The organism is Cellulomonas cellasea (genome assembly GCF_006538745.1).
In the GTDB taxonomy this organism is placed as follows: Bacteria; Actinomycetota; Actinomycetes; order Actinomycetales; family Cellulomonadaceae; genus Cellulomonas_A; species Cellulomonas_A cellasea.
In genome coordinates, this window is sequence record NZ_BJLR01000011.1 from 57,043 (window position 1) to 109,197 (window position 52,155).

Consider the following 52,155-nt stretch of genomic DNA (forward strand, 5'->3'; position numbering starts at 1 on the left):
CGCCGAGGAGGTCGAGGCCGTCGCCGCCGACCTGCGCAAGCGCACCCGCACGCACCTCGCCGGCCTGGGCCTGCGCACCGACGTGCCCGCGATCCCGAGCGCGTTCTCCTTCTACGACCAGGTGCTCGACGCGACGAACCTCGTCGGCGCCGTCCCGGCCCGGTTCGCCGACCTCGTCGACGCCGAGGGCCGCCTCGACCTCGCGGGCTACTCGACGGTCGCCCGCGGCCGCGGCGAGGACCTCCCGCTCGAGATGACGAAGTGGTTCGACACGAACTACCACTACCTCGTCCCGGAGATCGGCCCCGAGACCGAGTTCCGCTACGCGAGCGACCGCACGGTCCGCGAGTTCGTCGAGGGCCTCGCCGACGACGTCCTCACGCGTCCCGTCCTCGTCGGTCCGGTCACGTACCTCGCGCTCGCGAAGCCGACCGAGACGGCGCCCGAGGGCTTCACGCCGCTCGACCGCCTCGCCGACCTGCTGCCCGTGTACGCGACGGTGCTCCGCGAGCTCGCGAAGGCCGGCGCCACGTGGGTCCAGCTCGACGAGCCCGCGCTGGTCTCCGAGTCGCTCGACGTCCCGCTGGACCGCGTCCGCGAGGCGTTCGCCCAGGCGTACACCGTGCTCGCGACCGAGCTCGCGCGCCCTGAGCGCCCGGCGATCCTCGTCGCCGCGCCCTACGCCGACCTCGCGGAGAGCCTCGACGTCGTCGCCGCCTCGGACGTCGAGGGCGTCGCGCTCGACCTCGTCCGCGGCGCCGCCCCCACGGCCGCCGTGCCCGGGCTCGCGGGCAAGGTCGTCGTCGGCGGTGTCATCGACGGCCACAACATCTGGCGCGCGGACCTCTCGGCGAAGCTCGAGGTGCTCGAGCGCCTCGAGACGCTCGGTGCGGCGCAGGTCGCGGCCGGCACGTCGACGTCGCTGTTCCACGTCCCGCACACGCTCGACGACGAGCCCGCGCTCGACGCGACGCTGAAGTCCTGGCTCGCGTTCGCCGACCAGAAGGTCACCGAGATCGTGACCCTGGCCGAGGGCCTGAGCGAGGGCCGCGAGGCCATCCACACGCAGCTGCTCGAGGCGTCCGACGCGGTCCGCTCGCGCGCCACGGCGCCCGGCGTCGTCCGCCCCGAGGTCCGCGAGCGGGCCGCGTCGCTCACCGAGGACGCGTTCAACCGCGGCCCGTTCGCGGAGCGCAAGACGGCCCAGGCGGAGCGCCTCAACCTCCCGCCGCTGCCGACGACGACGATCGGGTCGTTCCCGCAGACGCCCGAGATCCGCAAGGCCCGCGCCGCGCACGACAAGGGCGAGCTCAGCACCGAGCAGTACGAGGAGGAGATGCGCGCGGAGATCCGCCGCGTCGTCGAGCTCCAGGAGTCCATCGGCCTCGACGTCCTCGTGCACGGCGAGCCCGAGCGCAACGACATGGTCCAGTACTTCGCGGAGAACCTCGACGGGTTCGCCGTGACGCAGAACGGCTGGGTCCAGTCCTACGGCTCGCGCTGCACGCGCCCGTCGATCCTGTGGGGCGACGTCTCCCGCCCGGCCCCGATCACCGTCGGCTGGACGCAGTACACGCAGTCGCTGTCGAGCAAGCCGGTCAAGGGCATGCTGACCGGCCCGGTGACGATCCTGGCCTGGTCCTTCGTGCGCGACGACCAGCCGCTCAGCGACACCGCCAACCAGGTGGCCCTCGCCCTGCGCGACGAGATCACGGACCTCGAGGAGGCCGGGATCGCGATCGTGCAGGTCGACGAGCCCGCGCTGCGCGAGCTGCTCCCGCTCAAGGAGAAGGACCACGCCGCGTACCTCGACTGGTCGGTGCGCTCGTTCCGGCTCTCGACGGCCGGCGTGCGCCCCGACACCCAGATCCACACGCACCTGTGCTACTCGGAGTTCGGGCAGATCGTCGGCGCGATCGACGGCCTCGACGCGGACGTGACCTCGATCGAGGCGGCCCGCTCGAAGATGGAGATCCTCGCGGACATCGCGAACGCCGGGTACCCGCGCGCCGTGGGCCCGGGCGTCTACGACATCCACTCCCCGCGCGTGCCGGGCGAGGACGAGGTCGAGGAGCTGCTCACTGCGGCGGTCAAGGCCATCGACCTCGACCAGCTGTGGGTCAACCCGGACTGCGGCCTCAAGACCCGCCGCTACGCCGAGGTGACGCCGTCGCTCGAGAGCATCCTCGCCGCGACGCGCGCGGTCCGGGCGACGCTCGCCTGATCTGACGCACGAACGGCCGGAGGCCGGGAGCCCCGAAGGGATCCCGGCCTCCGTCGTGTCCGGGGTGCGCGGCGGAGCCGACGCGGACAGGGCCGGGAGCACGTGGCTCCCGACCCTGTCCGGGCGTGCTGCCGGCACCGGTCCGGCGCGGTCAGCCGGTCAGTGGACGACCCCGACGCTGTCGACGATCACGGGCACGGATCCCGCCCGGGGGGCGACGGGGATCGAGCCGTCCACCGCCGCTCGGACCGTCGCCAGGTTCGGAGCCGTCTCGCCCTGCACGTAGTCGACCGCCGGGGTGGTCGGCGGGGCCACCTCACCGCTCCACGCGATGCGGGGGCCCGGCGCCACGGGATCGGTGGCCGCGATGTTCACGACGTGCGCGACACCCTTGCGGCAGCGGCGCTCCGGTCACGAGCGTCTCCCCGCTCGCCAGCCGCTCACCCGAGAGGCGCGTGTCCGTCACGCGCGTCGGGGGCGTCGGGGCGAACCGCCGCCCTCCGGTGCGCGTCCGCTCGTCGTACCAGCCGTGCCCGCCGCTCCGCCGGCCTCGATCGTCAGGGAGTCGCGGCCGGGCTCTCCGGGTGTCGCGAAGTTCGTCGACGGTGTCAGCACCTCGGAGACCGGGCCGCTCCAGAGCCCGGCGCTGAAGACCGTCAGCACGTCCCCGGGCTCCCCGCGGATCACCCATCGGACTGACGGCACAGGCGGCGCTGCGACAGCTGCCCGGACGGGTCGGGAGGGCCACCCTCGGACGTGACGAGCCCGACGGCACGGCCCCCGACGCGCCGCGGGCCGCGGACCTCTGGGGGTCCACGGCCCGCGGGCGCCGGGCCCGGATCAGCTCGTGCCGGCCTCGGCGCGCTCGCCGGACTGCGTGATCGCCGTGGCCTGGGACGCGCCATGCTGCACCTCGATGCGGCGCGGCTTGGCCTCCTCGGCGACGGGGATCGTCAGCGACAGCACGCCGTCCGCGTACGTCGCCTCGATCTTGTCGAGCGCGAGCCCGCGGCCCACGGTCAGCTGGCGGACGTACGTGCCGGACGGACGCTCCTGGACGAGCCACTGCACGCCCTCGGCGCCCTGGTGGGTGCGCTGCGCGCGGATCGTCAGCGTCTGGTCCTCGACGTTCACGTCGATGGTGCCCGGGTCGGCGCCCGGGAGGTCGGCGTGGAGCACGTAGTGGTCCCCCGACCGGAACAGGTCGAGCGGCATCGACGCTGCGGCGCGTGCGGAGCCGAACACCTGACCGACGAGCCGGTCCATCTCCTGGAACGGGTCGAATCGCGTAGCCACGACCATCACCTCCTCGCGGCGAGGCACCGGACCGTCCGACGCCTCGGTACGGGCCCCTCCGGAACCGCCCGGAGGGGACTGGCTACGTCTCTGTTCTAGCACTCTCACCCGGAGAGTGCCAAGCCTTCGGAGCCCCCGTCGTGGATGTCCTCGCCTGACCGACGAGGGCCTCGGAGCGGCCGGGCAGGCCGTCCCGGCGAGACGCCGCCCGACCTTCACGAGGCCCTCCCGCGACGACGGGGATAGCCTCGGTCCGGGGGCACGGTCGGGGGGCAGCCGCCGGACGGGGGTCGACGTGGACCAGATCGGTACGGACGAGGTCAGCGCGAGCGGGGTCGGCGCGAGCGAGGTCGGGGCGGGCGAGATCCGCCCGGGCGAGACCGGTGCGGAGCAGGTCGACCCGGGCGAGGGAATCGCCCAGCGGATCGACGCCGTCGCGCGCGCGCACGAGGACGGGACGACGCTCGAGGACGCCTGCGCGCGCCTCGTCCACCTGCTCCGCCAGCACGTGCACATGGAGGTCGGCTGGACGAGCGAGTTCGTCGGCACCGAGCAGGTGTTCCGGATCGTCGACGTCGAGCCCGGCCGGGACGGACCCGCGGTCGGCACCCGCACCTCGCTCAACGACGCCTACTGCTCGCGCGTCCTCAACGGCACGATGCCCGCGCTGATCCCGAACGCGCGCGACGTGCCCGCGGCCACCTGGCTCGACGTGACCCTGGCGCTGCACATCGGGTCCTACCTCGGTGTCCCGCTGCACGCCCCCGACGGGACGCCCAACGGCATGCTGTGCATGATCAGCTCCGGCGTCGCCCCGCAGCTCGACGAGCACGCCCTGACCACCGCGCGGCTCGTCGCCCAGGTCATCGACGACCTGCACCACCGCGCCCTCGGCGAGGGAGCCGCGCGCCGCGAACGGGCCGCGCTGCACGCGCACGTCGCCACGCTGTGCGCCGGGGACGGGCGCCACGCGGTGTACCAGCCCATCGTCGAGCTGCGCACCGGGGTGGCCGTGGCGGCGGAGGCGCTGACCCGCTTCGAGGCGTCGGACCGTGCGCCCGCCGGGTGGTTCGCCGCCGCGCACAGCGTCGGCCTGGGGCGTGAGCTCGAGGTCGCCGCCGCGCGCTGCGCCCTCGACGCGCTGCGGACGCCCGGGCAGGTGCCGCCGGGCTGCGCGATCGCGGTGAACCTCTCCCCCGACCTGGTCGTCGACGCCCTCGACGAGCTGCTCGACGACGTCGACGTGTCGCGCGTCCTGCTCGAGCTCACCGAGTACGCGCCCGTGGTGGACTACGACCGCCTCCGGGGCGCCCTGGACCCGCACCGTGCGGCCGGCCTGCGCATCGCCGTCGACGACACCGGCGCGGGCTACGCGAGCCTCAACCACGTGCTCCTGCTGCGGCCGGACGTCGTCAAGGTGGACATGCAGCTCGTGCGGGGCGTCGACACCGACCCCGTGCGCCAGGCGCTGGTCGGCGCGCTCGTCCGGTTCTGCGCGGTCGCCGGGGCGCTCGTCGTCGCGGAGGGGGTCGAGACCGAGGAGGAGCTCGTCTCGCTGCTCGACCTCGGCGTTGACCTCGGTCAGGGCTTCTTCCTCGAGAAGCCGTGCCGCGAGCCGCGGTGGGACGGCCTGCCGCACCACGCGCTGCCGCTGGCCACCAGCGGCGGCTGAGCCCCGACGCCGTCCGGAGGCTGAGCCCCGACGCGTCCGGTCGGCGCGGCCGCGGTCAGTCGGTCACGTACTGCGCGGCGAGCGCCTCGACGATGCGGACGTCGCCGTCGAGCCACGGGACCGCGGTCCACTGCCCGAGCGGGAGCCACTGCAGCTCGTCGTGCTCGACGAGGGGCTCCGGGATGCCGTCCACGATCTCCGCCATCCACAGCCGCATGACGTAGGTGTCGGTGAGGCGCCAGGCGCCGCCGTCGGGCCCCACGAGCTCGTGGCCCAGGCCGACGCGGACGCCGAGCTCCTCGCGCAGCTCGCGGTGCAGCGCCTCCTCGGGGGACTCCCCCGGGTCGACCTTGCCGCCGGGGAACTCCCAGCGCCCGGCGAGGCTCGCGGGGGCGGACCGTCGGGCCGCGAGCAGCTCGCGGGGGGAGTCGAGGTCGTCGACGATCGCCGCGGCGACCACGAGCACAGGACGCGTCATGCGCGTGATCCTGCCAGTGATGCATGTCGGGCGCGTGACGGGCCCGGGACGGCGGTCGCGGGGAGCGGGGGGTGCGAGCTGCGGGCGCGGACGGCGAGGGTGCCGCCGCGCGGTCCGGCGTCGTGCGGTCCGGCGTCGTGCGGTCCGGCGTCGTGCGGTCCGGCGTCGTGCGGTCCGGCGTCGTGCGGGCCGGTGTAGTGCGGGCCGGTGTGGTGCGGTCCGGCGTGGTGCGGTCCGGTGTGTGCGGGACGCGTCGCGCGTGCTGGTGCGATCGCGGTCCGGGGTCGTGCGGGTGAGTCACGGTCGACGCCGGTGTCGGCTGCGCTCTCGGGTCGGCGCACCGGGGGTACGGCCGGTGCGTGCGACGCGGGGGTGCGGCGGTCGTGCGGTGGGTCGTGCGACCGGGTGGGAGCGTCCGCTGGTGGTGCGCCCGGGCGGCTGTGCCCGGGCCGGCGTCCCGCTGGTGCGACCGCGCGGGGTGCGCGGGCTGGTGCCTGCGGGTCAGCGCAGGCCGGCGGCCTCGGCCCAGGCGACGGCCTCGGCACGCGTCGAGACGCCGATCTTGCGGTAGACGCTGCGCACCTGGGACTTGACGGTGTTGCGCGTGACGAACAGGCGCGTCGCGATCTCCTCGAGGGTGACGTCCTCGGCGAGCTCGGACAGCACGACCCGTTCGCGGCGGGTCAGCGGCTCCGCGAGGGTCGTCGTGACGGTGCGGTCTGCCTCAAGGATGCTCATGGTGTCCTCCGGGTCCGGACGGCGTCCGGTGACCCGGCGCCGTTGTCGTGCGGCTGTTACCGGATGAGATCGGCAGGCGCGGTGGGTATGACGCCAAAATCACCCGCGAATCACCCCGGCGTCGCCGTCGGACGTGCTCCCGGGCGACACTCGAAGGTGAACCCGCAGGTCACAGAGATACACGGAAAGGTGCGCGGAATCGGGATTCACCCGTTCGGACCAGCACGAGCCGCGTTCTCCGCCCCTCGGGGCAGCGCGCAGGCTGGTATCGGCGCCCGCACGCGCGACGCCGGCTGGTATCGGCGCTCGCACCAGCAGCGCGCGGACCGGCGCCGTCACTCCGGGGCGCGCCCCGACGCGCCGCGGTGGCGCCCCCGACGCGCGCCCCCCGGAGGTCAGCCCGCGACCTGCGCGGCGTACTCCTCGGCGGTCAGCACCGGACCGGTCTCCGTGACCTCGACCTTGAGCAGCCACCCGGCGCCGAACGGGTCGGAGTTGACGAGCTCGGGGGTCTCGACGACCGCCTCGTTGACCTCGACGACCGTCCCGGTGACGGGCGAGAACAGCTCGGAGACCGACTTCGTGGACTCGATCTCCCCGATCACGGCGCCCGCGGCGATCACCTCGCCGACCGCCGGGAGCTCGACGTAGACGATGTCGCCGAGCGCGTCGGCGGCGGTCGAGGTGATGCCGACGGTCGCGGGCGCGTCGGCGCCGGCGCGGGTGTCGACCCACTCGTGCTCGACCGTGTACTGCAGGTGCTCGGGGAAGCTGCTCATGAGGTGTCCTGTCGGGTCGGGCCGGCGGGGCCGGGTCGTCGTCGGGCGGTCGAGGTCGGTCAGCGAGGACGACGGTAGAAGGGAACGGGCACGACGACCACCGGCTCGCGGCGTCCGCGCACGTCGACCGCGAGCTCGCGGCCCTCGCCGCACATCTCGGGGGTCACGTACGCGAGCGCGATCGGGTAGCCGAGCGTCGGCGACGGCGCCCCGGACGTCACGTGGCCGACGACGGGCGAGTCGGGCGCGGTGCTCATCACGACGTCGTACCCGTGCCGCGCCGCCCGCTTGCCGAGCCCGCGCAGCCCGACGAGCACGCGCGCCGGCTGGGCACCCTTGCGCGACGCGAGCACCGCGCGCCCGACGAACGGCAGCGGCTCGCCATCGGGCCCGGTCTTGTCGAGCTTGACCACGCGCCCGAGCCCCGCCTCGTACGGCGTGGTGGTGGTGTCGAGCTCGTTGCCGTAGAGCGGCATCCCCGCCTCGAGCCGCAGGCTGTCGCGCGCGGACAGGCCCGCGGGGACGAGCCCGAGGGGCTCCCCGGCGGCGAGCAGGTCGCGCCAGAGCTCGGCGGCGGCCTCGGCCGGGACGAACAGCTCGAAGCCGTCCTCGCCCGTGTAGCCGGTGCGGGCGACGAGCGCGGGGACCCCCGAGACGGTCGCATTGACCGCGGCGTAGTACTTGAGCTCGCGGATCGGGTCGACGTCGGCGGGCTCGGCCGCGGACGTGACGATCTCCTCGGCGCGCGGGCCCTGGACGGCGATGAGCGCGGTCGTCAGCGACGCGTCGTGCAGCGTCGCGTCGAACCCGGCGAGGCGCTCGATCAGCGCGTCGCGCACCACGGCGACGTTCGAGGCGTTCGCGACGACGAGGAACCGGTCCTCGGCGAGGCGGTAGACGACGAGGTCGTCGAGCACGCCGCCGTCCTCGCGGACGATCATCGTGTAGCGCGCCCGGCCCAGCGCGAGCGCCGTGAGGTCCCCGACGAGCGCGTGGTCGAGCGCCGCGGCGGCCCCCGCGCCGGAGATCTCGAGCTCGCCCATGTGCGAGAGGTCGAACAGCCCCGCGGCGGTCCGGACCGCCTGGTGCTCGGCGATGTCGCTCGTGTAGCGCAGCGGCATCTGCCACCCCGCGAACGAGGTGAGGGCGGCGCCGAGGGCGACGTGCTCGTCGTGCAGCGGGGACAGGACGTCGCTCACGGGCGGGCTCCGATCGGGTCGAGGGTGGTGCCGGGCGTGCGGGGGGCGACGGTCACGAGGTGTACGCCTCGATCGGCGGGCACGTGCAGACGAGGTTGCGGTCGCCGTGCGCGCCGTCGATCCGGCGCACCGGCGGCCAATACTTGTCGCTGCGCACGCTCGCGAGCGGGAACGCCGCGAGCTCGCGCCCGTACGGCTTGTCCCAGACGTCGGCCGTGACGGACCCGGCCGTGTGCGGCGCGTTCCGCAGCGGCGACTCCGCGAGCGGCCAGCGCCCGGCGCCGACCGCGTCGATCTCGCCGCGGATCGACACCATGGCGTCGACGAACCGGTCGAGCTCGGCGAGGTCCTCGGACTCGGTCGGCTCGACCATGAGCGTCCCGGCCACCGGGAAGGACAGCGTCGGGGCGTGGAAGCCGTAGTCCATGAGCCGCTTCGCGACGTCCTCGGCCGTGACGCCGGTGTCCTTGGTGATCTGGCGCAGGTCGAGGATGCACTCGTGCGCGACGAGCCCGTTCGGCCCCGTGTAGAGCACCGGGAAGTGCGGGGCGAGGCGCGAGGCGAGGTAGTTCGCGCTGAGCACCGCGGTCTCGGTCGCCCGCCGCAGGCCCTCGCCACCCATCAGCGCGACGTACGCCCAGGAGATCGACAGGATGCCGGCCGAGCCGAACGGCGCCGCGGAGACCGGGGCGGCCGCGCCGGGCCCGGGCAGCCCGGGCGACGCAGGGGAACCCGAGGTCGCGGACGTGGTGCCCGACGAGGGTGCCGCCGAGCCGTCGGAGGCGCCCGAGCCGCCGACCGCACCCGAGGCGTGCGCGTCCGACCCGTGCACGGCACCCGGATCCCCCGGCAGGAACGGCACGAGGTGCGCGCCGACACCGATCGGCCCGACGCCGGGGCCACCGCCGCCGTGCGGGATGCAGAACGTCTTGTGCAGGTTGAGGTGCGAGACGTCGCCGCCGAACTCGCCGGGCCGCGCGAGCCCGACGAGCGCGTTGAGGTTCGCGCCGTCGATGTACACCTGGCCGCCGGCCTCGTGCACGAGGTCGCAGACCGTGCGCACGTCCTCCTCGTAGACGCCGTGCGTCGACGGGTAGGTGATCATGATCGCCGCGACCTGCGGCCCGTGCTGCGCGAGCTTGGCGCGCAGGTCGTCGAGCTCGACCGAGCCGTCCTCGGCGGTCGCGACGACCACGACGCGCATGCCCGCGAGCGCCGCGGACGCCGCGTTCGTGCCGTGCGCCGACGCGGGGATGAGGCAGATGTCGCGCACGGCGTCACCCTCGGCGCGGTGCGCCGCGTGGTACTCGCGGATCGCGAGCAGCCCGGCGAACTCGCCCTGCGACCCGGCGTTGGGCTGGACCGAGACCGCGGCGTAGCCGGTGATCTCCGCGAGCCACGTCGACAGGCTCTCGATGAGCTCGGCGTACCCGGCGGCCTGCTCGCGCGGGGCGTAGGGGTGGATCGACGCGAACTCGGGCCAGGTCATGGCCTCCATCTCGACCGTCGCGTTGAGCTTCATGGTGCAGGAGCCCAGCGGGATCATCGTCCGGTCGAGCGCGAGGTCCTTGTCGGAGAGCCGGCGCAGGTAGCGCATCATCGCGGTCTCGGAACGATTCACGTGAAACACCGGGTGCGTGAGGTAGCCGCTGGTCCGGACGGCCCACGCCGGGAGCGCGCCGGCGCCGAGCGGGACGTCGGTGCTGGTCGCGGCCCCGGCGGCGTGCTCGTCAGGGCGGGGCTCGGCGTCGGCGGACGCCCCGAGCGCCTCGGCGACGGCGGCGAGCACCGCGCGCACGTGCTCGGGCGTCGTCGTCTCGTCGCACGCCGCCTGGACGTGGTCCTCGTCGGGCGCCCAGAGGTTGATCCCGCGCTCCGCCGCGGCGGCCACGACGGCCCGCGCGCGACCCGGCACGACGGCCCGGACGGTGTCGAAGAACGTCTCGTGCGCGACCGCGACCCCGTGCGCCTGCAGCCCGTCGGCAAGCGCGACGGCACGCCCGTGCACCCGCTCGGCGATCGCCCGCAGCCCGTCGGGCCCGTGGTAGACGGCGTACATCGACGCCGTGATCGCGAGCAGCGCCTGCGCGGTGCAGATGTTGCTCGTGGCCTTCTCGCGGCGGATGTGCTGCTCGCGGGTCTGCAGCGCGAGCCGGTACGCCGGTGCGCCGTCGGCGTCGATCGACACCCCGACGAGCCGGCCGGGGATCATCCGCTCGAGGCCCGAGCGCACCGCCATGAACGCCGCGTGCGGCCCGCCGTAGAACAGCGGCACGCCGAACCGCTGCGCCGAGCCGACGGCGATGTCCGCACCGAGCTCGCCGGGCGGCGTGAGGATCGTCAGCGCGAGCAGGTCGGCGGCGACCGTGACGAGCCCGCCCGCCGCGTGCGCGGCCTCGACCAGCGGGCGGAGGTCGCGCACGACCCCGGAGACGCCGGGCGCCTGGACCACGACACCGACGAGCCCGCCGGGGCCCACGTCGGGCAGACCCTCGCTCAGGTCCGCGACCACCACCGGCAGCCCGATCGCCTCGGCGCGACCCCGCGTGACGGCGACGGTCTGCGGCAGGCACTCGGAGTCCAGCACCACGACGCCGTCGGGCCGGCCCTTGACCGAGCGCCGCATGAGCGCGACCGCCTCCGCGACGGCCGTGGCCTCGTCGAGCAGCGACGCGTTCGACGTCGGCAGGCCCGTGAGGTCGCCGATCACGGTCTGGAAGTTGAGCAGCGCCTCGAGCCGGCCCTGCGAGATCTCCGGCTGGTACGGCGTGTACGCGGTGTACCAGGCCGGCGACTCGAGGACGTTGCGGCGGATCACCGGCGGCGTGATCGTGTCGGAGTACCCGAGCCCGATCATCTGCGTCATCACGGTGTTCTTCGCGGCGATCGCGCGCAGCGCCGCGAGCACCTCGGCCTCGCTGCGGGCCGCCGGGAGGTCGAGCGGGCGGTCCGTGCGGATCGAGGCCGGGACCGCGGCGTCGACGAGGTCGTCGAGCGAGTCGTAGCCGAGCTGCGTCAGCATCGTCGCGAGCTGCGACGTGCGCGGGCCCACGTGCCGGTCGGTGAAGTCGCGCGCGGCGTCGGTGCGGTGGGACAGCTCGTCGGCGCTGAGGTGCGTCACGGCGGTCTGGTCGAGCTCGGTCACGAGGGCCTCCGGGGGTCGTCCGGCGGGCACCGGGACGGACGGGTGGCCTCCCCGCTCTGTCATCCGCGCGCCCGGGGCACGCGACCTGAGAGTTTTGCCGGTCCGCCATGGGCCTCGCGGTGAGCGGGACCCCGGGGCGCGCCGGCTTGCACCGTCGGTGGGCCGCCCGTCGCCGGGTGGCCGCTTTCCAGAGTTGCCTCGCCGTGGCGGTACGGGGGCCTGAGAGTTTCCCGGGGAGGGGCTTGCTCCTTCGGCGCCTCGCCGGACGGCTCGGCCCCTCGCGGGATACGGGCCGACGACGGGAGGACTCTCCCGCCACGGTTCGAGCAGCGTGTTCAGTTGGGCGTGCTGCGCCAGCGTACCTGGCGCCGAGGGGCACGCGGCGGTCGTGCCCGACGAGGCGTCACCCGCTCCCCGGCGCGGACGCCCACGCCGCGCGGCAGCCGCCCACCTCGAACGATTCTGACGACAAAAATGTCAAGACGGCTTGACATGCGATGTCAAGGATCCTTAACGTTGTCGACATGACGACCCGCCTCACCGAGCCGGTCGCCCCACGGTCCGACGCGGCCGTGGTGAGCCCGGTCCGACTCCGACGCCGCGCGCTCAAGGTCACCCAGGCCGAGCTCGCGGAGGCCACCGAGGTGAGCCGCCAGACCATCATCGCGATCGAGCAGGGCGACTACGCCCCGTCCGTCTTCCTGGCGCTGCGCATCGCGCGGACCCTGGGCTCGACGGTCGAGGACCTGTTCGGCGCGGCCGAGCCGCACACCGGAGGGTCAGCATGACGACGAACGACCACAGCGTCCTCGGCCGGGCAGCGGACCGGCTGATGGACCTCGACTCCCCCGTCTACGGCGACGAGCGCGAGCGCGCGCTCGTCATGGAGGCCTACACGTTCGGCGCGACGGCGACCGTCTACGTCTGCATCGGCGGCGCTGTCGTCAGCGCGGTCCTCGGCAGCCTCGGGCTGCCCGTCGTGCTCCTCGTGGCGGCGACCCTGCCGTCCTTCGCGAGCATCTGGTACGCCCGGCGCCGCGGCGTCGACCTGCTCGCGATGTCCGAGCGCGCGACCCCGCGCGAGCGCCGCACCGCCGTGCTGACCCTCGTCGGCGGCATGCTCGTCGTGCTCGGGGCGATGCTGTTCACGGTGCGCGCGGGGCACGGGCTCGTCCCGCTGCCGGAGCCGAGCGGGACGGTCTCCGAGGTGCTCGACGACGCGCTCGTCGGCGCGATCCTCGGCGGCATGGGCGGCGGCCTCGTCGGGCTCGTCATGCAGCTCGTGCGCCGGCGCACCCGCCCCGCGGCCGGCGGCACCCGCGACGACGACGTCGACGACCTGGACGACTGAGCGACGTCAGGCGCGCGCGGCGTCGAGCACCGGGACCAGCTGCTCCTCCTCGTACGCGAGGTGCCGACCGAGCTCGTCGACGAGGCGGTCGACCTCCCGCAGCGTGGTGTCCCGGTCCGCGACGTCGGCGCCCACGACGGCCTGCAGCTCGTCGAGCAGGTCCTTGATCACGGCGTGCTCGGCGCGGAGCCGGTCGAGCACCGGCGCGAGGGACGGGTCCTGCCCGAGCATCGGGAACATCCCGGTGTCCTCGGCCTCGTGGTGCCGGTGCAGGCCGGCGCACACCGTGAGGCACGAGACCCGCAGCTGCGCACCGAGCCTGGTCCCGCCGCGCGCGACCTCGTCCCGGACCAGCGCGAGCTCGCGACGGAACGCCCCGTGCAGGAGGACGAGCGCCTGACCCCACGGCACCCCCGGCGGCGGGCCTGTCGAGACGCGGTGCAGCGCGACCACGGGGATGACCCGGCTCGTGCGCGCCTGGTACCCGGCCCACCCCGGGTCCGCCTCGACCGCGCGCGCGTACACGCGGTCGCGCTCCTCGCCGGTCAGGACCTCCGCGCGCGCCTCGTACGTGAACGCGCCGTCCTCGACCGTCACGCTCGGGTCGGCGACGACGTTGTGGAACCACGCCGGGTGCGTCGGCGCCCCGAGGGAGGACGCGATGACGAGCACGCGCTCACCGTCGGGCAGGTAGCCGAGCGGGGTCGTGTGCGGGCGCCCGGTCCGCGCGCCGCGGGTCGTGAGCAGCAGCAGGCGACTGCCCTCGTACTCGGCGACGCGGCCGTGGTGGGCGCGGAACTCGTCGACGATCCGGTCGTTGTACGCGTTCGGCATGGCGCTCCCCTGCGGTCTCGCGAGCGACGCTAGACCCGCCCGGGTGCCGCGGGCAACGGCCCCCGGCGCCGGGGACCGCGTGCGGCGGCCGGCCGCCGTCGCTCCGGGCGTGCGGGCCCGACGCCGCAGGCGAGCGGGGGCTGACCTGACGCGAGGGCGCGGTGGCCGACGACGCGGGAGCGCAGGTCAGAGACCGAGGACGACCGTCGCCGTCGTCGTCGCGCCGCACGCCCTGGCCGCCTGCATGACCTCGACGACGTCCACGAACGACCCCTCGACGAGCACCGGCTGCCCCGCCGACGTGTCGCCCGACCACCGGACGGCGGCGTGCGTCGGCGGGGTGAACGGCACGTGGTCGGGCATGACGACGACGCCGGCGGCGCGCACCGCCGGGTCGTCGGCCGAGCGCACCTCGACCGAGCGGATCACGGACAGCCGCCGGGCCGTGCGGACCAGCAGGTGCTGACGCCGGGCGGTCGCGCGGAACGTCACCGCGATCGCCCCGACGTCGCCGTCGACCGCGCCCGTCGCGAGCGACTCGAAGCTCACGCCGCGCGTCGAGAAGACGCTGGTCAGCGCCGTGAGGGTGCCCGGCCGGTCGGCGCCGCGCACGAGCACGACCCACCGCTCGCCGCCGCCGCCCACGCCGCCGTCCTCCACGCCGCCCGCGCGCCCCTCCGCCGTCCCACGCTCCGTCACGCCCCGACCCCCGCACGACCGAGACCCCACGGCGCGAGGCTCGCGTCGATCCGGTCGCGGCACCGCACGAGCAGCTCGGCCTCGTCGGGCGCCGGCTCGTCGAGCAGCGCGCGCGTCCACCCCTCGGGGCCGAGGACGACGGGCACGCCGAGCACGCCGTCGAGCGCGGTGCCGCCGACGCCGACCTCGCCGTCGAGCAGCACCTGCCCGGCGACGACGATCTCGCGCCCGTCGAGCAGCGTGTCGACGAGGTCGACGGTCGCGCTCGCCGTGCCCGCCGCGGTCTTGGCGCCGCTCTGGTGCGTCATCCACGGCCGCGCGACCGCACGCAGGTCCGGCGGCCACGAGTCGATGAGGTCGAACGCCGCGCCGATGTCCTCGGCCGCGAGCGCGAGCAGCCGGGTCTGCGCGTCGGCGATCTCGGCGCCGAAGGTCGCGAGGGTCCGCCCGCGCCGCAGCGCGTCGATCGCCCGCCGGCGCTCCGCCCGGTCGAGCCCGCTGACCCGCACGGTCGACCAGAGCGGCACGAGGTCGGAGCCGTGCTGGCCCGCGACGAACCCGCCGATCCGGTGCCGGCGCAGCCCGAGCGACACCGCGATCTCGCGCCGGAACCGCAGCGTGTCGAGCCACGCGCCCATCCCGATCACGCGGTGCCGGCCGAGCGCGCGCGCCATCACGGCGACCCCGAGCTCGACGGGGTTGGACACGACGACGACGACCTCGTTGCCGGACCCGTGCACGGCGAGCGCCCGGGCGTACGCGTCGAACACCGCGTGGTTCTCCGCCGCGAGCCGCGTGCGGTCGGTCGACGCCCCGGCGCGCGGCGGCGCGGTGACCCCCGCGCAGACGACCACGACGTCCGCGACGACGTCCTCGGGCGCGAGCGCGACGTCGATCAGCGGGGCGTGCTCGTCGTATGCGTCGACGAGGTCCGCGCGCAGCCCGTGCGTCGCGCGCGCCGACGAGCCGCCCGCACGCCCCACGAGCTGCAGCCGCGACGACGTCGGCAGCACCCGCCGCTCGACGAGCTGCGTGCACACCTGTCGTCCGACGTCACCCGTCGCTCCCAGCACCGCCACGTCCATGCCCCGAACGGTACGACCCCTGTGTGTCGCGAGATCGCGCGCCGCAAGGCAGTGCACGGGGCGTCGGGCTCGCGCCGGGCTCGGGCGTGGGCGCCGGGCGTGGGCGTCGGGCTCGTGCGCGGGCGATGCGCGCCGGGCTCCCGCTCCTGCCCGGGCGTCAGGCTCCCGGCGAGGGCGCCGAGGTGAGCGTGTCGGTGAGCACCTGCTCGGCGTCGACGCCGTACACGAGGACGGGACCGAGCGAGTCCGCGAGGCCGAGCAGCTCGACGAGGACGTCGGAGTGCTCGTTCTCGAGGTCCGGTCCGCTCGAGACCCGGAAGCGCGCGTGCCCGGGGCGCTCGGTGCCGGTGACGTACGCGAGGTCGGCGTCGACGTCCTCGCCCTGCTCGAACGCGACCGTCAGGTGGTACGCGCCCTCGACGACGACCGTGAGGTGCTCCTGCTGCGTGAACGGGTTCGCCGTCGCGCCGAACGCGACGGGCCAGCCCGCGAGCGCCTGCCGCACGGACGCGAACACCCGTGCGGCGTCGCGCCCGGGGCCGGCCGGGAAGTACACGTGGAGCACCGGCATCCGGGGGCCTCTCGTCGACGGAGCCCCGACCGTAGCGGGCGGCGCGCCCCGGACGGCCCGGCACCGGAAGGGTCGCCGGTGCCACGATCGGGCGATGATCCTCGAGCACGCTCTCCTGCCCGTCGACCCCGCCCGCGCCGAGGAGTTCGAGGCGGCGTTCGCCGAGGCGCTGCCGATCATCACCGCGATGCCGGGCGTCGGGCGCGTCACGCTCTCCCGCGGCGTCGAGAGCCCGGGGACCTACCTGCTGCTCGTGGGGTGGGAGACCGTCGAGCACCACACCGAGGGGTTCCGCGGCTCGGCGGGCTACGCGCGCTGGCGCGAGCTGCTGCACCGGTTCTACGACCCGTTCCCTGTCGTCGAGCACTTCACGCCCGTCCTCACCGCCGAGCCTGGCGCCGCGTCCGGTCCGCGGGGAGAATCAGGGGTGTGAGCACCGACGCGCTCGTCCAGCCCTCCGTCCTCTCCGTCAGCCGCAGCCCGCGGCACGCGTTCAGCAAGCCCGTCGAGGACGAGATCCGCCTCGTCGCGGGGCTGGGGGTCGAGGGCGACGCGCACTACGGGGTGACCGTGCAGCACCGCTCGCGCCGGCACCGCCCCGACCCGCCGCCGAACCTGCGGCAGGTGCACCTCATCCACTGCGAGCTGTTCGACGAGGTCGCGACCGGCGGGTTCGTCGTCCGGCCCGGGGAGATGGGCGAGAACGTCACGACCCAGGGCGTCGACCTGCTGTCGCTGCCGCGCGGGACCCGCCTGCACCTGGGCCGGCACGCGGTCGTCGAGCTCACCGGGCTGCGTAACCCGTGCACGCAGATCGACGGGTTCTCCGACGGGCTCATGCGCGCCGTGCTGGGGCGCGACGCGGACGGCAACCTGATCCGCAAGGCCGGCGTCATGAGCATCGTGCTCGCGTCGGGGCTCGTGCGCGCCGGCGACCGGATCGACGTCGAGCTGCCCGTCGGGGTGCACGAGGTGCTCGCGCCGGTCTGACGGAACGCGCCCGCGCCACACCCGACCCCACGGGCGCCACCGGACGCGGCGGACCTCCCCGCCGTCGACGGCCGCTGCGGCAGCCGCCGACCTCCGCGCGTCAGCCGCCGGAGCCGAGCGTCGCGAGGAACCCGAGCAGCACCCCGACCGCCGCCCCGACCACGGCCTGGCTGACCGTGTGCTGACCCAGCCGTACCCGCGCCCACACCAGCGCCCCGAGCACCACGACGCCGGCCGCGCCGACCCCGGGGAACCACCCGAGCAGCAGCCCGACGAGCGTCCCCGCAAGCAGCCCGTGCGCCGAGACGTTGCGCCGCGCGCCGGCGAGCGCGACGAGCCCGGTCGCGAAGTAGGCGGCGAACGCGCGGACGACCTCGTCGGGCACGCCGAGCACCGCGCCGACCCCGAGCGCGACGAGCTCCGCGGCGAGCACCCACGGGACCGCGCGGCGCCGGGTCACGGAGCCCGGTCCGCCGACGAGCCGGACGAGTGCGAGGGCCAGGACGGCCGCACCGGCGAACAGCCCGACGGTCGTCGCGAGGGCCCCGAGCCGCCCGTCGGGCCCCCCGGCCCACGCCGCGACCACGGTCGCGAGGACGGTGCTGGGCAGCGGACCGAGGACCCGGCTCAGCGCCCGCGCGAGCTGCTCGTCGGGGCGGGTCCGGCCCGCGGCGCCGGGGGTCCGCTTGTCTCGGGATGTCCGGTCTGAGATGCTCCACGACAGTTCACGTGATCGACCGGACCAGTTCATCTCAGCAGGTCCTCCCAGGACGGAGCGGCATGTCGGAGCAGGACGAGCCAACCACGGTCGGCGCCGGTCTCGCCGCCAAGCTCGACCGGCTCTTCACGACGATGCGCCCGTCCCCGGACCGCGAGTACACGCACGACGAGGTCGCCCAGGCGATCAGCCGCACCGCCGGGGGCCCGTCGATCTCCGCGACCTACGTGTGGCAGCTGCGCACGGGCCGGCGCGACAACCCGACGAAGCGGCACCTCGAGGCGCTCGCCGCGTTCTTCGGCGTGCAGCCCGCCTACTTCTTCGACGACGAGCGGGCCGGCGAGATCGAGCGGCAGCTCGCGCTCGTCGCCGCGATGCGGGACGCGGGCGTGCGCTCGGTCGCCCTGCGCGCGTCCGGCCTGTCGCAGCAGAGCATCGACGCCCTGCTGCTCATGGTCGAGCGCGTCCGCGAGCTCGAAGGCGTGCACGGCAGGACCCAGGGGGACACGAGAGATGACCAGCGCCCGACGACGGGCTGAGGAGGCGCTCGACGAGCTGGGCCTGCGGGGGCCCGCGACCGTCGACGCGCTCGTCCACCACCTCGCGGAGCAGCGGCAGCGGCCCCTGCTCGTCGAGACGGCACCGGCCGCCTTCTTCGCGGACACCGCGTGCGGGGCCTGGTGGGAGAGCGAGCACCTCGACCTCGTCTTCGTCCCCGAGGACGCGGACCCGGTGCTGCGCGACCACACGATCCGCCACGAGCTCGCGCACATGATCCTGCGGCACCGCGGGTCCGCGTGCGCCGGCGACGTGCTCCGCGAGGTCCTCGCGCGCGTGCTGCCCGACCTCGACCCCGACACCGTGATGGGCTCGCTGCACCGGCGCAGCGACTACGGCGTCGCCGCCGAGCGCGAGGCCGAGGTCCTCGCGTCGCTCCTGACCTTGCGCGACGCGACCGACGCCGACCGTCTCGGGGACCGGGAGGCGGAGGCGCTGCGGCACGCGCTGAGCGGGAGGCTGCGTCGTGGATGAGCTGGTGACCGCGGGGGTCGTGGTCCTGTGGGCCGTGACCGTCGTCGAGGTCGTCCGCGCCCTCCGCGGCACGGGGACCCGGTCGCTGCTCGTGGCGGTCGCCGCGCTCGCCGCGGGCCGGACCCTGGACCTCGACGCGGTCGGCGAGGCGCTCGGGCGGACGACGGCGCTCGCCGCGGTCGAGCACGTGCTCGTCGTGGTCAGCGCCGTGGCCGTCGTCGCGTTCACGCACCGCATCACGGGCGAGCACCGCACCGTTCCGCGGCCGGTCTGGGTCGTGCTCGCGCTCGCGCTCGCGGCGCCGCTGGTCGACGCGGGCGGCGCCCTCCCGGCGACCGCCGAGGACCGGGCCGCGGCGTACGCGTCGTCGGTGCCGTGGCTCGTGCACTGGGTCGCGTTCCTCGTCACGCTCGCCGTCGCGCTGACCGCGGGCGCACGGATCGCGCTGCGCAACGGCCGCCTCGCGCGCGGGGTGCTCGGGGTGCGGCTCATCGGGCTCGGGGCGGGCCAGGTGCTCGGCGTGCTCTACACCGTGCTCAAGGCGCTGCACCTCGGGGCGCTGGTGGTCTCCCCCGGCTCGGAGGTCGGGCTGCTCGGGACCGCGGAGCAGGCGGCGCTGAGCTCGGCGATCCTGCTGGTCGCGGTCGGGCTCGTCGTGGGCTTCGCGGCCACGGTCGCCGCCGACCTCGCGACGCGCCGGCGCCTGTGGGTGCTGTGGCCCGTGTGGGCGGACCTGTGGCCGCACGCGCCGCACCTCGATCACACGCCGCCGGGCCGCCTGCGCACGACCTTCTCGCCCGACGCCCGGATCCGTGAGGTGCGGCTCGTCGTCGAGATCGGCGACGCGCTGCGCGTCCTGAGCCCGTACGTGCCCGCGCACGACCACACCGACCCCGTCGCGCAGGCGGCGGCGCTGCAGCTCGCGTCCCGCCGCGTCGGGCAGGACGTCCCGGCGTCGCCGCCGAGCGGCCCGCGCCCCGCGGAGACCGGGTTCGCGGCCCGCACCCGGGAGCTCTATGCGCTCGCCCTGGCGTGGCCGCGGGCGGCCGCGGTGCGGGCACAGATCGTCCCCGGGGCGGGCGCCGACGGCGACGTCGCCGTGCCCGCGCAGACCCGGGCCTCCGGTGACGGGCGCCCCGGAGCCGGGGAGAGCGCGCCGTGAGCCGCGGCGAGCACGGCGCGAGCCGGGCGGCCACCCCCAGCCCACGCTTGCGGACCTCGACGGCACCCAGCAGGCTCCCAGGGTCGACGACGACGCTGGTGCTGTCAGGGTCACCCCGGACGTACGCGCGCACGACCGACCGCTGACACCACCACGACAGCGGCCGCCACCACCCGAGCAACAGCCCAGGAGGGCAGCATGGACGGAGCGACCCGCACCGAGAGCACGACCGACGAACGCACCCCGGGGCTCACGTCCGAGCGCACCGACGAGCGCTCGCACGACCTGACCGAGGGCATCCTGGCGCCCGACGAGGTGGGGCGCCTCGACCCGGCCGACGAGACCCGCCCGCTCGTCCGGCACGGCTCCGACCTGCTCGACCTCGTCGCCGGGGGCGTGCCGTTCGCGGTCGCGCACGACGTGCGGGCGTCCGCCCCCCGGCCCCCGCAGCCGACCGAGGGCTGACACCGGGCGGCGCAGACGGCGGCTCTGGCCCGGCGGCGGGTGACCGCGGACCCGCGTCGCCCAGCAGTCGCCGCGCTGCGCAGCTGCTCGCGGCGCCGCGACCCCCTCGAGCCCGACCCGCGTCAGAGCCGGCGCTGCCAGTCGACGATGCGGTCGACCGCCTCGCGCACGACATCGACCGACGACGCGAACGACAGCCGCACCCAGTCCCGCCCGGCGACGCCGTCGAAGTCGGTGCCCGGCGTGAGCGCGACGCCCGCCTCGGCGAGCAGGCGCTCGCACCACGTGACCGAGTCGAGCCCCGACGCGCTGATGTCCGCGTACAGGTAGAACGCGCCGTCCGCGGGGGCGACCTGCGTCCAGCCGAGCTCGGGCAGCCGGTCGAGCAGCAGCGCCCGCGACTGCGCGTAGCGCGTCACGTTCTCGTGCGCCGCCGCGTACCCCTCGGCCGAGAACGCCGCGACGCCGGCGTGCTGCGCGAGCGCGGGCGGGCACAGGGCGACGTTGCTCGCGAGCGCGTCGACCGGCGTCACGAGGTCCTCGGGCAGCAGCAGCCAGCCGAGGCGCCAGCCCGTCATCGCCCAGTACTTCGAGAACGAGTTGACGACGACGGCGCCCCCGTCGAGGAACTGCGCGGCCGTCGCCGCCCCGGCGGACCCGACGGTCTCAGCGGGCGCGACTCCCCCGCTGACGGGCACGGGGGTCCGCGGGCTGCCCAGGTCCGGCCCGCCGCCGTCGGGCACCGCGCCGTACGTGATGCCGTGGTAGATCTCGTCGCTGATCAGCCGCACGTCGAACTCCGTGCACCACGCCGCGAGGGCGGCGAGCTCGTCGGCCGCGATCATCGTGCCCGTCGGGTTCGCGGGGCTCGCGACGACGACGCCGTCGAGGCCGCCCGCGTAGTACGCCTCCTGGAGCTGGGCGACCGTCGGCTGGTAGCGCGTCTCGGGACCGCACGCGAGCTCGACGACCTCGCACCCGAGCGACGCGAGGATGTTCTTGTACGCCGGGTACCCGGGGCGGGCCAGCGCGACGCGGTCACCGACGTCGAACGCCGCGAGGAACGCGAGCATGAACCCGCCCGACGACCCGGTCGTCACCGCGACCCGCGCCGGGTCCACGTCGACGCCGTACCAGCGCGCGTAGTGCCCCGCGATGGCCGCCCGCAGCGGCGGCGCACCGAGCGCCTCGGTGTACCCGAGGCTCCCCGACGTGAGGATCTCGATCGCCTTGTCGCGCACGACGTCCGACGCGCCGGTCGACGGCTCGCCCGCGCACAGGTTGAGCACCGACTCCCCGGCGGCTCGTCGGGCGTTGGCGGCCGCGAGGACCTCCATGACGGCGAACGGCGGGACGTGGGAGCGGCGCGAGACCTTCATCCGCCCATCTTGACGGTTACCGGCGCGAACGCCGCCCGGACGGGCCGACCATCACAGCTCGACGCGCTCGAGCAGCGTCGCCTCGTCCGCGGGGCCGGCGACGTGCGCGGCCACGCCACCGACGTCGAGCTCCTCGACGAGGATGCGGAGCATCGCCCGTCCCATGGGCCCGGGCAGCTCGCCCTTCGTGTCCACGACGAGCTCGGCCCCCACGTCGTAGACCATCACGTCGGAGACCCAGTTCGGCGTGTAGAGGTCGGTGTCCGCCAGCTCCGCCTCGCTCAGCTCGGTCCCCTGCTCGTCGACGCGGAAGAAGCGGGTCCCGGCACGACGCAGCGCCGCCACCGCGCCCGGCATGTCCGCCGACCGGACGCGGAACCCCGGGCTCTGGTCCCAGCCGTCCCACCCGCCCTCCGTCGGCGGCCCGAAGACGTCGGGGTCGATCGTCACCCGGGTCGCGCGCGCACCCGGCGCGCCGTCCGGCAGAGCCGCGCCCCGGGCAGCGGGCGACCCCCACGGCCGCGGTCCGGCGAGCGGCGCCGGCTCGACGCCGGAGCCGGACCGGCCGTCAGCGGTGCTCGGCGGCTCGTCAGCTCCGGGCTCCCACCCGCGGTCGGCGAGCTCCGTCAGGAGCCGCCGGTGGACCGGGCCGTACTGGGCGCTCGGCTCGAGCAGCCACGACCGGGTGCCGAGGTCGAGGAGCCCCACGCCGCCGTCGACGAACACGACCGCGAGGTCCTCCTCGGCAGCCGCACCGTGCGGGGGGACGAGGCCGTCGAGCCACAGGTTCCGAGCGCGCACCGCGTAGAGCGCGCTCGGGACCTCGATCTCCCACCACGGCGGCACCGAGGGGTCCGGGCCGAGACCGAGCACCTCGAGCAGGTCGACCACGACCTGCTCACGGAACCGGTGCGAGACCCACAGCACCCCGCAGACGCTGAGGAGATGCACCGGCGTCGACCGGACCGACGCAGCCCACGCGCACAGCGCGCGAGCGGCCTCGACCCGCCACCCCTCCCCCCACTGCTGCACCATCAGGTCGTCCCAGTACTCGGCCGAGGCGGTCGACGAGGCTCCGAACGCCACGAGGCGGATCTCGCCGTCGTGCCGGAAGGCGATCCGGACGTGCTCGCCGGCCTCGACGCCGAAGCCGAGCGCCGGTCCGCCGACCTCGGCCTCGACGGCCTCGACGGGTGGCACGAGCTGCTGGAACCAGAACCAGCCCTCGGGCGCGAGGCACTGCCAGCCGTCGGCCCGCGCCCACGAGAGGGACGGGTCGGGGACGACCGCGCCGAGGCCCACGTTCACCGCGAGGTCCGTCAGGGGCTGGGCCCACCGGGCGAGGAGGAACGACCTGGTCAGCGTCACGCGGCGATCATGCCGTAGCGGCCGGCGCCGGTGGGTCACCGGGAAGCGCCCGGCGTGCGGGTCGGACGGGGTGCGCACAGCGCGTGCGGACCGGTGGCGGCCGGTCTGCTCCGGAGCGCCCGCCGCGCCGGGTCAGCCCGCGAGGTCCGGGAGGACCGACCCCCGCCGCTCGATCCACGCCAGGGAGTCCGCGATGCCGTCGCGCACCGACCGCTGCGCCGTCCAGCCCAGGACCTCGCGGGCCTTGTCGCTGCGGGTGTATGCGCCGGCGGAGTCGCCGGGGCGGCGCGGGTGCTCGACGACGTCGACGTGCTCGCCGGTGACGTCCTCGAACGCGGCGACGAGCTCCTTGACGGTCGTGCCGGTGCCGGTGCCGAGGTTGACGACGGAGTGCCGGTCGCCGGCGAGCGCCTCGTCGAAGCGTTCGAGCGCGGCGACGTGCGCGAGCGCGAGGTCCCACACGTGCACGTAGTCGCGGATGCCGGAGCCGTCGCGCGTGTCGTAGTCGACCCCGGTGAGCGCGAACGGCTGCCCGGCGCGGTGCCGGTCGACGAGCTGGCCGAGCGCGTGGCTCGGCGCCGCGAGCTGCAGGCCGGTGCGCAGCTGCGGGTCGGCGCCGATCGGGTTGAAGTACCGCAGCGACAGGACGCGCAGGTCGGTCGCGGCGGCGACGTCCTCGAGCGCGCCCTCGACGACCATCTTGGTGCGGGCGTAGGGACTCGTGGGGGCGAGTGCCGAGGACTCGTCGACGCTGAAGTCCTCGCTGGGCCGGTACATCGAGGCCGAGCTGCTGAAGATCAGGCGGTGGACGCCGCGCTCGACGAGCGTCGCGACGAGGTCGAGCGCCTTGGTGACGTTGGCCCGGTAGTAGTCGAGGGGCCGCGCGACGGAGTCGGGCACCACGATGAGCGCGGCGCAGTGCACGACGGCGGCGATGCCGGGGTTCTCGTCGAGGACGCGGTGCACGAGCGCGCGGTCGGCGATGTCCCCCTCGTAGAACGTCCGCCCGGCGGTGAACTCCCGGCGGCCGGTGACGAGGTTGTCGAGGACGACCGGCCGGTGGCCCGCGTCGAGCGCGGCCGAGGCGATCGTGCTCCCGATGAACCCGGCGCCGCCGGTGATGAGGATGTCCATGTCTCCCTCTCGCTCGCTACGCGCCTCGTGCAGCGCGGACGTGTGTCAGACCGTGCCCAGGAACCGGGTGACGAGCGTGGTCCAGCGCTCGCGCGCCTCGGCGGCCGCCTCGGGCGACGGCAGGCCGGTGAGCGTCACGACGAGCGACGCCTTCCCGCCGGTCCTCGGCTCGCTCGCGACCGCGACCTCGTACCCGTCGGCGGCTCTGCTGCGCCAGTGCATCCGCCGCTCGGTCGCGCTGAGCCGCGGCTCTCCGGCGGCGGCGGCCCGCACCTCGGGGTCCGTCGCGGCGAACGCCGTCCACCGCTCCATGAGCCCGGCCATCGTGAGCGGTGTCGCCCGGCTGACGCTCGCCTGGAACGTGCCGTCGGGCTGCTGCCCGGGCAGGCGCCGGCCCACGTGCTGCTCGTAGGCGACGGTGACCGACTGCGCCCACCAGCCGGCGCTCTCCGTCCCCGTGCGTGCGAGCTCCTCGTGGACCAGGGTCGCGATCTGCCCGTGGTCGAGGTCCGCGGCGCCGATCGCGTCCATGAACCGCAGCCAGTCGTCCCACGACCGCTGCGTCACCCGCTCGATGGGCTCGATCCGCGGGTTCGTCGCCATCGTGGGCCGTCCTCTCGGGAGCTGTCGGGCGGGGTGCCGCTGCGCTTCCCCGGACAGCCTAGGAGGGCCGGGCGTCCCGTCGGGCCTCGCGGCTGCCGGGGTGGCGACGTGCCGCCTCGTCGGCGTCCTTGAGCCACTCCACCCGGTCCAGGGCCGCCCGGTCCCCCCGGGTGGGCTGACGCCGGTGCTCCGCCTTCTCGCGGCTGCGGCGTTCCGCGAGGACGGCCCGGTACCGCAGGTGGCTCGCCCGGGACTTCTCGAGCGCGTCGAGCGCCTGCAGCAGCTCGGCCTCGGTCCAGTCCCGGGCCCGCCGCGGCGGCCACGGGCTCGTGCGCCGGGCACCGAGGAGCGCGCAGAGGTGCTGCTCGGTGCCGTGGAAGCCGAAGGGTGCGTGCAGGTTCAGCAGCGACCGGAACGAGCTGGCCCGGTATCGCAGCGGCAGGCTCGGGTCGCGCACCCGGCGTGCGGTCGCTGCCCAGCTCACAGCCGGACGGTACCCGAGCCGGTGGCCCGCCGGCCGCGAGCACCGGTGCCTCACCGGGCCGGGACGCGCGTGCCGTGGCAGTCTCGGTGGACGGGTGAGGCTGCGCTCCCCTGCCACCGCGACGAGGGACACCACCCCATGACGAGCCTGCCCACCCACGACTTCCCCGCGCTCGGGGACGAGCGGTTCGTGTCCCTGACGACGTTCCGCCGCACCGGCGAGCCCGTCTCGACGCCCGTCTGGGTGGTCCGCGACGGCGACGAGCTTCTCGTCACGACGCCCGATGACAGCGGCAAGGTCAAGCGGCTGCGGCACACCCCGCGCGTCGAGCTCCGCCCGTGCGGCCGCGGCGGCTCCGTGCCCGACGGCGCCGTCCCGGTGCCCGGCGACGCCCGCCTCGTCACGGACGACGCCGAGGTCGAGCGCCTCTCGGACCTGTTCGCGGAGCGGTACGGGCTGGAGTACCGGGCGTTCATGCTGGTCGAGCGCCTGGCCGCACGCCGCCAGAAGCCGCGCGTGATCGTCCGGATCAGCCCGGCGGACTGAGCCGGAGCTCGTTCCCGTCGGGGTCGGCGACCTCGACCGCGCCGTCCTTGCACCGTGGCGGCTCGACGCGCAGCCGTGTCCCCGCTCAACCGCGGGTCGTCTCGCGCCGACATCCCCTGCATGGACCCCGACGCCGCGGACGCCCCCGTACTGCTCGCCGAGATGCTGCGCACGTCGGTGGCCCCCGCGCTGCGAGAGCTGGGTCTGCGCGGGTCGGGCCAGAGCTACCGCCTGACGAACGCCGGCGGCGACCACGCCCTCCTAGGGATCCAGAAGTCGGTCGCGAGCAGCCGGTCGGCCGCGCTGCTCACCGTCAACCTCGCGTACTTCCCGGGGGCCGACTGGGACGCGGCGCACGCCGCGGGACAGGTCGCGGCCCGGCCGACCGCGAGCGCCCGGTGGATCCCGTCGGGCTGGCAGACGCGCATCGGGCTCCTCGTCGACGAGCCGCACGACCACTGGCTGACCGTGCGCAGCCCGGCCGACGTGTCGGTCGTGAGCGCGCACCTCCTCGCGCTCGTGCGCGACCTCGCCCTCCCCCAGCTCACCGCACGCCTCACGGGTGCGACTCCGCCGCCCGTGCCCGTCGCTCCCGCCGGCGACCGGCCGCGCGTGTGCCCGTGGCCCGAGCTGTGCGGGCTGAGGTGGCCGCCGGACGCGTGACGGGTGCTCGGCGCATCCCGCCCACGATCCGGACCAGACCGGACCGGACCCGGCCGGGCCGCGCCCGAACGCGGTCACCAGCCGCGCGTGCCGTCCGCCCCCTTGAACGGCCCGACGACGCGGCCCGTGCGCCAGCCGCCGTAGAAGTCGCCCGCCTGCGCCTCGACCACCTCGCCGTCGACCGTGCAGCGGGTCATGCGCCCGGGGTAGAGCGCGACGAAGCCGGCGAGCGCCTCGTAGCCCGGGCTCGGGGCGGCGTAGCCCCACGCGGCCTGGCGTGCGCGCACCTCGCGGCCCGCGGCGTCGTGCCCGACGACGTCCCAGTACGTCGCGCGGCCCTTGAACTCGCACCACGAGGTCGCGCCGGGCACCGGGACCAGGGCTCCGGGCGCGACGTCGTCGGGGTGGAGGTAGTACGTCGGCGGGTGCGACGTCTCGAGCACGCGCAGGCTGCGGCGCGTGTCGACGACCACGCTCGCCCCGAGCAGGACGACGACGCGCTCGTCGCTCGGCTCGACGCGCGGCGGGCGCGGGTAGTCCCACACCGACTCCTGGCCGGGCTGCGGCTCGACGGCGGGCCGCCCGCCCGGCGGGGGCGTGCGCGGGCGCCAGGCGCCGGGTGCGCTCACGCGGGTTCGCCGGCGCCGTCGGTGCCCTCGCGGACGAGCCGCACCGGGCCCGCGTCGATCGGCGTGCGGAACAGCGCGTAGGGCTTGGCCCGCAGGTCCTCGCCGCGCTGGTACGTCGCCTGGCGGTGCAGCTGGTTGGCCGTGACGTAGAGGTGCCCGTCGGCGGCGACCGACATCGTGTCCGGCCACAGCAGCCGCGGGTCGTGCACGAGCGTCTCGTAGGACCCGTCGGGCAGGCGGCGCAGGACCGCGTCGTGCTCGTACGCGGTGACGTAGATCCGCCCCTGGTCGTCGGTCTCGAGGCCGTCGGCGCCGGTGCCCTTGTCGCCCTCGTCGACCACGGTGCCCGCGACGGCGGCGTCGTCGAGCGTGCGGTCGACCAGCGCGTCGACCGAGACGCTCCACAGCCGCCGCGACGCGAGCGGGCAGTACAGCAGGCGCTCGCCGTCGTGGCTGATCGCGATACCGTCGGCGCCCATCGCGACGGGCTGCGGGTCCTCGTCGGGCGACGGCTGCTGGACCATCGGCCGGCCCTCGACGACGGGCCGGAACTCGCTCCACGGCAGCGCCTTGGTCGACGGGTGCTCGTGGATGCGACGCCACGCCTCCCCGGTCGCGAGGTCGACGACGATGATCGCGTTGGGCCCGGAGTCCGAGGAGTCGGTGATGAACGCCGTGCCGGCCTCGCCGCGGCGCAGGTCGAAGCGCACGTCGTTGAGGTAGGTGCTCGGCAGCGCGACGGACGGGTCGAACGTGATGACCTGGACGACCTCGTCGGTCGCGAGGTCGACGCACACGAGCTTGGGGCCGCCCGGCGTCGTGGGCCGGAACAGCGGGCTGCCCGTGTCGAGCACCCACAGCCGGTCCGCGGGGTCGACGACGACGCTCTGCACCGACACGAACGCCCCGGCGTCGTCGTCGCCCGACGGGGAGTTCCACGCCTCGTCCGGGTACGGGACGGCGACCCCGTCGCGCAGCTCGGTGACCGTCGCCGGGACGTCGTCGCCCCAGAGCGGGTAGTTGACGAACACCCGGCCCTGTGCGGAGACGCTCACGCCGGTCGGCATGGGGCCGTCGAACGCGTGCACGAGCTCGAGGGTCGCGACGGGCAGGTCGGTCGCCTGCCCGCTGGCCCCCGCGCCCTCGTCGCCCTGCCAGCTGATCGCGGCCCCGCTCGCGCCGCTCACGCCGCCTGCCCCGGGCGCAGCAGCACCTTGGTCCAGCCGTCGACGCGCTTGTCGAACTGGTCGTAGCCGTGCACCGCCTCGTCGAGCCCGAGCTCGTGCGACACGATGAACGACGGCGTCGCGCGCCCGGCGACGATGAGGTCGCGCAGCTGGCGGTTGTAGCGCATGACCGGCGCCTGGCCGGTGCCCATCTGCTGGCCCTTGGTGAAGAACGTGCCGTAGTCGAACCCGATGCGGCCCTGCTGCGCGCCCTCGTCCTGCGCGCCCGGGTCCTCCGGCACGTACACGCCGACGACCCCGATGCCGCCCGTCGTGCGCACGGTCTTCACGAGGTTGTCGAGCACGAGCTCGGGGTGCTCCTCCCCGGAGTGGTCGTGCGCCTGGTAGCCGACGGCCTCGACGCCGCAGTCGGTCCCCCGGCCCTGCGTCGCGTCGAGCACCTGCTCGACGGGGTCGCCGCGGGAGAAGTCGACCGGCACCGCACCGATCTGCGCCGCGAGCGCGAGGCGGTCCGGCTCCTTGTCGACGACGAACACGCGCGCCGCACCCCGGATCATCGCGCTGTGCGCCGCCATGAGCCCGACGGGCCCCGCGCCATACACCGCGACGTCGTCCCCCGGCTGGAGGCCCGCGAGCACCGTCCCGTGCCAGCCCGTCGGGAAGATGTCGCTCAGCATCGTGAAGTCGTTCTCGTGCTCGGTGCCCGCGGGCAACTCGAGCAGGTTCACGGCCGCGAACGGCACGCGCAGGTACTCGGCCTGGCCGCCGTCGTAGGGGCCCATGTTCGCGTAGCCGTACGCGGCGCCGTCGACGCCGTCGGTCGGGTTGGTGCGTGTGCAGAACGACGTCCAGCCCTGCAGGCAGTTCCGGCACGTGCCGCACGCGATGTTGAACGGCACGCTGACCCGGTCACCGACCTTGATGCGCGTGACCGCCGGGCCGACCTCCTCGACGACCCCCATGTTCTCGTGCCCGAGGACCTTGCCCTCCTCGACGCTCGTCCGGCCCTCGTACATGTGCAGGTCGGAGCCGCAGATGTTCGTGGTCGTGATCCGGACGACCGCGTCGGTCGGCTCCTGGATCCTCGCGTCCGGGACCTCGGTGACCTCGACCTGACGGGGGCCTCGGTAGACGACTGCGCGCATGGTTCTCCCTGGGTGGTGGAAGGGGGTGCCGGACTCCGGCCGCGGCGAGGTCTGCACCGCGCACCGGGTCGTGCGTCCAGGTCCCATCGTGGGCACGCGGCTCGCGCGGCCGCATCTCGGCAGCGCACGACCGGGACGGACGCCGTGTCTCGACGCCACCCTCGAGTCGACCAGGTGCGGTGGGGGCACGGTGACGAGGTGCCGACTGACGTGACGTCGCCGGGTGCGTCGGTCGCTGTGCGACGACGCCTAGCGAACGCGGCCGGAGGCGACGGCATCCGAGCGCGGCCCGCCGCCCGAGGAGAGGATGTCGCGAGCCTGCTCCGAGGCGCGCAGGATGCTCTCGCCGACGAACTCCATGAAGCGCGCCATGTTCTCGAGCCGGATGCCTGCCTGTGAGTCGCGCCCGAGGAGGCGGACGCCCTGCCGTGCGGTCGCGGCGACCTCGGCGTGGGACCGGGCGGCGGCCACCATCGACTGGTACCAGACGTCCGCGTCGGCGACGTAGCGCTCGCGACGACCCTCGGCACGCTCGCGCAGGACGAGGCCCTGGCTCTCGAGGAGCGTGACCGCCTTGGAGATCGACGCGGGGCTGACTTCCAGGCGCTGGACGAGCTCCGCCGCCGTGAGGCTGCCCGCGTCGGACGTGTAGAGGCAGGTCAGCACCCCGGCGGCGATGCGCGGCAGGCCCGACTGCATGAACAGCGTCGTGAAGGTCTCCTCGTACTCACGCACCGCCTCGGCGTCGGCCCCCAGTCCTCGTGCGGCCGTCGCCGCGACGCGCGACGGTGCCTGACGCTGCCGGCGAGCGCGTCGCTCGGTGGCGCGGTGCGCGAGGTCGGCCCGGTACGCGGTGGGGCCGCCGTTGCGCATCACCTCGCGGGTGACCGTCGAGGTCGGGCGGTCGATCCGTCGGGCGATCTCCGCGTACGCGAGATCGTCGGCGAGGCCGAGCGCGATCTGCTGGCGTTCCTGCTGCGTGAGCCTGCCACCCGGCACCGTGCTCTCCTCCCGTTCGCGTGTACGGCACCAGCGTAGCGTCCACTGTTCAGTCGTTGCAACGCCGAACGATGACTGCATTGCGTTACTCCTAAGGCCGATGCAACGATATGACCTGCTTGACCTGCGTATACACGTTTGGAGTGCAACAGAGTTCTTGCGTCCATCGTGAACGCACCGTAGCGTTCATCAAGTCAGAAACACCAAGAACCACGACTACGGAGCTGGTCCTCATGCACACGTTCGCCACCCCCACCACCATCACCCTGACCCTGGACGTGCCCGCCGGGCGGGCCCAGGTCATCGCCGCGGACCGCGCCGACACCAAGGTCCAGGTCCGTCCGGCGGACGCCTCGAAGCGTCGTGACGTCGCGGCGGCGGAGCAGACCACCGTCGAGCTGCGCGACGGAGCACTGCGTGTCCTCACCCCGGTCGAGAACCAGCTGCTCGGCCCGTCGGGCTCCGTCGAGGTGACGGTCCAGCTGCCTGCGGGCTCGCACGTCGAGGTGAAGCACGCGGGCGAGCTCCGCGGCGTCGGCCGGCTCGGGGACGTCACCGTCACCGGCTCGTACGGTGCGGTCACGATCGACGAGGCAGCGAAGGCCCACGTCACCGCCGCCGCCGGCGACATCTCCCTCGGGCGCCTCACCGGCCCGGCCGAGATCAGCACCACGAAGGGCGACATCCGCATCAGGGAGGCCGTGCGCGGCACGCTCGTCCTGACGACCCAGGCCGGTGACGTGTCGGTCGGCGCTGCCCCCGGAGTCACCACCTCCCTCGACGCCGGCACGTCGTACGGGAGGGTGCGCAACGCGCTGGCCAGCACCGGAGGCAGCCCCGCACTCCAGATCCGGGCGACCACCTCCGCCGGGGACATCACCGCCCACAGCCTCTGAGGCCGGCACCTCCGCCCAGCCCCTCGGCCGCATCACCGACGACCTCCGCCTGGTCGCCTCCGAGCTCACCACCGACGGCATCCAGCACGGACCCACCGACGATCGACGAGCTGTTGAGGCACGACACCCGGTTCCCCGGTGGCACCAGACAGGCAAGGGCCCCGCTGCGCATCCCGTGCAGCGGGGCCCTTCCTCGGCTCACATCCCGGTCACCGCCGCTGCACCGCACAGGTGACTGCGGCGGCGGGTCGGGTCACCCGCCCGCCGCGCACGAACAGCGGCGACCGACGACACTGGAGACGGCCGGCCGGCGAGACCGGCACCGGGACGGGACGACGACCACGTCGCGCAGGGACGCACGCGGTGGGACGGGGGGCGAACCGTGCGCGCGTCGCCCGGACCCGACTACGAGGCGGTGTTCGACGAGACCCCCGCGCCGCTCCTGCTGATGACGCCGGACCTCGTCATCGTGCGCGCGAACAGGGCGCGCCTCGAGGCCACCTGCACCACCCTCGAGGCGACGGTGGGCAAGCACCTCTTCGACATCTTCCCCGGCAACCCCGACGACCCGGCGGCGGACGGGGTGCGCAACCTCCGCGCGTCCCTGGCGCAGGCGCGCGAGACCAGACTGCCCCAGACCATGGCCATCCAGAAGTACGACATCCCGTTGCCCGACGGCACGTACGAGGAACGGTTCTGGAGCCCGCGCAACGTCCCGATCCTGGACGACGACGGCGAGGTCGCCTTCCTGCTGCACCGCGCGGACGACATCACCGAGTACGTCCGGCACCGCGAGCCGACCGGGCGGGAGTCGGCGCGCGAGTCCCGGTGGCGCCACCGGGTCGAGGAGGTCGAGGCGGACCTCCTCCGGCGGACCCGCGAGCTCACGGAGCTCAACCTGCAGCTGCGGGAGGCGCGCGACGCGCTCGCGCTGCAGGCGCTGCACGACCCGTTGACCGGGCTCCTCGTGCGGTCGGTGCTGCTCGACCGGCTCGCGCACAGCCTCTCCCGCCTCGACCGGCACCCCGGCGGGGTCGCGGTCCTCTTCGTCGACCTCGACGGGCTCAAGGACGTCAACGACACGCACGGGCACGCCGCCGGGGACACGCTCATCACGAGCGCCGCGCGGCGCCTGCGGTCGGCCGTGCGCCCGAGCGACGCGGTCGCGAGGTTCGGGGGCGACGAGTTCGTCGTGGTCACCGACGAGCTCGGGTCGGGCGACGCGACCGCGCTCGCCGGGGCGGTCGCCGAGCGGTTGCTGGCCGCGCTCGGGGAGCCATGCACCGTCGCCCCGGGCGTCGTCGTGCAGCCGTCGGCGAGCATCGGCATCGCCGTCGCGGACAGCAGCGGGCCCACCGGTGTCGTCGACCCGGCCGCCACCGGGGGCGGGCGGCAGCACGCCGGCGCCGCTGGGCGCCCGAGCGCCGACCGCCTGGTGTCCTGGGCCGACAGCGCGATGTACGACGCCAAGCGCGCGGGCCGCCGGCGGTACCGCGTCTACACGCCGACGGGGTCCGAGGCACCCCGCGAGCGCCGCACCGCCGGCTGACCGGCCGCCGTCACGAGCCCGTCGCCCGCCGGTCGAGCTCCCCGCGCACGTGCTCGACGATCGCGTCCGCCGCCGCCTCCACCACGTCGAGGCACGTCTCGAAGTCCTCCGACCCGCCGTACCAGGGGTCGTCGACGTCGAGCAGGTGCTCGGACGCCTCGCCGTCCACGGGCGGCGCCGCCGGGTCGAACGAGCGGTACATCGCGATCCGTCCGGCCACGCGCGGGTCCCCGGCGAGGCGGCGCAGGGCGCGCGCGTGCACCGACGTCATCGCGAGCACGAGGTCGCGGGCCGGCAGGTCGACCGCCCGGACCTGCTGCGCCGTCCGGTGCGGCACCGGGTACCCGTGCTCCGCGAGCACCGCGCGCGCCCGCCGGTCGATGGGGTTGCCGTGCTCCTCGTTGCTGATCCCCGTGGAGTCGACCACGACCCGGTCGCCGAGACCCGCGTCCTCGAACCGCGAGCGCAGCACGACCTCCGCCATCGGGGAGCGGCAGATGTTGCCCGTGCAGACGGTCATGACGCGGTAGGGGGTGCTCATGCGCCCATCATTCGGCACCGGGCGCCGCGCCGCGCTCGCGGCCGCCGGCTGCGCCTCAGCTCGCGCTGCTCGCCCGGTACTCCTCGCTCGACACGAGCGCGGCGACGAGCGCCTCGAGGCGCATCCCGGCCTGCAGCGCGGCCACCCAGTGCGCTCGGCCGGAGGGGTCGGCGGGCCGGCGGAGGAGCTCGACGTAGAGGCCCTCCACGACCGCCGTCAGGTGCTCGGGCGAGTGCAGGAAGTACCGCGCGACGTCGGCGTGGCCGGTGCCCCGCGCGAGGACGCCCTCCCAGTAGTCGACCTCGGCCGCGTCGGGGACCCGCTCGAGGACGGCCTCGTAGACGTCGGTGACCCATGCGCGGTCGTCGGACCCGGCGCGGAACTCCGCCGACGACACGAGGATCGCGTCCAGGTCGAGCAGCTGGAGGCCCGCGCCCGTCGCGGCCAGCCACGTCTCGAGGCCTCCCGGGTCGACCTCGCGGTCCAGGTAGCGCTCGTACGACTCGCGGATCATGCGTCCCCGGTGCTCCGCGCTCGCGGTGATGGCGCCGGCGACCTCGGCGTGCGGGACGCCGCGGCGCAGCGCGTCGCCCCGCTACTGCAGCCCGGACGGGTCGGGGTCGCGCCCGAGCACGCCCCGGTAGTACACCCGCGTGAGGTACTCCGTGACCGAGGCGTCGTCGCCGCGCTCGAAGTCGACCGTCGTGGTGCTCCCGTCGGCGACCGTCACCCCGACGCGGGTGCCGGTGGCCTGCTGCGCGCCGTCGACGAGGATCCGCCAGGGCGCGAGCGCCGCGTCGGCCCCGAGGACGACCTCGTAGCTCCCGCCGCCGGGCAGCGCCAGCCGGTACGTGCCGGCCGCGTCGGTGACGTCGTACGCCAGCCCGGGGACCGCCACCGCCACCCCCTCGACGGGGACGCCGTCGGAGAGCACGTGGCCGACGACGGCGGCACCCAGCTCGAACTGCTGCCAGGTGTACGCGGCGGTCGGGTACGGCTCGCGGAGCGTCACGGCGCTGGCCGGGTCGGCGTACACCGTCAGCGACTCCACCCGGTAGGGGCCGTCGACGCCGCGACCGGAGATCAGGCGCCCGTCGTACAGGAGCGTCAGGACGCCCTGACCGGGCTCCAGGAGCACGGCGCTCCCCTTCCACTGGATCTCCTCGCCCGCGGCGTCGATGAGGCGCCCGTTCACGGAGTACAGGTCCTCCTCCTGGACGTCGACCGTCACGTCGACGGCGAGCTGCTCGAAGAGCCCGTCCCCGTCGCTGTCGACCCCGCGGTCGGCGACCGTCTCGATCACGAGCCCACCGCCGGACCGGAAGGCGGCGGCGGCGTAGGCGGCGGTCGTGTGGACGCCGAGGGCGAGCACCTCCGGCGCCTCCCCGGTGCGCCCGAGCTCGATCCCGGTCAGCGTGTACGGCCCGTCGACGCCCCGCGCGGCGAGCACGCCGCCGTCGAGGTCGAGGACCAGCGTGCCGCCGCCGGCCGGGAGCGCGGCGCTCGTGGTGGCGCTCACGAGCCCGGCGCCGGTCGCGTCGGCGAGCGTGCCGCGCAGCGTGACGTCCGCCGGCGCGTCGAGCGTGACGCCGACCTCGACCCGGAGCACGTCGGGGTGCCCGTCCGCGTTGGTGTCGACGGCCGAGTCCGCGTACGTGCCGGTGAGCGAGGCGGCCGGCGGGTCGAACTGCGCCGCGGTGTAGGGGGCGGTGCCGTGCACGCGCGTCATCTGCGGCACACCGGCGGAGTCCGAGACGGCCAGCGCGACGTCGTACGGGCCGTCGCGGCCGGCCAACGCGACGTCGGGACCGGCGAACCGCAGCGTGACGTCCTGCGGCGAGGTCGTCGCGCTCACCGTGGTGGTCACGGTGGCGATCGAGGTGCCGTCGGGCGCGACGAGCGCGCCGTGCACGGTCACGTCACCGGCCGTGAGCGCCGCGACGGAGGCCGTGACGTCGAGCGTGTCGAACCGGCCGTCGGCGTCGGCGTCCACACCCGCGTCCGTGACCTCCGCGCCGACGTGCACCGGCGGCGGGGCGAAGTCGTCGGCGTCGTACGCGGCGGTCGTGTGGGTCAGCGTGCGCGCCGACGTCAGGTCCTCGACGGTGAGGAACACCGTGTACGGGCCGTCCACGCCGAGCGCCCAGACCGGCGCGCCGTCGAGGTCGAGCACGACGTCCTGGACCGCCCCCGCGACGAGGGTCAGGTCCTGCCGCGCACCGCCGACCTGGGTGCCGCCGGCGAAGAGCTGCACGCCGACCGAGGCCAGGCCCGAGCCCGTGGCCGTGACCGGCACGTGGACCCGCAGGCCGCCCGCCTCGACCTCGTCGGTGATCGTCCCGACCTCGGCCAGGGGCCCCTGGAACGCCGTCGCGTCATAGGCCTGCGTCGTGAGGCTGACGCTCGCGACGAGCGTGCCGTCGGCGGCGGCGACGGTCCCGTTGACCGTGTACGGGCCGTCGACGCCGCTCGCGCGGAGGACCTCGCCGGGGAAGAAGACCGGCACGACGCTCTCGCCCGCGGGCAGCGTCGCGTGCACGACCACGTTCACGTCGCCGGCCGGGTCGAGCGTCCCCCGCGTCAGGTAGGTGCCGTCCGGCGCGCTGAGGGCGAGGTCCACCAGGTGCTCGCCCGCGGCGGGGACGACGACCGGGAGGTCGAGCCGCAGGTGCTCGAACTGGCCGTTGCCGTCCGTGTCCTCGCCGCGGTCCGTCGCGGCGGCGAGCGCCTGGACCGCCGCGTCGTCCTCCTGCGGCGCCGGGTCCTGGCCCTGCGGTGCCGGGGCCGGAGCCGGGGCCAGCGGGACCGGGGCCGGTGCGGGCGGGATCGTGCGGTAGGTGCTCTGCGGCCACCCGGCGGCATTCCTGGTGCCGAGGTGGGTCAGCTCGAAGTCGACCGGGCCGCCCCCGAGCGGCGTGCACCGGTAGACGGAGGGGCCGATCCTCCCCCCGAGCCTGCAGGCCATGCCGTCGCGCTCGAACGCCGCCATGCCCGCGTCCCCGGTGACCCCGAACGTCGGGTCGTAGCGCTTCCCGCCGTACGTCCCCCACGAGTGGCTGCCGAACCACCAGCGGTCCGCCGCCCCGCCCCCGGACGGCGCGCTGTTCGCGCTCGCGTTCCCGTCGAGCGCGGGGCGCGTGTGGGTGAGGAAGTCGTACTTCGGGCTGGTGTCCTCGTAGCTCGCGTCGACGCCCACGCTCCGGGCGAGCGTGATCCACACGTCACGGAAGGTCGTGCACTGGCCGAGCGTCCCCGTGCCCTCGATCAGCGCCTGGGCGCTGTCGAGTGCGATGGACCCGGAGTACGTCCAGCGCTTCGGGTTGCCGTAGACGCCGGAGTTCAGGGCGAGCGCGACGTCCTCCGGCGTCGCCCTGCCGGCAGCGCCGCGGTCGAAGGCGAAGTCCAGCCAGCCCGTCTTCGGGGTGCCGGTGGACGGCAGCCCGGGCCGCCAGCTGCTGACGGGCTCGCCCAGCAGCACGTACACCGTGTGCGTCCGCTCCTGCTTCGTCAGCGAGGTCTCGCCCTTGCGGACCTCCAGCTTGACCGTGAGGTCGTACACGCCCGTGCGCTGGGGCAGCGTGATCTCGACCTCGCCCTCCCACCCGCTGATCCCCGCCGGCGGGCCGCTGCCGGAGCCGCCGCCGCCGGAGAACTCCCAGCTCGGCAGGACCGTCGGCTCCCAGTCGGGGCGCGAGGGCCACGCGTCGATCGTGTACTCGTAGGTGAACGTGCCCGCGGTCGGGCCGCCGAACCACGGCTGGTCGTTCATCGCGTCCGCGATCACGTCGACCTTCGTGGGCGCCCCGAGCGTGCCGTCGGGCTGGAACGCGCGCTCGAACACCGTGTCCGGGATCTCGTCCTCGCTCAGGCCGCGGAGCACGTCGACGTCGTCCGTGGCGTCGGTCGCCAGGTGCGCGATCGCGAACGGCACCGTGACCTCGGCCCAGTCGACCTGGACGGCCCAGCACCCGGTGCCGGCGGTGTCGATGTCGACGCGGAAGGCGTTGCTGCCCGACCCGAGGACCCCCGGCGGGACCGAGAACGTGTTGAGGATCCAGTGGCTGTCGGCGCCCGTGAGAGTCCCGACGCGCGTGCCGTTCACCGAGACCGTGTCGACCTCCGGCCCGCACTCACCGCCGCCGGCCTGGTCGACGTCGAACACCCACATGCGCAGCTCGATCGGCTGGCCGCCGGCCGCTTGCGGGTCGATCCCCTCGAGGTCGATGTCGAACGTGATCGGCCCGGGACCGTAGAGGTACTGGTCGAGGCTGCCGCCCTCGTCGACGCGCAGGCGCGCCTCCCGGGCGGCCTCGTCGAACGTGAGCTGCGTCCCGGCGGCGAGGGCCCGGAGGCGTCCGCGCTGCTCCGGGGCGTCGCTCGGCAGGTCGCGGTCCGCGGGGGGCTCGGCGGCGTCGGGCGCCGCGACGGGCAGCGCGGCGACGGGCAGCGCGTCGACGGGCAGCGCGTCGACGGGCGCCGCAGGCACGGGCGCTGCGGCCACGGGGACGGCGTTCGCGGGGACGGCCGCCACGGGCGCCACGGCCGCGGGTACGGGCGACGCCCCGGCCACGGTCGGCGGCGGGGCGAGCGACGGCGTCTGCGCGGCGGCGACCGGGACGGCCCCCAGCGCACCGAGAGCCGCGACGGCGACTGCCGCCACCGCCCTGCGTACCTGACGTGTCCGAGCCACGATGCCCCCCGAGCCGGCGCGGCCACCGGCCCGGCAGGACACCGGGTGGGGCGCGCTCCTCAGACGCTAGGCGCGCCGCCGCAGCCCCCGGAAGGGCTGGGCGCCCGACGTGCCCCATCGCCCGGCGGGCGTGCCCCAAAGCGAGCCCGGCGTGCCCCGATACCCGGCCGGAGTGCCTGAAAGGGCTCGCCGGCGGCACCGGTCCCCGCAGCGGCGGGGACGGTCCGGAGGGGTCAGGAGATCGTGAACCGCACCGAGGTCGTCGACACGAGCGTCGCGCGCCACGCCGCCGGGTCCGCCACGAGGTCGCCGGCCGGCTGACCCTCGAGCGGGTCGGCGCCGAGCGGGTCCGGGAACGTGAAAGGCACGCCGAGGTAGTCGAGCACCGCGTGGACCTCGTAGTCGCCCGCGGGCAGGTCGCGGCCGGCCGTGACGTCGCCCGGCTCGCCGTCCGGCGCGCACACCGTGAGCGGGAGCGTGCCGGTGAGCTGCTGCGTGCTCAGGACCCGGCGCTGGTCGGTGCGCGGGACGCCCGTGCCGTCGTCGAGGTAGCCGGTCGCGACGACGACGCCGCCCGTGCTGACCGCGACGCGAGCGCCCTGCTCGGGCAGGAGCGAACGGAGGCGGTGCTGCGGGAGCGTCCAGCGGTAGTCGGTCGCGAGCGTGAGGGGCTGGCCCGCGAGGACGGTCGGCGGGGGCGTCGGGGTGGGCGTGGGCGCCGGGGCGTCGGTCGCAGCCGGTGCGTCCGTGGCGGCCGGGGCGTCCGTCGCCGTCGGTGCGATCGACGTCGCGGTCGGTCCGGCGGTCGGCACCGCCGTGGGAGCGGGCGCCGGGGCGGGGATCCCCGCGGTGAAAGCGAACGCGAGCGTGTCGCGTCCGACGGTCGGGTTGCTGGGCGCCTCGGCGACGAGCGAGCCGCAGGCGCCGAACGGGAGCCCGGAGACCCCGCCGGGCAGCACGACCGGGCCGGTCACGGGCGGCGTCGGGGTGGGGGTCGGCACCGGGGTCGTGGGCGTCGGGGTGGGCGTGGGCGTGGGCGTCACGGTGGGCGTGGGCGTCGGCGTCGGGCTGGCCGTCGGGGACGCGGTGGGCGACGGCGACGCGGTGGGCGCGGGCGTGGCCGTCGGGCTCGCGGACGGCTTGGCGGTGCTCTTCGGGGTCGAGCCGCGCTGCGCGGTGCCGCGGGTCGGGGTCCGGCCCGTCGTCGACTTGCCCTTCGTGGTCGACTTCCCCGGCCGGGCCGACGTCCCGGGGCGCGGCGACGTGCCCGCGCGCGGGGAGCGGTCCGCGCGGGGGTCCGGCGCCGCCTCGTCCGCGCCGGGGTCGAAGAGCTCTGCGTCGTCGTCCTCGACGGCGACGCGCGGCGCGCGGGTCCGGGACGGCTTCGGGGTGGGCGACGCGGACGGCTTCGGCTCCGCGGAGAGCGACCCGGTCCGCACGGCCTCCTCGGTGGCCTGCGGCTCGACGGCCGGCGCGGCACCCGAGAGAGCGAGCGTCGCGGCGACGGCCACCGTCAGGCCCGCGCCGACGCGCGCACCGCGGCCGATCCGACGCGCCGTGGTCCGAGCTCGTGCGTTCATGAGGCCCCCTGCTCCGTGCGGCGGGCGGTCGCAGCGCAGGTCACGACCACCCGGTGTGTCGCATTCATCCTGCGCGTGTCGCGGCCGACGCGCCAGCCCTCCGGCGCGTCGGCCCTGCGGCGCGTCGGCCTCAGTCGGTGCTGCGCACGATCGTCCGCACGCCCACCCACAGCCCGAGCGCCGCCGTCGCGAGCGCTGCGACCGCGCCCCACAGCACCGTCGTCGAGCCCAGGTCGCCCGCGAAGAGCGCACGCTCGGCGTCGACCACCCAGGAGATCGGGTTGACCTGCGCGGCGACCTGCATCCAGCGCGGGCCCGCCTCGAGCGGCAGCAGCATCCCCGAGAGGATCAGCGCGGGGAACAGCACCGTCTGCTGGACGACCCAGAACATCCACTCGTGGGACCGCACCGCGATCGCGAGCGCGTAGCTGAGCGACCCGAGCCCGACGCCGAGGACCGCGAGCAGCACGAGCCCGAGCACCGCACCGAGCGCGTCGGGCCGCAGGCCGAACGGCAGCATCACGGCGACCACGACGAGCGACTGGACGACGATCGGCACCATCTCCTTGAGCGAGCGCCCCACGAGCTGCGCCGAGCGCGGCAGCGGGGTCACGAGCAGCCGCTCGTGCGCGCCGGTCTGCATCTCGAACTGGAGGTTCGAGCCGGTCGTCGACGTCCCGAACAGCGTCGTCATCACGAGGATCGACGGGACGAACCACAGCCACACGTCGCCGCCGGGCAGCCCGGCGCCGACCGACCCGGCGAGCAGCGGCCCGAACAGCGCGAGGAACACGATCGGCTGCACGAGGCCGAAGACGACGGTGAACGGCTCGCGCGCGAGGGGCCGGAGCTCGCGCGTCATGACGAGCGCGACGTCGCCGGTCCAGCGGCGCCGCCCGCCCGCCCGGGGCGCGGCGGCGTGCGCCGACCGGGTGCCCGGGTCGGGAGCCGCCGAGGTCGTGGGGGTCGTGGTCGGGGTGCTCATGCTGCGTCCTTCCCGGCGACGCGCACGTCGCTGCTGGTGGTTCCGTCGGTCGTGAGCGGCTCGGCGGCCGCGGCGCTCTCGCGCAGGCTGCGCCCGGTGAGGGCGAGGAAGACGTCGTCGAGCGTCGGGGTGACCGACTCCGCGGCGGCGAGCAGCACGCCCGCGTCGACGGCGGCCCGGACGAGCCCGGGGACGCCCGCCGCGCCGTCGGCGACCCGCGCGGCGACCTCCGTCCCCCGCACCGTGACCTCCCGCGCGCCGGGGACCCGCTCCACGAGGGCGGCGACGGTCGCGGCGTCGCGCACGTCGGGCACGCGGACCGTGACCCGGTCGCCCGCGAGGTCCCGCTTGAGCGCGGCGGGGGTGTCGTCGGCGATGACCTGCCCGTGGTCGACGACGACGACCCGCTCGGCCATCTGGTCGGCCTCGTCGAGGTAGTGCGTGGTGAGCACGATCGTCATCGCGTGCTCGGCGCGCAGCCGGGCGACGTGCTCCCACAGGTTCGCGCGGTTGTGCGGGTCGAGGCCGGTCGACGGCTCGTCGAGGAACAGCAGGCCGGGCGCGTGCACGAGCCCGAGCGCGACGTCGAGCCGCCGCCGCTGACCGCCCGAGAGGTCCGCGACCTTGCGCCGCGCGAGCTCGGTGAGGTCGAGCGCGTCGAGCAGGTCGTCGGCCCGGCGCGCCGCGGAGCGCCGGTCGAGGCCGTAGATCGCGCCCTGCGTCGTGAGCTCGTCGCGCACGCGCTGCTGGTGGCCCGCGCCGTTGCCCTGGCCGACGTAGCCGATGCTGCGCCGGACCTTCTCGGGGGCTGCGACGACGTCGTGGCCGGCGACCTCGGCTGTGCCCGCGGTCGGCCGGATCAGGGTCGTGAGCAGGCGGATCGTGGTCGTCTTGCCCGCGCCGTTCGGGCCGAGCACGGCCACGAGCTCGCCGGGGGCGACGTCGAGGTCGATGCCCCGGACCGCGTGCACGGTCTCGGTGCGGCTCACGGGGAAGTCCTTGGTGAGCCCTCTCGTGCGGATCATGGGTGCTCCTTCGCAGCGGTGTCCGGTGTGCCCCGGTGGTGCCGGCGGCGCACGACCCACACTCGTCGCAGAAGCGGCCGGATCCTGTCCGCTACCCGGCGCATGATGGAGCGCATGACGACCGAGGCCGCGAACCCCTCCGCCCGGCTGCTGACGCTGCTGTCGCTGCTGCAGTCGCGCCGCGACTGGCCGGGCGAGGCGCTCGCGGACCGCCTCGGCGTGAGCCCGCGGACCGTCCGGCGCGACGTCGACCGCCTGCGCGGCCTCGGGTACCCGGTGCGCGCGACGAAGGGGCCCGACGGCGGCTATCGGCTCGGCGCCGGGGCCGAGATGCCACCGCTCCTGCTCGACGACGAGCAGGCCGTCGCCGTGTCCGTCGCGCTGCAGACCGCGCACACCGGGGTCGACGGGGTCGACGACGCGGCGCTGCGCGCGCTCACGACCGTCCGGCAGGTCATGCCGTCGCGCCTGCGGGCCCGGGTCGACGCGCTCCAGGTCACCGCGGTGAGCCGGCCGGGCGTCGCCCGCGCGACCGTCGACGCCGACGTCCTCGTCGCCGTGGGCGCGGCGGTGCGCGCGCGGGAGGTCCTGCGCCTCGACTACGCCGTGCCGCGCGACCCGGCGGAGGCGGGGGGCGGCGCGGGCGCCGGGGTCGGTGCCGGGAGCGCGCCGACGACGCCCGCGGGCTCGGCGCCCGCCGCCCCGGCGTTCGTCCCGCCGCGCCGCGTCGAGCCGCACCACCTCGTCACGTGGGGCGGGCGCTGGTACCTCGTCGCGTGGGACCTCGACCGCGGCGACTGGCGCACGTTCCGCGTCGACCGGCTGACCCCCCGCACCCCCACGGGGCCGCGGTTCACCCCGCGCGAGCTGCCCGAGGGCGACGTCACGGCGTTCGTCGCGCAGCGCTTCTCCGGGACGGGCTGGGCGTGCACGGGCGAGGCCGTGCTGCACGCGCCGGCCGAGACGATCGCGGCGTGGGCCGGCGGGCAGTCCGTCGTCGAGCCGCTCGGCCCCGACCGCTGCCGCGTCGTGAGCGGCTCGTGGTCGTGGGGCGGGCTCGCCGCCTACCTCGGGATGTTCGGGTGCGAGGTCGAGATCGTCGGGCCGCCCGAGCTGCGCGACGCCGCCCGCGAGCTCGCCGCACGGTTCGCCCGCGCCGCGGGAGACGACTGACCTCCCGCGGCGACGGGCGTCCGCGCCGCCCCCCGTGCGGTCCTGCGACCCGGCCGCACGCCGCTGCGGGCGCGCGTCGGGCTGGTGGTGGCCGGGCCCGTGCGCCCCCCGGCAGAACGGGCCCGGCACCGGAGAAGACCCCCGGGCGGCCGACGAGATACCTGGCGGCGGGTGAAACCCGGGCGCTAGACCTGACCCATGAGCGACGAGACCGCGGCCGGGACGCGCGAAGACGCACGCCCAGCGCCCGCCCCAGCCCCCGCGCCGGCCGACGCACCCCCAGCCCTCGCACAGAACGACGCACCCACACCCCCGGCTCCGAGACCCACCCGGGCCCGTGCCCGCACGTCGCCGCACCGCACTCCACGCCGCCCGGGTCGCGCCGGGCCGGTCCCCGAGCGCCTGCGCTGGGCCGTCGACGGGCTCGGCCTGCGCGGCGACGAGCAGGTGCTCGAGGTCGGCGGCGGCCCGGGGGTCTCCGCGGCGCTCGTCTGCGCGCGCCTGACGACGGGCCGGCTGCTCGCGGTCGACCGCTCCCCCACCGCGACGCGCGCGACCGCCGAGCGGAACGCCGCGCACGTCGGGTCGGGTCGCCTCGTCGTCCTCCAGCGCGCGCTCGCCGACCTCGGCCCGACCGACGTGCCCGACGGCGTCGTCGACGTGGCGCTCGCGGTCGACGTGAACGTGTTCTGGGTCGCCGACGCACCGCCCGAGGCCGCCGTGCTGCACCGCGTGCTCCGCCCCGGCGCGGTGCTCCACGTGCTGTTCGGCGCGGGCGGCCCGACGGCGCCGGACCGCGTCGTCCCGCGCGTGCGGGCCGCCCTCGCCGCCGCCGGCTTCGTCGACCTCGCGGACGTCGCCGCGGCGCCCGGCTTCGGGGTGCGCGCCCGCCGGCCGTGAGCGCGGCACGGACGTCGGGCGAGCCGAGCGGCCCGGGCGGCGCCACCACCCCGCGCCTCACATCCGCAGGTCGACCGCCGATGGGCAGGCGCCACGGCACCGCGCCCTGGCGGACGACGAGGGGGACCCGGTGGGCCTGCTCACGAGGCGGAAGCCGCAGGCCGCGGCGCACGAGGACGCGCGGCGGATGTCGGCCGAGGTCGACGCGCTGGGCGCGGTCGTCGAGCGCCTCGGCGCGGTCGGCTCGGCGTCCGCGGGCGTCGACGCGGTGCTCGAGAGCGTGCGGCACGGGTTCGGGTTCGACTACGCGTCGGCGTGGCGGGTCCGCGAGGGGTCCGACGAGCTCGAGCTCGTCGCGCAGGACGGCTCGCTCGGCGCCGAGCTGACCCGGATGACCGCGACGCACCGCATGACGCGCGGGTTCGGGCTGTGCGGTGTCTCGCTCGCGAGCGACGAGATCGTCGACCTCGTCGAGCTCGGGGACCACCCGGCCAACTGCGCGCGCGGCGAGGCCAGCCTGCGGGCCGGCGCGCGCGGCGCGATGGCGCTGCCGATCCGCCGCGACGGCCGCGTCGTCATGATGATGGACTTCCTCTCGGCGCGGCCGGGAACGACGAGCGCGACGCGTCCCGCGGTGCTCCGCGCGCTCGCGCAGGTCGTCTCCCAGACGCTCGCGATGATCGAGTCCGCCGAGACGCTCGAGGAGGCGGCCCGCGACCAGAAGGCCGTCACGACGGTCGTCGCCGAGGTCGGCTCGCAGATCGACGAGCAGTCCGCCGTGCAGACCGCGCTCGATGCGGTGCGGTCCGAGTTCGGGTGGGCGTACGGGTCGTTCTGGTCGCTCGACCCGGCGGCGCGGGTCCTGCGGTTCTCCGTCGAGTCCGGCACCGCCGGGGACGAGTTCCGGCGCGTGACCCTCGGCGCGAGCTTCGCGGAGGGCATCGGGCTCTCGGGGCGGGCGTGGCGTGCGCGCGACCTCGTGTTCGTCGCGGACCTCGGCGAGCTGACCGACTGCGTGCGCGCCCCCGCGGCGCAGCGGGCCGGCGTGCGCTCGGGCGTCTGCCTGCCGATCGTCGTCGACGGCACCGTCATCGGGACCATGGACTTCTTCGCGACCGCGACGATCGAGCTGTCCGAGAGCCGCCGGGGCGCGCTGCGCAACGTCGCGCGCCTCGTGTCCCAGCGCCTCGACATCCTGCGCCGCGCCGCACGCGAGTCGGCCGCGGCGACCGAGCTCCTGGGGAGCGTCGAGCAGCTGTCCGCGAGCGCCGCCGAGGCGGGGACCGTCGCGCTCGACGCCGTCGCGCAGGCGTCCGCCATCGCGGGCGAGGTGCAGGCGCTCAGCGACTCCTCGGCCGCCATCGGCGACGTCATCCGCGTCATCACGACGATCGCGGACCAGACGAACCTGCTCGCGCTCAACGCGACCATCGAGGCGGCGCGCGCGGGCCAGGCGGGGCGCGGGTTCGCGGTCGTGGCGACCGAGGTCAAGGAGCTCGCGGGCGAGACGACCGTGGCGACCGGCCGGGTCGGGGAGCGGGTCGACGACATCCAGACGAACACCGCGACCGTCGCACGAGGCATCGAGGCGATCACCGCGACGATCGGGCGGATGGACGAGGTGCAGACCCGGATGAGCCAGGTGCTCGAGGAGCAGCGCGCGATGGCGCGGGCGTTCGAGACGCGCTGACGGCCCGCACGGGGTCCGTCCCGCGTCCGCCCGGGACGTACCCCCGGGACCGGCACACCGCACCCCCCCGGACAGGCGCGCCGGGACCGGCGCCGGCGCAGGCGACCGTGGGGTCGTGCCGCCCGAGCGTGAGGGGGCCGTGCGCTCAGAGCGTGACGACGAGCTTGCCCCGCGTGTGCCCGCCCTGGGCGTGGGCGTGGGCCTCGGCGGCCCGGTCGAGCGGGAAGGTCGCCTCGACGCGCGGGGTGTAGGCGCCGCGCGAGCCGGCCTCGGCGGCGGCCTCGAGGGTCGCGGCGGTCGCGGCGTCGGACCCCGTGAGGGTGACCCCCAGCCGGGCGCCGCCGAAGTCGGCGACGGTCGCGACCCTCGACGGGTCGCCGACGATCGCCACGATCTCCGCGAGCGAGCCGGAGCCCGCGGTGTCGAGCGCGGCGTCGACGCCCTCGGGCGCGAGCGCCGCCACGCGCTCGGTGAGCCCGTCGCCGTAGAGCGTCGGGGTCGCGCCGAGGGAGCGCAGGAAGTCGTGGTTGCGCGCGCTCGCGGTGCCGATGACCCGCGCGCCCCGGGCGACGGCGAGCTCGACGGCCGCGCTCCCGACGCCGCCGGCCGCACCCTCGACGAGCAGCGTCCTGCCGTCGAGGTCCCCGAGCGCGTCGAGCCCGGCACCGGCGGTCGCGGCGGCGAGGCCCGCGGCGGCGGCCTGCTCGTCCGACCACGCGTCCGGCGCCGCCGCCCACGTGTTCAGCACCGCGTGCTCGGCGAAGGTCGCGTCGCCGAGACCGAACACCCGGTCGCCGACCAGGACCCCGGTGACGCCCTCGCCGACCTCGTCGACGACGCCGGCCGCGTCCTTCCCGGGGATCGCCGGGAGCTCGAGCCGGATGCGCTCCTGGAACCAGCCCGCCCGGAGCTTCCAGTCGAACGCGTTGACGCTGGCCGCCCGCACGCGCACCCGGACCTTGCCCGGTCCGGCGTGCGGCTCGGGGGCGTCCTCGACCGTGAGGACGTCGGGCTCGCCGTAGGTGTGGTGTCGGACTGCGCGCATCGGTGGTGCCTCCCGGTCCGGCCCGGTGACCCGGGCGCCTGCGCCGCTGGCCTCCACGGCACGGGCGGGGACGCCGACCGACGGGCGCGCATTCCCGGGCGGAGTCGGTGTGACAGCGCCCGTGCCGGCCGCTCGTGCAGCAGCGCCCACGTCCTCGGCAGTCCCGAGCCGCGCCATCGTGCAACCGGGCGGTACGTGCCCGCCCGTGCGGGCGGGTCGCCGCCGGCGGTCAGCTCTCACAGCCGACCCCGTCGCCGTCCCGGTCGAGGTGCTTGCCGTAGCCGGGGTCGCCGACGCGGACGGGGGCGGCACCCGCGGCGCGGGCCGCGTCGCAGTTCTTGTACGCGACGGCCGGGGCGGGCGGGGGTTCGGGGGCCGGCGGGGGCTCCGGAGCGGGGGGCGGGGCGACGACGGGGGCAGGCACGACCGGGGCCGGCGCGACCGGCGGTGCGGCCGCCTGCTCTGCGGCGGGCGCGGCCTGAGCCGGTGCGTGCTCGACCGGCGCCGGCTCCACGGGCGCGGGCGGCGGAGGGACGGTCGACCCCTCGGGCAGCGGCTGGTCGGGGCACGCCGAGAGCACGCTGACCATCGCGGCGCGCTCCGCCTCGGTCACCCACAGCCCGTACGTGTACTTCACGCCGACCTGCCGGGCCACGTACGTGCACCGGAACGGCTTGTGGGGCGGCAGCCACGTCGCGGTGTCGCCGTCGCCCTTCTGGGCGTTGAGCGGTCCGTCGACCGCCAGCAGGTTCATCGGGTCGTTCGCGAAGCGCGTCCGCGTCGCCTCGTCCCACTGCTGCGCGCCCTTCTGCCACGCGTCGGACAGCGCCACGACGTGGTCGACCTGCACCGCGGTGCTCGTCGCGTTCCCACGGAGGAACTCGATCGTGCGTCCGCTGTACGGGTCCGCGAGCGTGCCGGTGAGGACGACGCAGTCGCGCGTGCCGGGCTTGAACGTCTGTGGCTCGAGGTCGCGCGCGAGCACGTCGTTGCGGGTGTCGCAGCCGTTGCGGTCGACGTCCACCCACCCGCTGCCGAACAGGTCGCGGTCGTAGCCGGTCCTGGGCGCCCGGCCCTTGACCTCGAGCAGCGCCGCGGTCGCGAGCGCGGTCTGCGGGGCGGCGCCCGCCGTGACCGCCTGCACGTCCACCGCCGGTGCGGGCTCGGGCGGTGGGAGCGCGGCGGCGAGCTCCTCGACGCTGGGTGCGGTCGCCGCCGGGGCGGGTGACGACGTCGGGCTCGCCGACGTCGCCTGACCGGCTGCTCCGGCGGACCCCGCGCCGCACGCGCTCGTCAGGCCCAGGACGCCCGCGAGCGCCAGGGCGACGAGCACGGGACGCGGCAGGCGGGAGCCTCCCGACCGGCCCCACGAGAACGGATCGGCAGCAGTCACGTCCTGGCTCTTCGGCACGCTGACCTGCGCACTTGAGCCGGATCACCGCCTCGCTCGGGATGCACGCCGCCGCCGTCCGCGCCATCGTGGGCGCGTGACGACGAAGCCGGAGAGCAGCCTCGACGACGGACGCCCGGGCGACGACCCCGACCAGACGCAGTGGCACTTCGGGATGCGGTTCTTCATGTTCTGGCTCATGCCGCTCTTCCTGTTCGGCGGCGCGTTCGTGTGGTGGCCGATGGTCCAGGACCTCGCGGCGGGGATCTACCCCGACAGCGCGAAGGGCTTCCTGCTCGTCCTCGCCTACCCCGCCGCGGTCGTGGGGTGGCCCTGCATGCTCGTCGCGTACCGGCGGGCGAAGCGCCGCGGCGAGACGCCGGTCCCGGGGGCGTACAAGCCCCGTCGTCCGACGCCGCGACGCTGATCCCCGACCGCCCGCGGGCCCTCACCCCACGGGCGCGACGAGCTCCGGCCCGTTGTTGCGCACGTTGCCCACGGCCGGCCCGACCTCGCGCGGCACGAGGTGCGGCTCGGGGACCGCCTCGAGCAGCGAGCGCACGTCGTCGACCGACGTCGTGCCGAGGTCGAGCCACTCGTCCCACAGGTCCGGGGGTATCAGCAGCGGAGTTCGGTCGTGGATGTGCCCGAGGGCGTCGGTCGCGGAGCGCGTGATGACGGTGACGGTCCACAGCCAGCGCGCGGGGTCGTCGGCGGGGCGGGACGGGTCGGGCCACAGCTCGTAGAGGCCCGCGGCGGCGAGCCCGTGCTGCGCGCCGTCGGCCGCCGTGAGGAAGTACGGGACCTTGCGCGCGGGGGTCTTCTGCCACTCGAAGTACCCGTCCATCGGGACGATCGCGCGGCGCCGGGCGGCGGCCTTGCGGAACGCCGGCTTCTCCGTGACCGTCTCGATGCGGGCGTTGATCATCCGGGCGCCGACGCCGGGGTCCTTCGCCCACGACGGCACGAGGCCCCAGCGCACGGTCCGGAGCTGGCGCTGCGGGCGCTCGTCCTCGACGCGCTCGAGCACGACGCGCACCGGGTCGGTCGGCGCGACGTTCCACGACGGCCCCGGCGGCTCGCCGAGGATCTGGTCGATCCGGTACTGGTCGGCGAGCTCGTCGTCCCGCCGCGTGATCGCGTACCTGCCGCACATGCCGTCAGTCTCGACGACGCCGCCCACACGGTGCCACGCGCACCGCGGCCGGACCGCCCGGGCCACGTGCGGCCCCGGCCGGAGCCGCGTCTGCGCACCCGCTCTCGCGCACCCTCGGAGCCGGTCGCGAGCCGGTCGCGAGCCCGTCGCGAGCCGGTCACGCGTCCGACTCCGGTCGCGGGATCGTGCGCGCCCTCGCAGGATCGAGGGCATGACCCCCACCCCGGACCTGACCGCCGTCGTGCTCGTCGGCACCCTGACCCCGTCCCCCGCGCCGTCGAGCAGCGAGCTCCTCGGCCGCCAGGTGCTCGACGCGCTCGGCGAGCACGGCGTCACCGGCACCGTGATCCGCCTCGTCGACCACGACATCAAGCCCGGCGTGGAGAAGGACATGGGCGAGGGCGACGCGTGGCCCGCGATCCGCGAGCAGGTGCTCGGCGCCGACATCCTCGTGCTCGCGACCCCGATCTGGATGGGCCAGCCGTCGAGCGTGACGAAGCGCGCGCTCGAGCGGCTCGACGCCGAGCTCGGCGAGAGCGACGACCAGGGACGCCTGCTCACCTACGGCCGGGTCGCGGCCGTGGCCGTGGTCGGCAACGAGGACGGCGCGCACCACACGAGCGCCGAGCTGTTCCAGGCGCTGAACGACGTCGGGTTCACCGTCCCCGCCGCGGCCGTCACCTACTGGGTGGGCGCCGCGATGCAGGGCACCGACTACCAGGACCTCGACGAGACGCCCGAGGAGACCGCGGGCACGACCGCGACGCTCGCCGCGAACACCGCCCACCTGGCGCGGCTGCTGCGGCAGTCGCCGTACCCGCCGAGCTGACGGCAGCCCGGCGCAGCGTGGCGCCGGTCCGTCAGCTCTGCCGCCCGAGGCACACGACACCCGTGCACTGCGGCTCGCGCGCGTTCCCCCACGCCCGGTTCCCGCCGAGGTCCACCGCACCCGGCGCGTGGATGCCCCACCCGGTGCTCGACGTGACGACGTTGTCGCCGAGCCGCACGTCGGCGCCGGGCCAGGCCGAGATCGCGTCGTGGTTGCCGACGAACGTGTTGCCCACGACCTCCGTGGGTCCCACCCAGGGGTCCTCGGGCCACGACGACGGGCGGGCGCCGACCGCGAGCCCGTTGCCGCGGAAGTCGTTGCCCTCGACGGTCCGTCGCGCCGAGCTCGCGGCGACCACCACCCCGTTGTCGGCGAACGTGTTGCCCGCGACCGTCGCCCAGGCCCACCCGGCGTCGACGACCTCCTCGTTCCCGCGGACGTCGCTGTCCACGAGACGCAGGGAGCCGATGTCGACGACCCACGCGAGCACCCGGTTGTCGACCAGCACGCAGTCCTCGAGGTCGAGCCTCCCGTCCCCGACCGCCACGATGTCGTTGCCCTCGAACCGCGAGCCACGCACCACGCCGCCCGAGGGCCACCCGAGGTCGAGCCCGATGTCGGCCCCGACGACGACGCTGTCCTCCATCGTCAGGTACATCCCGCCGCCGTTGATGTCCTCGTCCCTGATCGCCATCCCGACGTCCTCGAACGTGACCTCCTGGACGACGAGCCCTCGCCAGTTGCCGGAGTCGTGGACGCCGACGCCCCAGTCGCGGACCGTGCCGCCGCGCACGGTGCTCGGCCGCTCGTCCTCGTCGTCGCCCGGTGCGAGCCTGACGGCGGAGCCCGTGCCGTCCCCAACGAGCGTGTGACCGGCGAGGTCGAGGGTCATGCCACCGACGAGCGTCAGCCCGACGCCGTCGCACACCAGGTCCCGCGTCAGGCTGCTGTCCTCGGTGATCGTGTCGCCGCACTCCACCCCGTCCACCGCACCCGCGCCCGCCGCGAGCGCGGGTCCCCCCACCGTCCCCGCGGTCACCACGAGCACCACCGCGCCCCACCGGGCCGTCGTCCGTCGCACGTCCATCACCGTCTCCCGTCCGCTCAGCTGGCTCGTCCGAGGCACACCACGCCGGTGCACTGCGGCTCACGCGCGTTGTCCCACGCCCGGTTCCCGCCGAGGTCGCGCGCCCCGGGGGCCCGGATGCCCCACCCGCTGCTGCGGGTGACGACGTTCTCGCCGAGCCGGACGTCGGCCCCCCGCGAGGTCCAGATCGCGTCGTGGTTGCCCACGAAGGTGTTGCCCGCGACCTCCGTCGGCCCGTCCCAGGCGCCCGGGCTCTCGGGCCGGTGCCGCCCCCGGGCGCCGACGCCGAGACGGTTCCCCTCGAAGGTGTTGCCGTGCACCACGCGTGCCAGCGGGGTCCCGGCGACGACCGCGCCGTTGTCGACGAACGTGTTGCCGGTGAGCGTCGCCGTGGCCCACCCGCTCCCGACGACCTCGTGGGTCCCGCGGACGTCGTTGCCCACGAGCGTCAGCTGCGACCCGGAACCCGGGACGAGCTGCGGGTTGCCCACCAGGACGCAGTCGACGAACGCGTAGTCGCCCCACCCGCCCTCGGCCACCGCGTCGTTGCGCTCGAGGCGTGAGCCGCTGACCTGCAGAGCGGAGGACCACCCGAGGGCGAAGACCACGTCGGCGCCGGTCACCTCGCTGTCCCGCATCGAGACCGTCATCCCCCCGGGGTACGGCTCCTCGTTCTGGAAGACGGTCACGACCTCCTCGAAGGTCACGCGCTCGACGTCGTTGCCCCAGGTCGTGCCGCCCACGGCCTCGCGGACACCGTGGTCCCAGCCGCGGACCACCCCGTCGTGCACCCGGGCGGACCCGTCCCCCGTGCCGGGGCCCTGGGTGCGCAGGAAGGCCACCCCGGAACCACCGCCGTCGAGCGTGTGACCGGCGAGGTCCAGCGTGGCCGTGCCCTCCAGCGTCAGCCCGACGCCGGCGCACACCAGGTCCCGCGTCAGCCGGTGCTCCCCGGTCAGCACGTCACCGCACTCGACCCCGTCCCCGTAGCCCCCGTCCCCGTAGCCCCCCGTCGGGCCGGGATCGGGGCTCGCCGCGGCGGGT

The 52,155-nt window shown here is 75.5% G+C and carries 50 protein-coding genes, 1 pseudogene and 1 riboswitch (1 of these 52 only partly in view); of the genes and pseudogenes, 19 read left to right on the plus strand and 32 right to left on the minus strand.

All coding sequences use genetic code 11. The annotated features are described in order from the left end of the window. Positions 1 to 2,224 carry the 3' portion of a 5-methyltetrahydropteroyltriglutamate--homocysteine S-methyltransferase gene (gene metE / locus CCE01nite_RS05340; RefSeq protein ID WP_034625262.1) on the plus strand. It extends 128 nt beyond the left edge of the window, so only the last 2,224 of its 2,352 coding nucleotides appear in the window; its start codon lies beyond the left edge, outside the window; its stop codon occupies positions 2,222 to 2,224. Between the two features lie 159 nt (positions 2,225 to 2,383). Here metE and CCE01nite_RS05345 read toward each other — a convergent pair whose 3' ends face one another. Together CCE01nite_RS05345 and CCE01nite_RS05350 are read right to left on the minus strand one after the other, a co-directional pair. Further along, positions 2,384 to 2,599, minus strand: a complete 216-nt coding sequence (locus tag CCE01nite_RS05345; protein ID WP_034625264.1) for a hypothetical protein — start codon at positions 2,597 to 2,599, stop codon at positions 2,384 to 2,386. Positions 2,600 to 3,064: 465 nt separating this feature from the next. After that, complete coding sequence (locus CCE01nite_RS05350; RefSeq protein WP_052103507.1) at positions 3,065 to 3,520, minus strand: Hsp20/alpha crystallin family protein; 456 nt, start codon at positions 3,518 to 3,520, stop codon at positions 3,065 to 3,067. Between the two features lie 295 nt (positions 3,521 to 3,815). On the opposite strand from CCE01nite_RS05350, the gene CCE01nite_RS05355 reads away from it, so the two are divergent. Beyond that, positions 3,816 to 5,192 carry a sensor domain-containing phosphodiesterase gene (locus tag CCE01nite_RS05355; protein WP_052103493.1) on the plus strand — a complete coding sequence of 459 codons (1,377 nt, stop codon included), beginning with the start codon at positions 3,816 to 3,818 and terminating at the stop codon, positions 5,190 to 5,192. A 55-nt stretch (positions 5,193 to 5,247) separates the two neighbouring features. On the opposite strand, the gene CCE01nite_RS05360 is transcribed toward CCE01nite_RS05355, so the two are convergent. The 5 genes from CCE01nite_RS05360 to gcvP form a co-directional block, all read right to left on the minus strand. Next, the gene (locus tag CCE01nite_RS05360) at positions 5,248 to 5,670 is read right to left on the minus strand and encodes a (deoxy)nucleoside triphosphate pyrophosphohydrolase (protein ID WP_034625270.1); all 423 of its coding nucleotides are present in this window, start codon (positions 5,668 to 5,670) and stop codon (positions 5,248 to 5,250) included. A gap of 501 nt (positions 5,671 to 6,171) precedes the next feature. Further along, positions 6,172 to 6,408: a helix-turn-helix domain-containing protein gene (locus tag CCE01nite_RS05365; RefSeq protein ID WP_034625274.1), complete on the minus strand. Its 237-nt coding sequence runs from the start codon at positions 6,406 to 6,408 to the stop codon at positions 6,172 to 6,174. A gap of 395 nt (positions 6,409 to 6,803) precedes the next feature. Beyond that, positions 6,804 to 7,187: a glycine cleavage system protein GcvH gene (gcvH, locus tag CCE01nite_RS05370; protein WP_034625277.1), complete on the minus strand. Its 384-nt coding sequence runs from the start codon at positions 7,185 to 7,187 to the stop codon at positions 6,804 to 6,806. 59 nt (positions 7,188 to 7,246) lie between these two features. Then, complete coding sequence (gene gcvT / locus CCE01nite_RS05375; protein WP_034625281.1) at positions 7,247 to 8,386, minus strand: glycine cleavage system aminomethyltransferase GcvT; 1,140 nt, start codon at positions 8,384 to 8,386, stop codon at positions 7,247 to 7,249. Between the two features lie 52 nt (positions 8,387 to 8,438). Beyond that, positions 8,439 to 11,531, minus strand: a complete 3,093-nt coding sequence (gene gcvP, locus CCE01nite_RS05380; RefSeq protein WP_428829495.1) for an aminomethyl-transferring glycine dehydrogenase — start codon at positions 11,529 to 11,531, stop codon at positions 8,439 to 8,441. 197 nt (positions 11,532 to 11,728) lie between these two features. Continuing rightward, positions 11,729 to 11,856: riboswitch (glycine riboswitch) on the minus strand. 199 nt (positions 11,857 to 12,055) lie between these two features. Between gcvP and CCE01nite_RS05385 the strand changes: the two genes are divergently transcribed. Continuing rightward, positions 12,056 to 12,319, plus strand: coding sequence for a helix-turn-helix transcriptional regulator (locus tag CCE01nite_RS05385; RefSeq protein ID WP_052103495.1), 264 nt, complete (start codon positions 12,056 to 12,058; stop codon positions 12,317 to 12,319). Next, the gene (locus tag CCE01nite_RS05390; protein WP_141372056.1) at positions 12,316 to 12,882 is read left to right on the plus strand and encodes a hypothetical protein; all 567 of its coding nucleotides are present in this window, start codon (positions 12,316 to 12,318) and stop codon (positions 12,880 to 12,882) included. The genes CCE01nite_RS05385 and CCE01nite_RS05390 overlap by 4 nt, the downstream gene beginning before the upstream one ends. Before the next feature lie 6 nt (positions 12,883 to 12,888). Here CCE01nite_RS05390 and CCE01nite_RS05395 read toward each other — a convergent pair whose 3' ends face one another. From CCE01nite_RS05395 to CCE01nite_RS05410, 4 genes are all read right to left on the minus strand, one after another. Then, positions 12,889 to 13,716, minus strand: a complete 828-nt coding sequence (locus CCE01nite_RS05395) for a nitroreductase/quinone reductase family protein (protein WP_034625286.1) — start codon at positions 13,714 to 13,716, stop codon at positions 12,889 to 12,891. Positions 13,717 to 13,902: 186 nt separating this feature from the next. Beyond that, on the minus strand, positions 13,903 to 14,415 hold the full coding sequence (locus tag CCE01nite_RS05400) for an ACT domain-containing protein (protein ID WP_034625290.1): 513 nt from the start codon (positions 14,413 to 14,415) through the stop codon (positions 13,903 to 13,905). Next, positions 14,412 to 15,500, minus strand: coding sequence for a lactate/malate family dehydrogenase (locus CCE01nite_RS05405; RefSeq protein WP_034625295.1), 1,089 nt, complete (start codon positions 15,498 to 15,500; stop codon positions 14,412 to 14,414). The genes CCE01nite_RS05400 and CCE01nite_RS05405 overlap by 4 nt, the downstream gene beginning before the upstream one ends. Positions 15,501 to 15,657: 157 nt before the next feature. Then, positions 15,658 to 16,071, minus strand: coding sequence for a hypothetical protein (locus tag CCE01nite_RS05410; RefSeq protein WP_034625300.1), 414 nt, complete (start codon positions 16,069 to 16,071; stop codon positions 15,658 to 15,660). A gap of 94 nt (positions 16,072 to 16,165) precedes the next feature. Here CCE01nite_RS05410 and CCE01nite_RS05415 point away from each other — a divergent pair, with 94 nt between their 5' ends. Both CCE01nite_RS05415 and CCE01nite_RS05420 read left to right on the plus strand, forming a co-directional pair. Next, positions 16,166 to 16,504 (plus strand): antibiotic biosynthesis monooxygenase family protein, encoded by a 339-nt coding sequence (locus CCE01nite_RS05415; protein ID WP_034625305.1) that lies wholly within the window; start codon positions 16,166 to 16,168, stop codon positions 16,502 to 16,504. After that, positions 16,501 to 17,061 carry an MOSC domain-containing protein gene (locus tag CCE01nite_RS05420; RefSeq protein WP_034625308.1) on the plus strand — a complete coding sequence of 187 codons (561 nt, stop codon included), beginning with the start codon at positions 16,501 to 16,503 and terminating at the stop codon, positions 17,059 to 17,061. The genes CCE01nite_RS05415 and CCE01nite_RS05420 overlap by 4 nt, the downstream gene beginning before the upstream one ends. 100 nt (positions 17,062 to 17,161) lie before the next feature. On the opposite strand, the gene CCE01nite_RS05425 is transcribed toward CCE01nite_RS05420, so the two are convergent. Continuing rightward, complete coding sequence (locus CCE01nite_RS05425) at positions 17,162 to 17,812, minus strand: phosphatase PAP2 family protein (RefSeq protein ID WP_034625313.1); 651 nt, start codon at positions 17,810 to 17,812, stop codon at positions 17,162 to 17,164. A gap of 29 nt (positions 17,813 to 17,841) precedes the next feature. Here CCE01nite_RS05425 and CCE01nite_RS05430 point away from each other — a divergent pair, with 29 nt between their 5' ends. The 4 genes from CCE01nite_RS05430 to CCE01nite_RS05445 all read left to right on the plus strand — a co-directional run bounded on the left by CCE01nite_RS05430 (position 17,842) and on the right by CCE01nite_RS05445 (position 20,438). Further along, the gene (locus CCE01nite_RS05430; protein WP_052103499.1) at positions 17,842 to 18,318 is read left to right on the plus strand and encodes a helix-turn-helix domain-containing protein; all 477 of its coding nucleotides are present in this window, start codon (positions 17,842 to 17,844) and stop codon (positions 18,316 to 18,318) included. After that, positions 18,293 to 18,811, plus strand: coding sequence for a hypothetical protein (locus tag CCE01nite_RS05435; RefSeq protein ID WP_052103501.1), 519 nt, complete (start codon positions 18,293 to 18,295; stop codon positions 18,809 to 18,811). The genes CCE01nite_RS05430 and CCE01nite_RS05435 overlap by 26 nt, the downstream gene beginning before the upstream one ends. Beyond that, positions 18,804 to 19,973, plus strand: a complete 1,170-nt coding sequence (locus tag CCE01nite_RS05440) for a DUF6545 domain-containing protein (protein ID WP_141372057.1) — start codon at positions 18,804 to 18,806, stop codon at positions 19,971 to 19,973. The genes CCE01nite_RS05435 and CCE01nite_RS05440 overlap by 8 nt, the downstream gene beginning before the upstream one ends. Positions 19,974 to 20,171: 198 nt before the next feature. After that, the gene (locus CCE01nite_RS05445) at positions 20,172 to 20,438 is read left to right on the plus strand and encodes a hypothetical protein (protein WP_034625319.1); all 267 of its coding nucleotides are present in this window, start codon (positions 20,172 to 20,174) and stop codon (positions 20,436 to 20,438) included. 122 nt (positions 20,439 to 20,560) lie between these two features. Here CCE01nite_RS05445 and CCE01nite_RS05450 read toward each other — a convergent pair whose 3' ends face one another. The 5 genes from CCE01nite_RS05450 to CCE01nite_RS05470 form a co-directional block, all read right to left on the minus strand. Further along, entirely contained in the window at positions 20,561 to 21,817 is a 1,257-nt protein-coding gene (locus tag CCE01nite_RS05450; RefSeq protein WP_034625322.1) for a pyridoxal phosphate-dependent aminotransferase, read from the minus strand. A 51-nt stretch (positions 21,818 to 21,868) separates the two neighbouring features. Then, positions 21,869 to 23,185, minus strand: a complete 1,317-nt coding sequence (locus CCE01nite_RS05455) for a hypothetical protein (RefSeq protein ID WP_034625325.1) — start codon at positions 23,183 to 23,185, stop codon at positions 21,869 to 21,871. A 132-nt stretch (positions 23,186 to 23,317) separates the two neighbouring features. Then, positions 23,318 to 24,319, minus strand: coding sequence for a UDP-glucose 4-epimerase GalE (galE, locus tag CCE01nite_RS05460; protein WP_034625327.1), 1,002 nt, complete (start codon positions 24,317 to 24,319; stop codon positions 23,318 to 23,320). Between the two features lie 45 nt (positions 24,320 to 24,364). After that, a complete protein-coding gene (locus CCE01nite_RS05465) occupies positions 24,365 to 24,922 on the minus strand; it encodes a hypothetical protein (RefSeq protein ID WP_034625330.1) in 558 nt (185 codons plus the stop codon). A gap of 58 nt (positions 24,923 to 24,980) precedes the next feature. Next, complete coding sequence (locus CCE01nite_RS05470) at positions 24,981 to 25,406, minus strand: hypothetical protein (protein ID WP_034625334.1); 426 nt, start codon at positions 25,404 to 25,406, stop codon at positions 24,981 to 24,983. Between the two features lie 138 nt (positions 25,407 to 25,544). On the opposite strand from CCE01nite_RS05470, the gene CCE01nite_RS05475 reads away from it, so the two are divergent. Continuing rightward, entirely contained in the window at positions 25,545 to 25,952 is a 408-nt protein-coding gene (locus CCE01nite_RS05475) for a PPOX class F420-dependent oxidoreductase (protein ID WP_034625337.1), read from the plus strand. 120 nt (positions 25,953 to 26,072) lie between these two features. Continuing rightward, entirely contained in the window at positions 26,073 to 26,615 is a 543-nt protein-coding gene (locus tag CCE01nite_RS05480) for a DUF4304 domain-containing protein (RefSeq protein WP_034625342.1), read from the plus strand. 74 nt (positions 26,616 to 26,689) lie between these two features. Here the strand turns inward: CCE01nite_RS05480 and CCE01nite_RS05485 are convergent, their stop codons facing one another. The 4 genes from CCE01nite_RS05485 to CCE01nite_RS05500 form a co-directional block, all read right to left on the minus strand. Beyond that, on the minus strand, positions 26,690 to 27,244 hold the full coding sequence (locus tag CCE01nite_RS05485) for a DUF427 domain-containing protein (RefSeq protein WP_034625345.1): 555 nt from the start codon (positions 27,242 to 27,244) through the stop codon (positions 26,690 to 26,692). Further along, positions 27,241 to 28,431: an L-dopachrome tautomerase-related protein gene (locus CCE01nite_RS05490; RefSeq protein WP_246056338.1), complete on the minus strand. Its 1,191-nt coding sequence runs from the start codon at positions 28,429 to 28,431 to the stop codon at positions 27,241 to 27,243. Before CCE01nite_RS05490 ends, CCE01nite_RS05485 begins: the two co-directional genes overlap by 4 nt. Further along, positions 28,428 to 29,576, minus strand: coding sequence for a glutathione-independent formaldehyde dehydrogenase (locus CCE01nite_RS05495; protein ID WP_034625348.1), 1,149 nt, complete (start codon positions 29,574 to 29,576; stop codon positions 28,428 to 28,430). Before CCE01nite_RS05495 ends, CCE01nite_RS05490 begins: the two co-directional genes overlap by 4 nt. A gap of 249 nt (positions 29,577 to 29,825) precedes the next feature. Then, on the minus strand, positions 29,826 to 30,575 hold the full coding sequence (locus CCE01nite_RS05500; protein WP_034625351.1) for a helix-turn-helix domain-containing protein: 750 nt from the start codon (positions 30,573 to 30,575) through the stop codon (positions 29,826 to 29,828). Between the two features lie 233 nt (positions 30,576 to 30,808). Between CCE01nite_RS05500 and CCE01nite_RS05505 the strand changes: the two genes are divergently transcribed. Together CCE01nite_RS05505 and CCE01nite_RS05510 are read left to right on the plus strand one after the other, a co-directional pair. Beyond that, positions 30,809 to 31,471 carry a DUF4097 family beta strand repeat-containing protein gene (locus CCE01nite_RS05505; RefSeq protein ID WP_034625354.1) on the plus strand — a complete coding sequence of 221 codons (663 nt, stop codon included), beginning with the start codon at positions 30,809 to 30,811 and terminating at the stop codon, positions 31,469 to 31,471. Positions 31,472 to 31,853: 382 nt separating this feature from the next. Further along, entirely contained in the window at positions 31,854 to 33,020 is a 1,167-nt protein-coding gene (locus tag CCE01nite_RS05510) for a diguanylate cyclase domain-containing protein (RefSeq protein WP_052103503.1), read from the plus strand. A gap of 10 nt (positions 33,021 to 33,030) precedes the next feature. On the opposite strand, the gene CCE01nite_RS05515 is transcribed toward CCE01nite_RS05510, so the two are convergent. The 6 genes from CCE01nite_RS05515 to CCE01nite_RS05535 all read right to left on the minus strand — a co-directional run bounded on the left by CCE01nite_RS05515 (position 33,031) and on the right by CCE01nite_RS05535 (position 41,841). Next, positions 33,031 to 33,561, minus strand: a complete 531-nt coding sequence (locus CCE01nite_RS05515; protein ID WP_034625359.1) for a low molecular weight protein-tyrosine-phosphatase — start codon at positions 33,559 to 33,561, stop codon at positions 33,031 to 33,033. Between the two features lie 55 nt (positions 33,562 to 33,616). Further along, a complete protein-coding gene (locus CCE01nite_RS05520; RefSeq protein ID WP_034625363.1) occupies positions 33,617 to 34,075 on the minus strand; it encodes a DUF4214 domain-containing protein in 459 nt (152 codons plus the stop codon). An 81-nt stretch (positions 34,076 to 34,156) separates the two neighbouring features. Further along, entirely contained in the window at positions 34,157 to 38,221 is a 4,065-nt protein-coding gene (locus CCE01nite_RS05525) for a carboxypeptidase-like regulatory domain-containing protein (protein ID WP_141372058.1), read from the minus strand. A gap of 263 nt (positions 38,222 to 38,484) precedes the next feature. After that, positions 38,485 to 39,831 (minus strand): hypothetical protein, encoded by a 1,347-nt coding sequence (locus CCE01nite_RS21625; protein WP_170223938.1) that lies wholly within the window; start codon positions 39,829 to 39,831, stop codon positions 38,485 to 38,487. Positions 39,832 to 39,961: 130 nt separating this feature from the next. Further along, on the minus strand, positions 39,962 to 40,816 hold the full coding sequence (locus tag CCE01nite_RS05530) for an ABC transporter permease (protein ID WP_141372059.1): 855 nt from the start codon (positions 40,814 to 40,816) through the stop codon (positions 39,962 to 39,964). After that, positions 40,813 to 41,841, minus strand: a complete 1,029-nt coding sequence (locus CCE01nite_RS05535; RefSeq protein WP_141372060.1) for an ATP-binding cassette domain-containing protein — start codon at positions 41,839 to 41,841, stop codon at positions 40,813 to 40,815. The genes CCE01nite_RS05530 and CCE01nite_RS05535 overlap by 4 nt, the downstream gene beginning before the upstream one ends. A 114-nt stretch (positions 41,842 to 41,955) precedes the next feature. On the opposite strand from CCE01nite_RS05535, the gene CCE01nite_RS05540 reads away from it, so the two are divergent. The 3 genes and pseudogenes from CCE01nite_RS05540 to CCE01nite_RS05550 form a co-directional block, all read left to right on the plus strand. Beyond that, entirely contained in the window at positions 41,956 to 43,014 is a 1,059-nt protein-coding gene (locus tag CCE01nite_RS05540; protein WP_141372061.1) for a helix-turn-helix transcriptional regulator, read from the plus strand. A 198-nt stretch (positions 43,015 to 43,212) separates the two neighbouring features. Beyond that, positions 43,213 to 43,914 (plus strand): class I SAM-dependent methyltransferase, encoded by a 702-nt coding sequence (locus CCE01nite_RS05545; RefSeq protein WP_141372062.1) that lies wholly within the window; start codon positions 43,213 to 43,215, stop codon positions 43,912 to 43,914. A gap of 130 nt (positions 43,915 to 44,044) precedes the next feature. Beyond that, positions 44,045 to 45,490, plus strand: a pseudogene (locus tag CCE01nite_RS05550) (methyl-accepting chemotaxis protein); the annotation flags it as partial. A 259-nt stretch (positions 45,491 to 45,749) separates the two neighbouring features. Here the strand turns inward: CCE01nite_RS05550 and CCE01nite_RS05555 are convergent. Beyond that, a complete protein-coding gene (locus CCE01nite_RS05555) occupies positions 45,750 to 46,649 on the minus strand; it encodes an NADP-dependent oxidoreductase (protein WP_141372063.1) in 900 nt (299 codons plus the stop codon). A gap of 229 nt (positions 46,650 to 46,878) precedes the next feature. After that, a complete protein-coding gene (locus tag CCE01nite_RS05560; RefSeq protein WP_170223939.1) occupies positions 46,879 to 48,042 on the minus strand; it encodes a GmrSD restriction endonuclease domain-containing protein in 1,164 nt (387 codons plus the stop codon). Between the two features lie 94 nt (positions 48,043 to 48,136). Between CCE01nite_RS05560 and CCE01nite_RS05565 the strand changes: the two genes are divergently transcribed. Beyond that, positions 48,137 to 48,466 carry a hypothetical protein gene (locus tag CCE01nite_RS05565; protein WP_034627430.1) on the plus strand — a complete coding sequence of 110 codons (330 nt, stop codon included), beginning with the start codon at positions 48,137 to 48,139 and terminating at the stop codon, positions 48,464 to 48,466. Positions 48,467 to 48,487: 21 nt separating this feature from the next. Here CCE01nite_RS05565 and CCE01nite_RS05570 read toward each other — a convergent pair whose 3' ends face one another. After that, entirely contained in the window at positions 48,488 to 49,195 is a 708-nt protein-coding gene (locus tag CCE01nite_RS05570) for an SOS response-associated peptidase (RefSeq protein ID WP_034627428.1), read from the minus strand. Between the two features lie 211 nt (positions 49,196 to 49,406). Here CCE01nite_RS05570 and CCE01nite_RS05575 point away from each other — a divergent pair, with 211 nt between their 5' ends. Beyond that, positions 49,407 to 50,024, plus strand: a complete 618-nt coding sequence (locus CCE01nite_RS05575; protein ID WP_141372064.1) for a flavodoxin family protein — start codon at positions 49,407 to 49,409, stop codon at positions 50,022 to 50,024. A 31-nt stretch (positions 50,025 to 50,055) separates the two neighbouring features. Here the strand turns inward: CCE01nite_RS05575 and CCE01nite_RS05580 are convergent, their stop codons facing one another. Next, positions 50,056 to 51,111, minus strand: coding sequence for a right-handed parallel beta-helix repeat-containing protein (locus CCE01nite_RS05580; protein ID WP_052103828.1), 1,056 nt, complete (start codon positions 51,109 to 51,111; stop codon positions 50,056 to 50,058). 17 nt (positions 51,112 to 51,128) lie between these two features. Beyond that, positions 51,129 to 52,155, minus strand: a 1,027-nt coding sequence (locus tag CCE01nite_RS05585; protein WP_218026452.1) for a hypothetical protein, incomplete at its 5' end; no start/stop codon positions are given.

Bases quoted from the DNA above. Each gene is read 5' to 3' on its own strand.
- CCE01nite_RS05515 (WP_034625359.1), bottom strand. From the start codon at position 33,561: ATGAGCACCCCCTACCGCGTCATGACCGTCTGCACGGGCAACATCTGC.
- CCE01nite_RS21625 (WP_170223938.1), bottom strand. From the start codon at position 39,831: ATGAACGCACGAGCTCGGACCACGGCGCGTCGGATCGGCCGCGGTGCG.
- CCE01nite_RS05535 (WP_141372060.1), bottom strand. From the start codon at position 41,841: ATGATCCGCACGAGAGGGCTCACCAAGGACTTCCCCGTGAGCCGCACC.
- CCE01nite_RS05505 (WP_034625354.1), top strand. From the start codon at position 30,809: ATGCACACGTTCGCCACCCCCACCACCATCACCCTGACCCTGGACGTG.
- CCE01nite_RS05445 (WP_034625319.1), top strand. From the start codon at position 20,172: ATGGACGGAGCGACCCGCACCGAGAGCACGACCGACGAACGCACCCCG.
- CCE01nite_RS05385 (WP_052103495.1), top strand. From the start codon at position 12,056: ATGACGACCCGCCTCACCGAGCCGGTCGCCCCACGGTCCGACGCGGCC.
- CCE01nite_RS05410 (WP_034625300.1), bottom strand. From the start codon at position 16,071: ATGCCGGTGCTCCACGTGTACTTCCCGGCCGGCCCCGGGCGCGACGCC.
- CCE01nite_RS05395 (WP_034625286.1), bottom strand. From the start codon at position 13,716: ATGCCGAACGCGTACAACGACCGGATCGTCGACGAGTTCCGCGCCCAC.
- CCE01nite_RS05450 (WP_034625322.1), bottom strand. From the start codon at position 21,817: ATGAAGGTCTCGCGCCGCTCCCACGTCCCGCCGTTCGCCGTCATGGAG.
- CCE01nite_RS05435 (WP_052103501.1), top strand. From the start codon at position 18,293: ATGACCAGCGCCCGACGACGGGCTGAGGAGGCGCTCGACGAGCTGGGC.
- CCE01nite_RS05405 (WP_034625295.1), bottom strand. From the start codon at position 15,500: ATGGACGTGGCGGTGCTGGGAGCGACGGGTGACGTCGGACGACAGGTG.
- CCE01nite_RS05580 (WP_052103828.1), bottom strand. From the start codon at position 51,111: ATGGACGTGCGACGGACGACGGCCCGGTGGGGCGCGGTGGTGCTCGTG.
- CCE01nite_RS05530 (WP_141372059.1), bottom strand. From the start codon at position 40,816: ATGAGCACCCCGACCACGACCCCCACGACCTCGGCGGCTCCCGACCCG.
- CCE01nite_RS05555 (WP_141372063.1), bottom strand. From the start codon at position 46,649: ATGCGCGCAGTCCGACACCACACCTACGGCGAGCCCGACGTCCTCACG.
- CCE01nite_RS05365 (WP_034625274.1), bottom strand. From the start codon at position 6,408: ATGAGCATCCTTGAGGCAGACCGCACCGTCACGACGACCCTCGCGGAG.
- CCE01nite_RS05520 (WP_034625363.1), bottom strand. From the start codon at position 34,075: ATGATCCGCGAGTCGTACGAGCGCTACCTGGACCGCGAGGTCGACCCG.
- CCE01nite_RS05495 (WP_034625348.1), bottom strand. From the start codon at position 29,576: ATGCGCGCAGTCGTCTACCGAGGCCCCCGTCAGGTCGAGGTCACCGAG.
- CCE01nite_RS05360 (WP_034625270.1), bottom strand. From the start codon at position 5,670: ATGACGCGTCCTGTGCTCGTGGTCGCCGCGGCGATCGTCGACGACCTC.
- galE (WP_034625327.1), bottom strand. From the start codon at position 24,319: ATGGACATCCTCATCACCGGCGGCGCCGGGTTCATCGGGAGCACGATC.
- CCE01nite_RS05415 (WP_034625305.1), top strand. From the start codon at position 16,166: ATGATCCTCGAGCACGCTCTCCTGCCCGTCGACCCCGCCCGCGCCGAG.
- CCE01nite_RS05465 (WP_034625330.1), bottom strand. From the start codon at position 24,922: ATGGCGACGAACCCGCGGATCGAGCCCATCGAGCGGGTGACGCAGCGG.
- CCE01nite_RS05475 (WP_034625337.1), top strand. From the start codon at position 25,545: ATGACGAGCCTGCCCACCCACGACTTCCCCGCGCTCGGGGACGAGCGG.
- CCE01nite_RS05545 (WP_141372062.1), top strand. From the start codon at position 43,213: ATGAGCGACGAGACCGCGGCCGGGACGCGCGAAGACGCACGCCCAGCG.
- gcvH (WP_034625277.1), bottom strand. From the start codon at position 7,187: ATGAGCAGCTTCCCCGAGCACCTGCAGTACACGGTCGAGCACGAGTGG.
- CCE01nite_RS05430 (WP_052103499.1), top strand. From the start codon at position 17,842: ATGTCGGAGCAGGACGAGCCAACCACGGTCGGCGCCGGTCTCGCCGCC.
- CCE01nite_RS05480 (WP_034625342.1), top strand. From the start codon at position 26,073: ATGGACCCCGACGCCGCGGACGCCCCCGTACTGCTCGCCGAGATGCTG.
- CCE01nite_RS05575 (WP_141372064.1), top strand. From the start codon at position 49,407: ATGACCCCCACCCCGGACCTGACCGCCGTCGTGCTCGTCGGCACCCTG.
- CCE01nite_RS05390 (WP_141372056.1), top strand. From the start codon at position 12,316: ATGACGACGAACGACCACAGCGTCCTCGGCCGGGCAGCGGACCGGCTG.
- CCE01nite_RS05425 (WP_034625313.1), bottom strand. From the start codon at position 17,812: ATGAACTGGTCCGGTCGATCACGTGAACTGTCGTGGAGCATCTCAGAC.
- CCE01nite_RS05540 (WP_141372061.1), top strand. From the start codon at position 41,956: ATGACGACCGAGGCCGCGAACCCCTCCGCCCGGCTGCTGACGCTGCTG.
- CCE01nite_RS05570 (WP_034627428.1), bottom strand. From the start codon at position 49,195: ATGTGCGGCAGGTACGCGATCACGCGGCGGGACGACGAGCTCGCCGAC.